General features: G+C 59.4%; 38 protein-coding genes and 1 tRNA gene (1 of these 39 running past the window's edge). 22 read left to right on the top strand and 17 right to left on the bottom strand.

Annotation, left to right across the window (positions count from 1 at the left end; translation table 11 throughout):
* The 3 genes from NG895_RS29245 to NG895_RS29235 form a co-directional block, all read right to left on the bottom strand.
* Positions 1-434, bottom strand: partial view of an amidohydrolase family protein gene (locus tag NG895_RS29245; protein WP_252856121.1) — the 5' portion only. 1,327 nt of this gene lie to the left of the window's left edge; only the first 434 of its 1,761 coding nucleotides appear in the window; its start codon is at positions 432-434; its stop codon lies beyond the left edge, outside the window.
* A 110-nt stretch (positions 435-544) separates the two neighbouring features.
* Positions 545-1,912, bottom strand: a complete 1,368-nt coding sequence (gene fucP / locus NG895_RS29240) for an L-fucose:H+ symporter permease (RefSeq protein WP_252856120.1) — start codon at positions 1,910-1,912, stop codon at positions 545-547.
* A gap of 69 nt (positions 1,913-1,981) precedes the next feature.
* Positions 1,982-3,238: a DUF6786 family protein gene (locus NG895_RS29235; RefSeq protein WP_252856119.1), complete on the bottom strand. Its 1,257-nt coding sequence runs from the start codon at positions 3,236-3,238 to the stop codon at positions 1,982-1,984.
* 545 nt (positions 3,239-3,783) lie between these two features.
* Between NG895_RS29235 and NG895_RS29230 the strand changes: the two genes are divergently transcribed.
* On the top strand, positions 3,784-5,700 hold the full coding sequence (locus tag NG895_RS29230; protein ID WP_252856118.1) for a pyrroloquinoline quinone-dependent dehydrogenase: 1,917 nt from the start codon (positions 3,784-3,786) through the stop codon (positions 5,698-5,700).
* On the opposite strand, the gene NG895_RS29225 is transcribed toward NG895_RS29230, so the two are convergent.
* From NG895_RS29225 to rho, 3 genes are all read right to left on the bottom strand, one after another.
* Positions 5,684-6,802 (bottom strand): NHL repeat-containing protein, encoded by a 1,119-nt coding sequence (locus tag NG895_RS29225; RefSeq protein WP_252856117.1) that lies wholly within the window; start codon positions 6,800-6,802, stop codon positions 5,684-5,686. The two genes, NG895_RS29230 and NG895_RS29225, sit on opposite strands and share 17 nt — an antisense overlap.
* A 152-nt stretch (positions 6,803-6,954) precedes the next feature.
* Complete coding sequence (locus NG895_RS29220) at positions 6,955-8,073, bottom strand: NHL repeat-containing protein (RefSeq protein WP_252856116.1); 1,119 nt, start codon at positions 8,071-8,073, stop codon at positions 6,955-6,957.
* Between the two features lie 366 nt (positions 8,074-8,439).
* Positions 8,440-9,717: a transcription termination factor Rho gene (gene rho, locus NG895_RS29215; protein ID WP_252856115.1), complete on the bottom strand. Its 1,278-nt coding sequence runs from the start codon at positions 9,715-9,717 to the stop codon at positions 8,440-8,442.
* Positions 9,718-10,820: 1,103 nt separating this feature from the next.
* Here rho and NG895_RS29210 point away from each other — a divergent pair.
* The gene (locus NG895_RS29210; protein WP_252856114.1) at positions 10,821-12,110 is read left to right on the top strand and encodes a thioredoxin family protein; all 1,290 of its coding nucleotides are present in this window, start codon (positions 10,821-10,823) and stop codon (positions 12,108-12,110) included.
* 44 nt (positions 12,111-12,154) lie between these two features.
* Here NG895_RS29210 and NG895_RS30735 read toward each other — a convergent pair whose 3' ends face one another.
* Complete coding sequence (locus tag NG895_RS30735) at positions 12,155-12,817, bottom strand: tetratricopeptide repeat protein (protein WP_252856113.1); 663 nt, start codon at positions 12,815-12,817, stop codon at positions 12,155-12,157.
* A 560-nt stretch (positions 12,818-13,377) separates the two neighbouring features.
* On the opposite strand from NG895_RS30735, the gene NG895_RS29200 reads away from it, so the two are divergent.
* Complete coding sequence (locus tag NG895_RS29200) at positions 13,378-14,340, top strand: hypothetical protein (RefSeq protein ID WP_252856112.1); 963 nt, start codon at positions 13,378-13,380, stop codon at positions 14,338-14,340.
* Positions 14,341-14,345: 5 nt separating this feature from the next.
* Here NG895_RS29200 and NG895_RS29195 read toward each other — a convergent pair whose 3' ends face one another.
* From NG895_RS29195 to NG895_RS29185, 3 genes are all read right to left on the bottom strand, one after another.
* Positions 14,346-14,663, bottom strand: coding sequence for a polyhydroxyalkanoic acid system family protein (locus tag NG895_RS29195; protein WP_252856111.1), 318 nt, complete (start codon positions 14,661-14,663; stop codon positions 14,346-14,348).
* Positions 14,664-14,856: 193 nt separating this feature from the next.
* Positions 14,857-15,078, bottom strand: a complete 222-nt coding sequence (locus tag NG895_RS29190; protein ID WP_252856110.1) for a hypothetical protein — start codon at positions 15,076-15,078, stop codon at positions 14,857-14,859.
* 383 nt (positions 15,079-15,461) lie between these two features.
* Complete coding sequence (locus NG895_RS29185; protein ID WP_252856109.1) at positions 15,462-16,175, bottom strand: (5-formylfuran-3-yl)methyl phosphate synthase; 714 nt, start codon at positions 16,173-16,175, stop codon at positions 15,462-15,464.
* 326 nt (positions 16,176-16,501) lie between these two features.
* Here NG895_RS29185 and NG895_RS29180 point away from each other — a divergent pair, with 326 nt between their 5' ends.
* The 3 genes from NG895_RS29180 to NG895_RS29170 all read left to right on the top strand — a co-directional run bounded on the left by NG895_RS29180 (position 16,502) and on the right by NG895_RS29170 (position 20,145).
* Positions 16,502-18,154 carry a sodium:proton antiporter gene (locus NG895_RS29180; RefSeq protein ID WP_252856108.1) on the top strand — a complete coding sequence of 551 codons (1,653 nt, stop codon included), beginning with the start codon at positions 16,502-16,504 and terminating at the stop codon, positions 18,152-18,154.
* A gap of 77 nt (positions 18,155-18,231) precedes the next feature.
* Complete coding sequence (locus NG895_RS30730; protein ID WP_252856107.1) at positions 18,232-19,416, top strand: ribonuclease D; 1,185 nt, start codon at positions 18,232-18,234, stop codon at positions 19,414-19,416.
* 228 nt (positions 19,417-19,644) lie between these two features.
* Positions 19,645-20,145: a popeye domain-containing protein gene (locus NG895_RS29170; protein WP_252856106.1), complete on the top strand. Its 501-nt coding sequence runs from the start codon at positions 19,645-19,647 to the stop codon at positions 20,143-20,145.
* On the opposite strand, the gene NG895_RS29165 is transcribed toward NG895_RS29170, so the two are convergent.
* Together NG895_RS29165 and NG895_RS29160 are read right to left on the bottom strand one after the other, a co-directional pair.
* On the bottom strand, positions 20,146-23,049 hold the full coding sequence (locus NG895_RS29165) for a cytochrome P460 family protein (protein WP_252856105.1): 2,904 nt from the start codon (positions 23,047-23,049) through the stop codon (positions 20,146-20,148). It abuts the gene before it with no gap.
* A 280-nt stretch (positions 23,050-23,329) separates the two neighbouring features.
* Complete coding sequence (locus NG895_RS29160) at positions 23,330-24,172, bottom strand: DUF6655 family protein (protein WP_252856104.1); 843 nt, start codon at positions 24,170-24,172, stop codon at positions 23,330-23,332.
* A gap of 224 nt (positions 24,173-24,396) precedes the next feature.
* On the opposite strand from NG895_RS29160, the gene NG895_RS29155 reads away from it, so the two are divergent.
* The 4 genes from NG895_RS29155 to NG895_RS29140 all read left to right on the top strand — a co-directional run bounded on the left by NG895_RS29155 (position 24,397) and on the right by NG895_RS29140 (position 29,143).
* Positions 24,397-25,668 (top strand): outer membrane protein assembly factor BamB family protein, encoded by a 1,272-nt coding sequence (locus tag NG895_RS29155; RefSeq protein WP_252856103.1) that lies wholly within the window; start codon positions 24,397-24,399, stop codon positions 25,666-25,668.
* A 150-nt stretch (positions 25,669-25,818) separates the two neighbouring features.
* Positions 25,819-27,441 (top strand): cation:proton antiporter domain-containing protein, encoded by a 1,623-nt coding sequence (locus tag NG895_RS29150; protein WP_252856102.1) that lies wholly within the window; start codon positions 25,819-25,821, stop codon positions 27,439-27,441.
* Between the two features lie 187 nt (positions 27,442-27,628).
* The gene (locus NG895_RS29145) at positions 27,629-28,036 is read left to right on the top strand and encodes a response regulator (protein WP_252856101.1); all 408 of its coding nucleotides are present in this window, start codon (positions 27,629-27,631) and stop codon (positions 28,034-28,036) included.
* A gap of 99 nt (positions 28,037-28,135) precedes the next feature.
* The gene (locus tag NG895_RS29140; protein WP_252856100.1) at positions 28,136-29,143 is read left to right on the top strand and encodes a vWA domain-containing protein; all 1,008 of its coding nucleotides are present in this window, start codon (positions 28,136-28,138) and stop codon (positions 29,141-29,143) included.
* Between the two features lie 109 nt (positions 29,144-29,252).
* Here the strand turns inward: NG895_RS29140 and NG895_RS29135 are convergent, their stop codons facing one another.
* Both NG895_RS29135 and NG895_RS29130 read right to left on the bottom strand, forming a co-directional pair.
* Positions 29,253-29,723, bottom strand: a complete 471-nt coding sequence (locus NG895_RS29135) for a hypothetical protein (protein ID WP_252856099.1) — start codon at positions 29,721-29,723, stop codon at positions 29,253-29,255.
* Between the two features lie 293 nt (positions 29,724-30,016).
* Positions 30,017-31,501: a serine hydrolase gene (locus NG895_RS29130; RefSeq protein ID WP_252856098.1), complete on the bottom strand. Its 1,485-nt coding sequence runs from the start codon at positions 31,499-31,501 to the stop codon at positions 30,017-30,019.
* Positions 31,502-31,793: 292 nt separating this feature from the next.
* Between NG895_RS29130 and NG895_RS29125 the strand changes: the two genes are divergently transcribed.
* Entirely contained in the window at positions 31,794-33,662 is a 1,869-nt protein-coding gene (locus NG895_RS29125) for a TlpA disulfide reductase family protein (RefSeq protein WP_252856097.1), read from the top strand.
* Positions 33,663-34,579: 917 nt separating this feature from the next.
* On the opposite strand, the gene pgsW is transcribed toward NG895_RS29125, so the two are convergent.
* The 3 genes from pgsW to pgsB are packed head-to-tail and all read right to left on the bottom strand — an operon-like array spanning position 34,580 to position 37,448.
* Complete coding sequence (gene pgsW, locus NG895_RS29120) at positions 34,580-35,761, bottom strand: poly-gamma-glutamate system protein (RefSeq protein ID WP_252856096.1); 1,182 nt, start codon at positions 35,759-35,761, stop codon at positions 34,580-34,582.
* Positions 35,758-36,228 (bottom strand): poly-gamma-glutamate biosynthesis protein PgsC, encoded by a 471-nt coding sequence (gene pgsC, locus NG895_RS29115; RefSeq protein ID WP_252856095.1) that lies wholly within the window; start codon positions 36,226-36,228, stop codon positions 35,758-35,760. The genes pgsW and pgsC overlap by 4 nt, the downstream gene beginning before the upstream one ends.
* Positions 36,228-37,448: a poly-gamma-glutamate synthase PgsB gene (gene pgsB, locus NG895_RS29110; RefSeq protein ID WP_252856094.1), complete on the bottom strand. Its 1,221-nt coding sequence runs from the start codon at positions 37,446-37,448 to the stop codon at positions 36,228-36,230. Before pgsB ends, pgsC begins: the two co-directional genes overlap by 1 nt.
* Positions 37,449-37,838: 390 nt before the next feature.
* Between pgsB and NG895_RS29105 the strand changes: the two genes are divergently transcribed.
* The 11 genes from NG895_RS29105 to NG895_RS29055 all read left to right on the top strand — a co-directional run bounded on the left by NG895_RS29105 (position 37,839) and on the right by NG895_RS29055 (position 57,647).
* Positions 37,839-38,342, top strand: coding sequence for a cupin domain-containing protein (locus tag NG895_RS29105; RefSeq protein ID WP_252856093.1), 504 nt, complete (start codon positions 37,839-37,841; stop codon positions 38,340-38,342).
* 284 nt (positions 38,343-38,626) lie between these two features.
* Positions 38,627-41,305 (top strand): BNR-4 repeat-containing protein, encoded by a 2,679-nt coding sequence (locus tag NG895_RS29100; protein WP_252856092.1) that lies wholly within the window; start codon positions 38,627-38,629, stop codon positions 41,303-41,305.
* Positions 41,306-41,613: 308 nt separating this feature from the next.
* Positions 41,614-42,153 carry a sigma-70 family RNA polymerase sigma factor gene (locus NG895_RS29095; protein WP_252856091.1) on the top strand — a complete coding sequence of 180 codons (540 nt, stop codon included), beginning with the start codon at positions 41,614-41,616 and terminating at the stop codon, positions 42,151-42,153.
* Positions 42,150-43,904, top strand: coding sequence for a LamG domain-containing protein (locus NG895_RS29090; protein ID WP_252856090.1), 1,755 nt, complete (start codon positions 42,150-42,152; stop codon positions 43,902-43,904). The genes NG895_RS29095 and NG895_RS29090 overlap by 4 nt, the downstream gene beginning before the upstream one ends.
* 91 nt (positions 43,905-43,995) lie before the next feature.
* On the top strand, positions 43,996-45,108 hold the full coding sequence (locus NG895_RS29085) for a DUF1559 domain-containing protein (protein WP_252856089.1): 1,113 nt from the start codon (positions 43,996-43,998) through the stop codon (positions 45,106-45,108).
* A gap of 71 nt (positions 45,109-45,179) precedes the next feature.
* Positions 45,180-45,617 carry a hypothetical protein gene (locus NG895_RS29080; RefSeq protein WP_252856088.1) on the top strand — a complete coding sequence of 146 codons (438 nt, stop codon included), beginning with the start codon at positions 45,180-45,182 and terminating at the stop codon, positions 45,615-45,617.
* A 99-nt stretch (positions 45,618-45,716) separates the two neighbouring features.
* The gene (locus tag NG895_RS29075; protein ID WP_252856087.1) at positions 45,717-49,892 is read left to right on the top strand and encodes a hypothetical protein; all 4,176 of its coding nucleotides are present in this window, start codon (positions 45,717-45,719) and stop codon (positions 49,890-49,892) included.
* A 272-nt stretch (positions 49,893-50,164) separates the two neighbouring features.
* Positions 50,165-52,879 (top strand): PSD1 and planctomycete cytochrome C domain-containing protein, encoded by a 2,715-nt coding sequence (locus NG895_RS29070; protein WP_252856086.1) that lies wholly within the window; start codon positions 50,165-50,167, stop codon positions 52,877-52,879.
* 11 nt (positions 52,880-52,890) lie between these two features.
* Positions 52,891-54,357 (top strand): DUF1501 domain-containing protein, encoded by a 1,467-nt coding sequence (locus NG895_RS29065; RefSeq protein ID WP_252856085.1) that lies wholly within the window; start codon positions 52,891-52,893, stop codon positions 54,355-54,357.
* A gap of 362 nt (positions 54,358-54,719) precedes the next feature.
* The gene (locus tag NG895_RS29060; protein ID WP_252856084.1) at positions 54,720-57,284 is read left to right on the top strand and encodes a hypothetical protein; all 2,565 of its coding nucleotides are present in this window, start codon (positions 54,720-54,722) and stop codon (positions 57,282-57,284) included.
* A 289-nt stretch (positions 57,285-57,573) separates the two neighbouring features.
* Positions 57,574-57,647 (top strand) — tRNA-Arg (locus NG895_RS29055).
* Positions 57,648-57,671: the final 24 nt, after the last annotated feature.

Genomic DNA, 57,671 nt, shown 5'->3' with positions numbered 1-57,671 from the left:
AGGCCGAGCCGCTTGAACTCCTTGAGCCCGGCCACGCCTAGGCGGTGGCCTTTCTCGATTTGCGCGACGGCCCGCTCGCTCCAGTCGTCTTTCTCGAAGCCGCTGTAGTCGAGAATCATGTAGTTGATAAACCGGCCGGGGCAGACCTGCTGGTTGATCTGCATGTTCCGCTCGATGCCCGAGAGCTGCCCCTTGGGGGCGATGACGGTGCCCGAGCCGAGCTCCACGCCCAGGCCGATGCCGGCGGCGTTCATGATGCCGATGGCCCGTTCGAAGCGTTCGGGCTTCGACTCGATATGCATGTGCATGTCGATGATCCGTTGCTCCTTGCGCCATACGTCGGCGTTCATGGCGTCGGCCCGAGGATCGGTCTCGTCGGCGGCGGCAACGGGCATCAGACACAGCAGCGGCAAAACGGCAAGCAACGTTCGCATGATGAAGATCCTTGGCAGGCTACGAGGCAGGATATAGCGAGGGCGCATAGTTTCGCATTGCGCAGCGCGCCATGCAACCAGAAAGCCTGCATTCCACCGAGTTTCTGCGATCAGCCGGCAATGTCCGCCAGCTCGGAGGCTTGCTCGGATCGCTCGTACTGGCGGCCAACCATCGAGTAGATGCCGATCACCACAAAGCAGAGCAGCGGCAGCAGATAGGAGTAGTTAACGCCCCAGTGGTCGACCATCCAACCTTGCGTCGGTGTGATGAGCGCACCGCCAACGATGGCCATAATCTGCCCCGAGGCAGCAATCTTCGTGTCCGATCCAAGGTTCGCACATCCCAGTCCAAAGATCGTGGGAAACATCAGCGACATAAAGCCGGAGATGCAAACCAGCGCAATCACGCCCGCTTCACCTCCCACAAATATCACGGTGAGCGTCGCTACGCAGGCCATGATCGCCGCGAACAGTAGCAGCGAGGAAGGACGGAACACCTTCATCAACCCCGTAAATATCCAACGTGAACAGCCAAAGAGCACCAGTGCACCGGTGTGCCACACCAAGGCTTCCTCCTGAGAGACGCCCAGTTGCTCAGGGATATAATAGTTCGTGAACGTCCAGACCGAGATCTGCGTGCCCACGTAACAGAACTGGGCAAACACCGAAAACATATAGTTACCATTACGAACCAGGCGAGACATCGTTTCGCCGAAATGCACGTGTCCATCGCGGTCGGAAGCCTTGGGCATTTTGCTTATCAGAATCAGTATCCACACCACGGCCAAGATGGCGGCGATCACTAGATAGGGATAAACGACGGTGCTTAACGCTGCGGACTTCTCTCCAGCACCAATGGAGATTTGACGTTCCGCATCCTTGGGCAGGTTGGCCATGATCATGTTACGACACATCATGATCCCAATCACGGACCCAATTGGGTTGAACGATTGAGCGAAGTTTAATCGCCGAGTTGCCGATTCTTCCGAACCGAGGACCATTACGTACGGGTTAGCATTGGTCTCCAAAATTCCAAGCCCACAAGCCAGCACGTAGTAGGCGATGCAGAACATAAAGAACTGCTCAACGATCATGGCTGGGTAGAGCAGGAAACATCCCAAGGCGTAGCATCCCAGGCCAACCAGCACGCCGGTTTTGTAGGAGTACTTTCTGGCGATCAGGGCCCCCGGCAACGCCATACAGAAGTAGCCAAAGTAGAAAGCGAACTGAATCGCGGTCGACTGAAAAGTCGACATGGTAAAGATGTTTTCAAACACCTTTACGAGCGGATCAGTCAGGTTATTGGCGATTGCCCACCACAAGAAGCAACTCGACAGCAGGAAAAACGCCCACACTTTCCCCGGCGGAATCACTCGGTGGTGCGAATCCGTTTCGGAAGCCGCCTCAGCGCTCTGATAAGGATTGCGAGCTTCAGGAGTACCGGCCTGACCGCCGTCGGTCGGGATTGAACTGTCCATGTAAAATTGCCGAGTGGTAAGAGATTAGAAGAAGAGTGTGTTCGCGCTGAAGAGTTACCTTGTCGAACGTCAATCCAGCGCTGTGCGAATCTGCTCGAGCGAGACGCCCAGGGTTTCCTTCGCCACGCGGTCGAGTTCGGCTTTGTCGCCTTCGAAGTGGTAGGTCTCCGAAATGTGCGTGCCCGACTCGCCCGGCGTCAGTGCCAGGGCAGGGCTGGAGGTTTCGATTTCGTAGAACGGCCCCAGCATGGTGCCTTCGTCGTTCAGGCCATCGTTGTAGGCGTTCACCGTGTCGCCGGCGAAGGGCTCGTCCTGGATTTCCCACATCGAGTTCACGTAGTCGGTCACCCCCGCGGGTTTGTTGTACTTCACCAAGGTCAGGACCCCACGTTCGGCGTCGTAGCTGCCCGCCAGGTCCTTGGCCCGCTTGGGGGAAACGCCAATTTTCGAGCGGTACTCGCCATCGCCCGACATGTAGATCACACCGTCGTCGGCCTTCAGTCGTTCGGCGGGCACTTTGCCGAAATACGTGTCGTTGACAATCATGCCGAGTTCGGCCTCATCGCCCTGCTCGTAGGGTACGACAATAGTGGTCTTGGGACCCGGCTTATACATGCCCAGCAGCCACACCGACAGCAGGCCCGTTTCCTTGGTCCAGGCATCGTCGCCGGTGTTGGTCACTTTGTTGGTGGTGCGATAGCCGACGAACTTGAGCTCGCCCGGATCGACGCCCAACGAATCCTTGGCCGCACTGGGATCGAGCATTTCCACGTCGCGCTCGATCTTGAGCTTGAACTCGTTGTCGGAGTAGTTCTTGATGCTCGCTTCTTTAGCAAACGAGACTTTCGAGTCGCTTTGGTCGACTACGTCAAACGGCTCGGTATCGATCAGCGGCGGCGTTTGCCAGTCGGCGAACTCGAACTCCGCCCCCGGTGGGAAAAAGATGCTGAACTGGCCACCTTCGGGGCCGAGCCAGAAGCGTTCTTCGCCGCCGTACACGTTGATGTGTTCGGCGATCTCGCCCGATGCGACTTGCTTATAGTTGATCCAGCCGAAGCTGACGCCATCTTCGCCGGTAGCCGAGCTGGTCATCACGCGGCCCTGATACTCGGGCGTAACGGCGACCAGCGCATCGCCGGACTTGCTGCGTAACACCAATGTCTTGGCATGCTCGTTGAGGAACTCGACATCTTCGCCGAAAGTCTTTTCGCTACTCATGGCTCCCTTTGCTTCAGAGTCGGTGTCGGTCCCGGCAGTGGAATCAGGCTTGTCGCAGCCCAGTGTCGTCACGCAGACGATGGCCGCCGCGCAAGACAGCCACGCCATTCGACGAGCTGATGCCCTGGTGTCTACCACTGTTCGAGCTGGCGTTACAGTCTGCATGACGTACCTCGCAGAGTTGAGTATTTGGTTTTAGCAGGTTCCTCGCTGCGAAACCTTGCTGAGGGGGACGAGTGCACTGGGCGTTTGCCGGATTTGCCGAATTGGCGTGTCAAGAAATCCGAGCAAGACGTGGGCAGGTCCCATCGATGATCAGCCTTGGTCGCGTCGAGTCGCGGAAAAAGTGACGTTGGCATAGCCAACAATCGCACCCGGCAGAATGAAAGAATCCATCTGTCGAACGGAACCGCCCGTCTTTGGTGCGAGACGAGTATAGTCCAGCCGCTCGCTTGCCGCAATTTCCCAGTCGCCAATTTGTACTTCCCTGCGAAGGTAGCGCGACACCCGACAAGCACCTCGAGTCGTGAGACGCACACAACTTCCAGGTGTGTCAAGAAATTCCATCCCACTTCGAGACACTCAATTCCGTTATCATGATCAACTGGCTTGTCCATGGATTCACTACTTCTAGGGTCGTAACCGAGGCTTCCATGTTTAAAGCGGGCACAATATCGCAAGCGATCTGCGCGTTCTTGGTAGCAGTCGCCATCGGCGGACAGGGCAGGGCGGACGCGCCCGCCGGGCCGGACTGGCCCTACGTGGGTGGCAATGCGGGTGGGATGCGTTACTCGACTCTCGACGAGATCCACCGCGAGAACGTGGGCCGGCTCGAGCCAGCGTGGACTTTCGCGACCGGCGAGTTGAACGCCGATGGCACGGGGCCGACCATCGAGTGCACGCCGATTGTTGTCGAGGGAGTGATGTACATCACCACCGGCAACCGCGTGGTCGTGGCCCTCGATGCGGCGACGGGCGAAGAGATCTGGCGGTTCGACCCGCACTCGCTTCCTTACCCGCACGGCTTGGCCTCGGGCGGTGTGAATCGTGGCTGCGCTTACTGGTCGGATGGCAAGGCTGGCGGTGAGCGACGAATCCTGCATGGCACCTCCGATGGCAGGCTATTCTCGCTAGACGCCGCGACCGGAAAACTCGACCCCAAGTTTGGGGCACGTGGTGTGCGCGACATGCGGCTGGAGCTCACGCCTGCTGAAGCAAAGTTGTCCTATGGTCCAACGTCGGCACCCGCGGTGTGGAAGAATCTGGTGATCGTGGGCTACTCATGCGGCGAGGGGCCCGACGTGAGCGCGCCGGGCGACATCCGGGCGTTCGACGTACGGACCGGTGATGAAGTGTGGCGATTCCACACGGTGCCTCAACCTGGTGAGTTCGGACACGACACCTGGGAAGGGGACTCGTGGAAGCATCGCGGCGGTGCCAACGCCTGGCCCGGGCTAACGGTCGACATCGAGCGGGGCATGGTGTTCGCCGGCACGGGTTCGGCGGCGTTCGACTTTTTTGGTGGCGATCGGGCAGGTGAAAACCTGTTTGCCAACTGCACGCTGGCGCTCGACGCGGCGACGGGAAAACGCGTGTGGCACTTTCAGAGCGTTCATCACGACTTGCTAGACCACGACCTGCCCACGCCGCCCAACCTGGTGACCGTCGAGCACGATGGCAAAGCCATCGACGCCGCGGTGCAGGTTACCAAGACGGGCTACGTTTACCTGTTCGATCGCCAGACCGGCGAGCCGCTGTTCGATGTGGTGGAGACTCCGGCGCCCGCCAGCACGATTGCAGCCGAAAAACCGTGGCCCACGCAGCCAATTCCGGTCCGACCTCCGCCGCTGGTAGCACAACACTTTGATGAAACTAATGTGACCAACATTGGCGAAGCCAACCGCCAGGATGTGCTGCGTCAACTCGAGGGTCTACGGTACGGGCCGGCTTTCAATCCGCCCAGCCTCGACGGCACCGTGGCGGTGCCGGGCTTCCATGGCGGGGCCAATTGGTCGGGCGCGTCGTTCGATCCGACGTCGGGCCTGCTGTACGTGAACGTGACCAACTGCCCCAACATCGTGACGCTGCTGGACGACGGCCCGCCATCGAGCAAGAAGTATGGCACCTACCGCCAACTGGGATACATTCAGTTTCGCGATCACGAAGGCTATCCCGCGATCGCCCCGCCTTGGGGCGAGTTGGTGGCGGTCGACCTGAACCGCGGCGACATCGCGTGGCGAACCACTTTGGGCGAATTTCACGAGCTCACCGAACGTGGCATCCCCCCCACGGGCACCGAGTCGTTCGGTGGCACCATCGTCACGGCGGGCGGCCTGGTGCTCATTGCCGGTACTAAAGACGAGAAGTTCCGCGCGCTGGACAAATCGACCGGCGAAGTGCTGTGGCAGCACAAGCTGCCGGCGGGCGGTTACGCCACACCGGCAACCTATGCTGTGAATGGAAAGCAATTCGTGGTGATCGCCGCGGGCGGGGCGGGAAAGCAGCGCACGAAAGCGGGCGATAAGTTTATTGCCTTCGCGCTACCCGATACGACTAAGTCAGGCGAGTGAGCTTGGTCACGCGGCCGGTGACCACCCAATCGGTAACGTAGATGTTGCCATCGGCGTCAAAGCAGGCATCGTGCGGGTGCACAAACTTGCCAGGTCGCCAGCGAGACTCGTCGCCCCGAATCGCGCGGCGACGGTCCGCGTTGATCTCCGCAGAATTGTCGCCCAGGTGTGTGATGATCTGGTCGTCGCCCCCCACCAGCGTGACGCGGCCTTGCAAATCGGGCACGAGCATCAACTCGCCCAGCGTGTCGATGTTGCACGGCCGGAAGAAACCTTCCATCGAGCGGATATACTCTCCGTCGAGCGTGAACCACTGCAGACGATGGTTGCCACGGTCGGCCACCACCAGTGTGGGATCGTCGCCACGGGGGTCGACCCACAGGCCGTGCGGGTTATTGAGCATGCCGGTTTCGTCCTGCTTGCTGCTCGGTTTCCCAATGGTGCCGAGGAACTTGCCATCGGCATCAAAGTGGTGAATCCACCAGCCACCGTAGCCATCGGCTATGTAGAAACTGCCATCGGGATGAAAAGCGGCGTTCGTGGGCAGGAAGCGATCGCGGCCGCCCGGGTTGCTGTTTCTTGGACGTGGGAACTGGTCCTCTCCCTCGTGGTAGCAGCCCGACTCCATGGGAGCGCCGTGACGCCAGACTTGCATCCCTTCCGCGGTCACCTTGGCAAACGAGCGTTGCTGCTTGTTGGCGCAGACGTAAAGCTGATCGCCATCCGCTTCGCGGCGAAGGTCGAGCCCATGGCCACCCCCCTGAAATTGCTCGCCAAACGCGCGGACAAACTTGCCCGTGGCATCGAACGCAAAAATCGAAGGGTGATCCTTCAGGGCGTAGCGGCCCTCGTGAATCACGTACACCAGGCCATCGCTGCCCATCGTAACGTTGTGCGTAGTCTGCCAGTGGAACTTGTCTGGCAACTGCGCCCAGTCGTGATCGACCTGGTATTGATACCCCTCTACGCCAACGATCGGCGTGGAACTTTCGGTCTTGGCCGAGGTTCGAATCGCTGGCAGGGCCAGGGCACTTGCGGCCCCCAGGGCGGCGGTTTTACAGAAATCGCGTCGTGTGAACGTACCGGTAGAATGATTGCGCATCGCAGGATTGGTGTTTATCGAAGAAGTGCTGTCGCCTGCAAACGCGGTAGTATACACAAATCGCCGCAAGGCGCAACGTCTCATCACCAATTGCAATGATTTCGAACACGCAATGCGCAGTGGTTTTTTGCGAGTCAGTTGGTTCGAATCGACTACGACATCCGCATGAGCTTCGTCACGCGGCCGGTTGCGACCCATTCGGCAACGTAGATGTTACCATCGGCATCGAAGCACGCGTCATGCGGATGGACAAACTTGCCAGGCTGCCAGCGCGACTCGTCGCTGCGAATGGTGCGGCGGGTGTCGGCCTTCATCTGCGGTGAGTTATCGCCCAGATGGGCAATCACCTTGTTGTTGCCGTCGAGCAGTGTGACCCGCCCCACCAGATCGGGCACCAACATCAACTCGCCAAACGTGTCGATGTTAGCGGGCAGCAGAAATCCATCCTGCGTGCGGAGGTGGCGGCCGTCGAGCGTGAACCACTGCAGGCGGGCGTTAGCACGGTCGGCCACGACCAGCGTCGGCTCGTCGCCACGAGAATCAATCCACAAACCGTGCGGAGTGTTGAACGTGCCGTCGAGCTTTTCCTTGCCGCCTGGTTTGCCGAACGAATCGACGTAGTCACCCTCAGCATCGTAGTGGTGGATCCGCCAGCCGCCATAGCCGTCGGCGATGTAGAAGCTGCCATCGGGATAGAACGCCGTGTTGGTGGGCAGAAACCGATCCTGCCCCCAAGGGCTGTCGCCTTGAGGACGAGGGAACTTGTCCTCCCCTTCATGGTAAAAGCCCGACTCCATCGGCGCTCCCTTGCGCCAGATCTCCTTGCCATCGGCCTGTAGCTTGGCGAACGAACGCTGCTCTTTGTAGGCACACACGTAGAGCTCGTCGCCGGCGGTCGTGGGCCGCGCCTCGATGCCATGCCCGCCACCCTGGAATTGCTCGCCAAACGCGCGAACAAATTTCCCCTCGGGGTCGAACACAAAGATCGCCGGGTGATCCTTCAGATCGTAGCGACCTTCGTGAATCACATACACCAGCCCGTCGCTATCCACCGCCACATTGTGCGTGGTCTGCCAGTGATACTTGTCCGGCAGGTGGGCCCAGTGGTGATCGACCTGGTACTGATGTCCGTCGACTCCCACGATGGGATTCGCCGATTCGGTCTTGGCCAACACGTGGACCGCTGGAAGAGCCAAAGCGCCAGTGGCGCTCCAGGCTGCGGTTTTGCAGAACTCACGACGCGAAACACCACCCGCGGATCTGGTCGTCATCACAAGCCTCGTTGACGAGAAAGATAAAAGAGGGGGACTGGCCCGATGCTGCGAGACAGTATACCCCAATTGCGGCGTAAGCGCACAATTCCCGTCAGACGTTGGAAGTCTAGAATGACCGTGGCGTCAGCACAGCTTATTTCTGTGGTGAAAACTCGACAACTTTGCCGCCCAAGACGCCACACTCTCGCGACTCGTCCCAGAGCGTTTTTGAGAATTGGCGTGCTGATCCTCGACCAACTACTGCGCAGCGAGGCAGAATGTTTAACGTTCCGCGAGACGTACGACCGCAGTCCACGCAACCCATCGGCTGTCACCACCGGCGCCCGATATACGAGGCCCCCGATGGAAGAACGATGGCTGCAACTAGTGCATCGCCGCGCCTTTGATCAGGCTGATGAACTCCTCGTTCGACTTGTACTTGCCAAGTCGCGAAGTGAGTTGCTCCATCGCGTCGATGTGGTGCATGCTCGAAAGCGTGCGACGCAGCGCGGTGGCGGCGTGCAGCGTTTCGGGAGGCAGCAACTTTTCTTCGCGGCGGGTACCTGATTGATCGAGATCGATCGAAGGCCAGATGCGGCGGTCGGCCAGCTTGCGGTCAAGCACCAGTTCCATGTTGCCTGTGCCTTTGAACTCCTGGAAGATCAGGTCGTCCATGCGGCTGCCGGTGTCGATCAGTGCGGTGCCGACAATCGTCAGCGAACCACCTTCTTCGAACGCCCGGGCCGTGGCGAACAGCTTCTTGGGAATATCCATCGCCTTGATGTCGACACCACCGCTCATCGTGCGGCCGGTGTTGCCAACCCACTTATTGAATGCACGGGCCAGACGCGTGATGGAGTCCATCAGCAGGAAAACGTCCTTGCCCATTTCGGCCAGACGTTTGCAACGCTCGATAGTGAGTTGCGACAAGCGGACGTGGCTTTCGACGTCCTGGTCCAGGCTACTGGCGAACACTTCGCCGTTCACACTGCGCCGCATGTCGGTCACTTCTTCGGGCCGCTCGTCAACCAGCAGCACCATCATCGCCACGTTGGGATAGTTCATCGACACAGCCTGGCTGAGTTGTTGCATCAGCACGGTTTTGCCGGTTCGTGGCGGAGCGACAATCAAAGCACGCTGGCCTTTGCCAAGCGGCGCCAAGAGATCGATCACGCGGGTGCTAAGGGGCTCGGGGCCCGTTTCGAGCTGGAACCACTCTTCGGGAGTGATCGGCGTCAGATCCTCGAAATTCTTAGCGTTGATGTAGTCGTCGGGCGACAAGCCATCGACATCCAACAGCTCCTTGAGCCGCGGTCCTTGACCCTTGCGATGGCGCTGCACCATGCCCTGCAGAAGCAGGCCTTCGCGAAGGCCATACTTTTCAATCATCGTACCCGGTACAAACGGATCGGTCCGTTCGCGGGTGAAGTTGGTGGACGGATCCCGCAGGAAACCATAACCATTGGGGTGCATCTCCAGCACACCAGAGCCGGGCGTAAGCGGCAAGGGATTGCCGTCGTCCGGAAGGTTTTGGTCCAGGTTTTCAACTACGGCGGTGCCGCGTCGCCCTCGTCCCCGGTTATTCCGGTTGGAGTTGCGATTGTTGTTGTTGTTGTTTCGTCCTCGATAGCGGCCTCCGCCGCTCTTATTCCGTTTACCCATCTCTAACAAAATCCTCAAACAAGATACTGCGGTCGGTGGCAACCGAACGTGCTGCCAGGATATTGAATGCCTGGCGAGCTTGATTGCCCTACCGTCTGTAGAGCGGTGCTTCCGCCCCTTAAAAAAATTTCCGCTCGGTGCGTGTGAACGTGCCACGCGCCATCCCGAGTGGTGCGAACCTGCTAAGCAAGACTCGCGGACCTTACGAGCCGCCCAGCGGCGGCTTCGAGCCGTATATGACTCGCATTCTTGGTGTGTAGTTGATCACCGATCTCCCGCAACGCCCTCTGGTGGTGTGCGTGCTTATTGGCGACAAGCGAGTCGATTCGGTGCGAAATTGCCCTTTGCTTCCTGGCCGGGGCTGCGTAGTCGGTGATGGCAAATTGCGCGAGAGAAACGCGGCCTAAACTTGCCGCCACCCGACCGAAACTGTGATTTCCCTGGTAGAAGAAATGCCTTCCAAGCAAACCGGCCACTTCGCAGCCGGATGTTGTTTGTTGAGAGCGTTTTACCCCAAGCCACAGGGGAAGAACATGAGTGTTTTCCCCCCAACTTCCCTGATTGGTCCCCACCGCAGCTTACAGCACTATGTCCGGCGACGGATCTGCCAACCAGAATTGAATGCCACGGTGCGGTACAAGGTCCCGCAAATCCTACCTGTCGGAAACGCCTAAGCGCTGTGGGATTGATTTCGGTAGAGAACGAAACTCCCGAGCGGAAGGGCCTTGCCGACAATCGAAATGGCCTGTAGAACCTGCCCGACCAAAGTGGGGCAGGACGCTCAACTCACCAGCAGTATTCGTTATCCGGGCGGTGCTGTCAAGCTAGAAAGTTAGATCGGCCTGGTTTCGCACTCCCGATTAAGGAGTTTTGGACGCCTTTGGGCATTTTCCCCCTGTTTTTCACGGTTACCATTCCGGCTGCGGAGGGCCGAGCTGCAATCGATCCATTCGTCAGAATCGGTAGTTTTTCCCACAAGTGGCGTCCGAGACCAGTCCGATACCAACCATGGACGCCCGCCCGAAAAGGTGTGGCATTGTCCAATTGCGCGCCGCCGAGGCCCGAATCGACCCACACTACTCCCGATGTCAAGGATGACAGCGATGAGGAACTGCAAGCTGTTTTTGGTAGTCACCGCTCTCGTGGTACATGCCACCACGGCCGCCGCACAGATAACCACCGCCATCTCCTGGCAGACCGATCTGGACGCTGCCCGGGCTGTGGCGGAGAAGGAACAAAAACTGCTGCTCATCCACTTCTACAACGATAGCTGTGGTCCCTGCCGGATGTTGGACGCTCGCGTGTTCAACCAGCCCACGGTGGCTGGCGCCGTGCACTCGCATTATGTGCCCGTGAAGCTCAACACCGACGAGTTTCCTGCCACGACCGAGCGATTTGGTATTACCCACGTTCCGACCGATGTGGTGATCACACCGAGTGGCGAGATGGTGGCTCGCAAGGCTTCGCCCGCTTCGCCAGTGGTTTACGTTCAACAAGTAACCTCCATTGCTACCAAGCACCAGGCAAACGTGGCCCGCCAATTTGCAACTGCCCACACCGACAATGGCCTGCCACAGCAGGTGAGTGCGAGTCACTCGGGTCTGATGCCGTCGCCCGCCGACAACAATTCGTTCACGTCCCAAGGCGTTGCGGGAATGACGACCAATCCATATGCACAGCCCAGCGCCGCGACCCCAGCCACGGTTCAGCCCAATGTGCCAGCAGCTGCAGTACCAGCAACCACCGCGCAGGTCGCCAACCAGCAATCTGCCGCCGGTCCGGTCGCGATGAACAACCCGTATGCCAGTCAGCCTGTGAAGCCGGCCCAACCGGCCCCCCCTGCGGAAAACTTTGCTTCTGCCCCAGTCGCCACGCCGACACCTGGCGAGGCCACTGGGCCCGCCGGTACTGCTCAGCCGCCGGCCGCTCAAGTGGCCACGTCGCAACCGACCACGCCGCAGACCGAAACGCCGCAACTGCCGCCGAACTCGCCACCGTTGGGCTTCTTCGGCTACTGCCCGGTCTCGATGAAGGAAGACATGAAGGCCGCCAAGGAAGAGAACCGGGACTGCGATTGGCAAAAGGGCGACGTCCGCTGGGGTTGTTACCACCGAGGTCGCACCTACTTGTTTGCTTCGGCAGAGAAGCGTGACAAGTTCTTCGCCGACCCCGATCACTACGCTCCCGCGCTGTCGGGCATCGACCCAGTGCTGGCCATCGACAAGCAGCAGATCGTCGCTGGCAAACGCGAGTTTGGCCTCGAATTTGGCGACAAGTTCTACTTGTTCAGCAGCGAAGCAAACTTGCGGAAGTTCTACAACCAGCCGCAGCGTTACGCCGAGGGCGTGCGACAGGCCATGAACACTGCCCCCGAAGGACGCCAGCTACACTAGCGCAAAGCGAATCGGGACTGTGGTGGGCAGTCACTCAGGTGTGACTACTCGCCCTTGATTGAGCGTTGCAGTTGGATGACCTGTGCTCGCACTTCTTCCATACTGGGGTTCAATCGCAGAGCGCGACGGAACGACTCGAGCGCCGAGACGGGATTATCCAGCAGCAAATAGCACTGTCCCATGCCGGCGGCAGCCGTGAAGTGGTAGGGATTGATTTCCAGGGCCTGGTGCGAGTCGCGAATCGCGGCGTCGTATTGTCCCAGGTGATAGTGGGCCGTGCCGCGTTGGCACCACGCCTCGGCAATCCAGGGCGATTCGTGGATCAGTTCGTTGGCCTGATCGATGGCCCGCTGGTATTCCTTGGTCTGGTTCAGTCGCATGATGGTCCGCAGGGTCAGTCGTTGCTCGCGGCTGCCGACCCGGCACCACAGGTCGCGAATGCCGTTTTCGGCAATGGTGCGAACACCTCGATCGCGGTCGATCAGGGCCCGGCCCATCACCGCGTTGGAACTGTAATCGCCCATGAAACCCAGGGCCAGCACAGCGCCACGGCGGGCAATGCGATCGCCCATGGCCGCCACGCGTTCGAGACTGGCGCAGGTGTAGCGTCGAGCTACGCGTTGGATGAAGGCAGCCGAATCCTGCTCATCGAGGTACTCGTGATAGAACTTCACAAGGATGGGGGCGCGGGATGAGTCGATATCCACGTTGATACTCCTACCTGACATTGGGCATTGCGTCGAATCCCGACGCCTGACGCACTGCCGGTTCCGTCGGCAGATGTTCGTCCCGTGAACGCCTCGCATCACGCGAGACCGCTGTTCCTATTCGAAAAAGATTTCGCACAAGCGTCCGCGACGAACTTCATTTCCCATCGCGAAGTGGGCCGCTATTTGCTAGCCCCCTGATTCCGAGTTTAATCAAGCTTGCAAACCGCACAAGCAAAAGTTTTCCGGCACCCTGAACCCAAATGTCGCCCCACACATTTCACTTGCCAGTTGCCGGTATAGCCAATTAAAATGGAGGGCTAATCGTTTGTCACGGCCCCCAATCGGTACTGCTGGCGGCCACGACGCTCTACCCCCTAGCCCCTGGGTCGCCACGCATCATGCACTATTTGCGGCAGCGGTGGCGAAGCGAAATACTCTTTGTTTGCGGGGTTCTAGCCCTCTTCGGCCCGCGACACCCGCTGGCCAGCGCCGGGCCACCGCAGCGGCCAAATACGCCAATAACTGTTAGCTGGCGAGGTGTACCTCTGCGGCAAGCCGTGGAACGATTGCAGGAATCGCAACGATTCTGCATCTGGCTAGATCGCCGCGTGGATCCGTCCAGCGAAGTGAATCTTTCGGTCAAAAACACTCCGTTGTCCGAACTGCTTGACACCCTGGCCAACCAGGGCGATGCAGCGTGGGTGGCAGACGACACTCTTATATACGTAGGCCCCCCGGCAAACGTTCGCGAGTTCCGCACGTTGCTGGCAATTGCGCGAGAACAGGCTGCCGAACTTCCCTCGGCAGCTAGCCGCCGGATGCTGGCCAAAGTGACCATGGAAATACCCCGTTTGGCGGAGCCTCGCAGGTTGGTCGAACAACTTGGGCAGCGCGGTGGTGTTCGCATCGAAAACCTCGATAAGGTGCCCCACGACGTCTGGCCCGCCAGCCAACTCACCGCACTCAGCGTGGCGGACCAACTGACCACGGTGCTATCGGGATTCGACTTGCGTTGGGAACCCACGAGCAATGGCCGGGCCATTCGCATTGCGCCCATCGAGCGCCCGGTGGTGTGGCGGCGGCTGTACGATCGCACAGTGCTGGAAGAACCCGCCGCGGCAAACCTGCAACCCGACGCCATCGCGGACAGCTCCCAGAAGTCGCAAGTTTGGATCGCGACCACCGTCGAACAACACGAGGCACTCGGTGGAGTAAAGCCCGCCGCCACAACAGCCAGATCACGGCCGCAAACGCGACCACGCCGTGGTGACAAACAGGTCTACTCCCTGCGCGTACAGCAGCAACCCATCGGGCCCATGCTGACGCAACTGGCCCGGCAGCTTGGCAAACAACTGCAGGTCGATCCGCAGGTTGACGAGCAGACGCTGAACCAGCGTGTCAGCTTTGAAGTGAAGCAGGCCGATCTGGACGAGCTATTGCAGGCGGCCTGCAACGCCGCTGGACTCGCCGCGCGCGTCGAAGGCGATACGATCCATCTCGAGTTAGACGGCGCAGAATGAGCCTCTCAGCTTTTCTTCTTGGGCGCCATCAGCTTTTGTAACGAGTTCTTCAGATCCGACTCGATCTTGCCCTTGAACATCATGAGTGTCATAGGCAGATTGCCTTTGACATGCACGTGTTCGTCGTCGACCGTCCCCTCGCCGGTCACGGTGGCTCCCATGGTGCGGAACGAGAAGTCCAGCTTATCGCCTTGGAAGTCTTGCTTCAGGTCTTTGATGAGGTTGCCGTAGGTGTCGCCTAATCTTTCGAGCAGAAACTTGACCTTCTCAGTGGCTTCTTCCTTGGTGGTGTAGTGGGGCACCGAGATATTGAACTGGGGCATGGCCGCGAAAGCCTCCAAGCTTGGTAGCAGTGAATCCGGGAGCCGGGCAGGCACCTTCGTCCGCCGGCTAGCAATACGTCGTTACGATCCCTCATTGTAGGAGGGAAAGACGACTAGACTACCGCAACTTCGCCAATTCGCCCAGCCGGATGGCCCGTTCGACGACAAAAAGACTTGCTAGTGTTAGATGGAGTTACTCGCCTTCGGGTGGCCGATCCACTCCGTCGTCGTAGGACACTCGATCCTCGTCGTGCCACAGTGGCAAGCCTTGCTCGGCCCGGCTTGCCAACACATTCAGCTTAGCCCTGGTGCCCGGCATGGCTCGTGTGGCATTGTATTCTTCGGCCGCAATACTCTCCGGCTCGTAGTCCCACATTCCATCGCGAATGGCGTCCAGTACAGATACCTGCCTCACGTGGACCTCCCTTTTCAACGGTCGATTTATGCAAAAGAGAAGCGGATAAGTAGCGGTCGATCACGGCTTCGAACTGCATCGGCATACGTCCCGACCGGCTCCCCCCACGAGTAGGCCCGTCAATACCTGAAGGAAGTCAATCCTTGAGGATCACGTATGTCAAAGCATTCGATGTCGTTGGCTGACGCCAGAGCCCCCACCTTCCGCCGCCCAGTGTTAACAACTCAGCGTGATCAAGCCGTGTTGAACGACCTTGATTCACGATTAGGAACAGTCGCCCGAGTGCAAACACCAGCCCGCGATGGCCGCCAAGCATCGCAGACGAACGCACCCGCGCGCACGACTGCTGCTAGCGTCGGATTATCCCCATCCAGTAAGGCATGTCAAGAAAATTCAATATTTCGGCCGGGGATTGCAGTGCGCAGTCGCTGAACCTGATGACGACAAACGGGTGCGGTTCGCCTCTGGTCCAGGCAGGCCGCCCCCCGCACCGCGATGACATCCGCGCCCGCATCCATGGCCAGGGGCATCTGCGCAGGGCGCAGACTTCCGGCGGCCACTGCGATCATGCCCTGCCGGTGGGCTGCCGCAAACAACTCCTCCAGCCGTGCTGGCGAGAACCAATTGAAGAGTCCTCCAGCCGTTTTGTCGAAAGTGTCGACCAGCAGTGCACGCAGCCCGAGTTCGCTGGCGACTCGCAGCACCTCTTCGGGCTCGGGCGCGTTGCTGGTGGCTCGATCGGCGTACACCACGGCTACCAGCGATGTGGAAGCAGGCAATTCGTTGCGAAGCGTGCAAAGGCGTGCAGCCCAATCGGCCAATATGCCACAACCACTGAGGCCCACTTTGGCCCATGAGATTCCTGGCCATGGAATCCCAGCGAGCCGCTGCGAGTCGCTGAATTCGCAGAGTTCGCCCAGGGCGGTACTCACGGGAAGTTGGCCGGCCACTCGCACGACCACATCGGCCAGATCACTGCACTTGGGCATGCCAAGTGCTCCTGCAGCGGGCTGTTTCACGTCGATCCAGTCCGCGCCACCTGCCATGGCCTCGGTGGCTTCAGCAGCATTGCGGACGCTAACCAACAGTTTCACCATGTTTATCTATCTTATCCGGAACAGTCCATCGCGCAGCAGCGGCACGAGCGTGCCAATTGGGTCCTCTTGCATCGATAGTACTGATTCTATCAAATCGGTGCTTCGCTAGTGACTCCGCAGCCCGGCCTTCACCAGGCTTGGTATGCGGCGTGATCTACCCTTGAGAGCTGCAGGGACAGGCGGCAACCCTCCGAAACGTTGTGTTGGCGACTCCCATTGATGCGGCTCCGAATGGTCTGCGACGCTACCGCGCGTCGCGCCGGGTGCATCTGTCACGGAGTAATACTAGCGCCAACATGAACGCCACTGCTACCACAACAGCTCCTATGTCTCATAGCTCAGGTCACGGCTCCAGTGCCCCGGTTGTCACCTCCATTGTGGCCCTGGTGCTGGCCTATGCCGTCGCCGCGGCGCTGGGCTTGCCTCAATATGGCACTCGGCTGATTGTCGACAATCTCTCGCACGGTGGGCATGCCGACACGCATGAAGAGACCACGGGCGAACACCACGATGCGGCCCCGCCGGTCGAGCAGAGTCACGCTGCGGACGAAGGCGACGCAGTGGTGCACGAGTCAAAAGCGCCGCCGTTCTATACGGTGATACCGTTCGTGCTGCTGCTGGGGGCCATCGCAGTGTTCCCCCTGATTCCTCACGTCGAACACTGGTGGGAAGGCAATCTCAATCGATTCAAAGTGGCCGCCTCGCTGGGCGTGCTAACGCTGCTGTACTACGCCTTCATGCACTCGCACCCGATCGACGGTCACTGGCCCTTTCACTATGTGGCCGCGCCGACATCCGATGGGGCCAACTGGAGCATGGTGAATGCCATCCTGGGCAACGCCCTGATCAGCGAGTTCATTCCGTTCATCGTGCTGTTGTTCAGCCTGTACACCATCAGCGGTGGCATTCGCATTGGTGGCGACCTGCGGGCCAACCCCATGACCAATGCCTCGTTCATTGCTGCGGGTGGTTTGCTGGCCAGCTTCATCGGCACCACGGGCGCCGCGATGGTGCTCATTCGACCGCTGCTGGAAACCAACAAGGAACGCCAGCATGTGGTGCACACCGTGGTGTTCTTCATCTTCGTGGTCTGCAATTGCGGCGGTTGCTTGCTGCCAATCGGCGATCCTCCGTTGTTCCTGGGTTACTTGGAGGGCGTGAGCTTTACCTGGACCCTGCATGCGTTGTGGAAGCCATGGCTGTTGTGCAACGGCCTGCTGATCGCCATGTACCTGGTGCTGGACGAGTTCGCTTACTACCGCCGCGAAACAGTGGCCGACATCTATCGCGACATCACGCACACTACCAAGTTGCGATTCGAGGGATTGGCCATGAACATTCCGCTGCTGCTGGGTGTTGTGCTGGCCGTGGCGTTGTTGGATCCTACCAAGACCTTGCCCGGCACCGACGTTCACCCGTGGATGTTCTCGCGCGAGATCGTGCAACTCGCCCTGGTAGCCATCGCATTGCACCTGGGAAATCAGTCCATTCGCGAGCGAAACAACTTCAACTACCACGCCATTGTCGAGGTGGCCGCGTTGTTCTGTGGCATCTTTATTTGCATGCAGCCTGCGTTGCAGATCCTGGGCGAGTACGGTCACCAACTCGGCACACTCATCGGAGCCGAGGATGGCAAACTCGCTCCGATTCACTACTACTGGTTAACCGGCGGGCTTTCCAGCGTGCTGGATAATGCCCCCACCTATTTGGTGTTCTTCAAAACGGCCGAAACCACCCCGGGTCTGTTTGGCGAGCTCGTACCGGGCACCAGCGTCGACCACCCCGTGCTGGTGGCGATCAGCCTGGGAGCCGTGTTCATGGGTGCCATGACCTACATCGGCAATGGACCGAACTTCATGGTGCGGGCAATCGCAGAAAAAGCGGGCGTCAAGATGCCCAGCTTCTTTGGCTACGTTGGCTACAGTTGCCTGTACCTGCTGCCAATCCTGTTTATCGTTGCCTGGACCATTATCTACTAGCCGGCAATTCGCATTGGGGGCAGAAACTGCTACAATCGCCTAACTTCAATCATCCTGCCTCCTTGCCCTAATCGCCCGTGGACGACTACCAACGGATCTCCAGCCAAGAACAACTTGCCGAGCTCTGCGGCGAGATTGTCGACTCAGACCGTGTCGGATTCGATACGGAATTTGTGTCCGAGGATACCTTTCGACCACAACTTTGCCTGGTGCAGGTCGTTACCGATCGGTGCATGTCGGTTGTCGATCCGCAAGAAGTCGAGGACCTGACTCCTTTTTGGACGGCGCTGGCCGAAGGCGACCATCTAACCATCGCCCATGCAGCGCGGGAAGAGATCAATTTCTCTCTGAACAGCACGGGACGCGTGCCGGCCAACTTGTTCGATACCCAGTTGGCGGCCGCTTTCTGTACGCACGAATACCCCGCGGCCTACGCCTCGGTGGTAACCCGTATTCTGAATAAGAAGGCCGAGAAGGGCGAGCAGCGTACCGATTGGCGCCGCCGGCCGCTAACGGACGCACAGATCAACTACGCCCTGGAAGACGTCCGCTATCTGTTCGAACTGCACGAACGAATCGCGCTGAAGGTCGAAAAGCTGGGACGCACCGACTGGCTGGCAGAAGAAACCGAGACCTTCATCGACGAAGTCACTGCGGCCCGCACCCGGCAACGTTGGAAGCGCGTCTCGGGCATTGGCAACCTGGCCCCCCGCAATCTGGCCATCGTCCGCGAACTGTGGATGTGGCGCCAGGCCGAGGCCGAGCGCCGCGACGTGCCGCCCCGCAGGGTGCTGCGCGACGACTTGATTGTCGAGCTGGCCAAACGCAAGAACGCCAAGCCCGATAAGATTCGCGCCGTGCGCGGCATGAATCACCGTCCAGTGAAGAACTGCATTGACGACATCGCCAATTGCGTGCAGCGTGGCCTCGATGCCTCGCTGGACGACATCCGCCCGCCGCGCGGCAAGGCGATGCCGCCGCAACTCAACCTGCTGGGACAGGTCCTGGTACCTGCCATCACCAGCGTATGTCGCAAAGCCAATCTGGCCACCAGCCTGGCGTGCACCGCCACCGACATTCGCGAGATGATTGCTTACCAACTCGACTTCGGCAACGCGGGCAAGGCGGACGAAGCGCCAACCCTCGCCCGTGGCTGGCGGAAGACGCTCATCGGTTCGCTGATCGACGACGTCCTGGCGGGCCGCAAGAGCATCCGCATCGACGATCCCCACAGCGAACACCCGCTGGACTTCGTGGAGTAACGTCGCGATCCACTTGCTGGTCTGGCAACGTACAGCGTGACCGGCATTCAACCTTCTGAAATACGCCGATCCTGCTTTTTTCGGCGTTTCTCCGTTTCGGCACGGCATTCGTACTATGTACGTGGCAACCCTGAGGAGAGGTGCTTCATCGCCATGCAACAAGCATAACATGGCAACGTGCGCCTTCCCGCCACCGACAACTAATGTGCAACCGGGAACAGAGAAGTCATGTCTGATTGGTGCATTCACGCCGCGAACTTGTTTTACCTGGCATCGTTTGTTGGCCGCGACATGTTGTGGCTACGGACGCTTACCTGTTTCGGGTTGGCATTCGGCTTGATCTTCTTCTCGGCCTGTACGCCGAATCCCATGTACGGGCCCGCGTTCTGGCACGCCGCCTTCCTGCTGATCAACATCTATCAGATTTATCACCTGGTTGGTCAGCGCCGTCGACTGGGGCTGAATCCCAAGCAACAGGTCATTCAGCGAGCCATGCTCGATGGGCTCAATGATGAAGAGCTGCGTAATTCGCTCACCCATACTGTCTGCTCGCCAGATGGTCGGGTCCGTCTGCTCACGGCCGACGGCAACCGTCAACTCTCTCCCGACGAACTGGCCTTCCGCGAGATCGCCTTCGACCGACTCTCGCGTGCCGAGATGATCAACCTGCTGGCTCGACGCGTTTGGAAATCGACCAAGAAGTTGGGCCGCGTAGCCAGCCAGGCCTAGTTACTCCGACCGCTGCAGTTGGGCGCGTTGCGTGGCGATCGGCAGCTTCCATTCTTCGATCTCGGTTCCCTCCAGATCGATGTGGCTGAGCATGAAGTACAGCCGACGTGTCGCCGGTCCGTTGGGGGCCGCCTCGACCAGGTTCTGCAGGAAGTAGGGTGGCATCGCCTGGTAGTACAGGGTGCACTCGACGCGAACATCGTCGGCCTGTGCCAACTGGTCGGCAGCCACGCGATAACGCACACGATCGCTTCCGCTGCCGTTGGCATAGTCCTGGTCGCGATCGGCCTTACCCCGCGGATAGGTCGCCTGCAGATAACGCCCCGAGAGCGCCTGGCCGGGCCCCTCTTTGGTCCACCCCTTGGGCAACAAGCGGTTGTCCTTTCGCGTCTCACAACCATGGATGAAACTGGTGGTGAACTCCTTCTCTGCATTGCAGATTAACGACTCGTAGATCTGCACCTGGCTCTGCTGGGTGATTTCTTCGTGGTGCGGCTGGTAGCACTGCGCCCCGTTTTCGTCGAGTTCAAACGACTCGCAGGGCAGGGGCGTGCCCGATGCGTCGACCAGCACGCCTAACGAGTTGGTATCCCCCGAACTCCACAGCACTCGATCGCTGGCGTTGTCGATTACCTTGAATTCGAGAAAGGCTCGCCGGAACCCAACGCCCGTCGGGAATCGATGCCCGGCAAGGTTGGTCACGGTCACATCGGCCACCAGCTGGTCCTGCTGCCAGCGGGCGTCCAGCTCGACGGTAGCCGTTTTGTGCCTGGCGGTTTGCAGAAAGTTCTCCCGCGCGTGCTGAACGTCGAGCTTCGAGCCGGTCATGTAATCCTCGGTGCGCACGCCTAGCACGTCGTCGAACTGATCGAACATCTCCAGCAGAAACAGATTCAAACCCGAGAAGTTGTGTCGCGAAAAACCCTTCTCCCTGACCGGCACGTGCAAATCATCGTGCGAGGCCAGATTCTCGGCGTCGGGATAGGTGCGGTCCTGGATGATGGCGATCCGCGTGGAGAGCGTATCGCGGTCGATGTCCGTGCCTTCCACCGTCAGCCCTTGAGACATATGGCAATCCTGACAGGTCTTGGCATCAGGATTGTCCACTTCGAACTCGTTCTCATACTGGCTATTCAGCCACTCCAGGTACGTGGCCTGTTCGACGTGATGATGGAACTGGGCGAACTGCTCGACCACCTGCGCGTCGTTCAGCTCGTCCATTTGGTGATCCTTAAGCGGCCGGTCGACCGAGGGAAGCGTGACCGTGTGGCACGAGCCGCAAAGCTGCGAGCTCTGCAGAAAGTCGCTGTGCTTGGGGGTGATCCCCAGCGCGTGCTGCATGGGATAGGTGGTGATCTCTTCGTCCTTGAACGGGCCGTATACCTCATTGGGAGGTCCGAAGTACAAGTTGCCAGTAACAGATGTTTCCAGGTAGTACTGCAGATAGGGACGGTCGTCGTCTTCCGGCTGCGGCCGAGGTTGCATGCGGTGGCACACCATACAGCTGATGCCATCGCGGGCCAGGGCGCCGTACTTGGCGTCGCCGGTTCCTATGGGCTCGCCACCGTTGGTGGTTGCTTCCACCTTCTCGACGTTGAACGTGGTCTCCGAGTGACCGGAGTCGGCATGAAACTGATGCCTTCCCATCGCGCCATGGCACTTCAAGCAGGTATCCTCCAGCACCTGCCCCAACTCGCGCGCATGGGCAGGATCGTCGCCGAATTCGCGATTCAGCTTTGCAATTTCGCTTTCCAACTGTGCGAGGAACACCGGATCGCGGCCGGCCAGCCCCATGGGCGTCCACCGCCACTCGCCGTAGGGGGAGATGTTCCATCCCTCGGCGCCGTATTCGTCGTGGTCGCCGGTCACTTCGAACATGGTGGGCCCATAAGGCTTAAGCAAGCCCGCGTGGCAGCTCATGCATTGGTTCGATGTGACCATGTGCTGATTTTCTTCATCGCGGCGAGTCACCCAGTCGTGCGTCACCGGCGGCAATTTTTCCGTTTGCTCCAGCGACATCCGCTCGACACCTCGGTAGAACGAGACGAACTCGGGATTTTCCGTCGCATCACATGGCGTCGCGGCACCAGAGCGGGTGCATAACGGATGGGTGCCCTCGGCCGGCTTTTCGGCGGTCGACTCCCCCTCGGACGATGGCTCGGGCTCGCGCCAGGAGTCATCCACCCGAAACAAAATCGGCTCGCCCGGGTACCCCTCGATGTTGCGCAGCGAGGCAAAGGTGAATTCGTTGTCTCGAGAATCGGGCTCGGCGTTGGGCGAGCGCGTCGAGGCGTGGCAGCGTACGCAGTACAGACCGAAGCCGGAAAGTGGATGGCTGAAGCCGGCGTGATTGTCCACCACCTGCTGCCCCTTGGCCGGGTTGCTCCAGAACCATCCGTCGTGCGAACCGCGGGAATCTTTCACCATCACGGTCCACGACTCAAGCGACTCCCATAGCTCGTCTTCGGACTTTCCGAGGTGACGTTCCGCCGGAGCGGCGTATTGCTCCTTGATGATCATGGCACCATTGGGCACCGCGCCCTGCCGGCCCCCTTCGAGCCACTCGATCACTTCGGGCGAGTAAAACACCCGCACGGCGGGATGCGTTCCGTAGTACTTGCCATCCATGTAAGGACCGGTGTCGCGGATTCCTTTGTCGCGTTTCCAGCCCTGGTCGATGTACTGCCGTTCGTTGAGAAACTGGAACAACTCGGCCTCAAACTTCGCCACGGACGTATCGCTGGGTTGCACACTCAAGTGCGATACGACTGGCGTGGCGGTCGGCGTGGCAACGGGTGCAGACGCCACGTCGGCCGTGGCAAGTTGCAGGTGGTGCAGCAACGTAAGGGCGATGACCAAAGTAAGCGTCGCCGCCACGACACCTCGGAACAAGGAGGAACTCATAGGATGCAGATTTAACCTTTTCAAATACTTTGCGCGCCATGCGCCGGACGCGCATACACGGCAACGGCGGGCCGCTCCATCGGCGGTTTGCCGCCATGAAATGACGCGGATTCGATGAGCGAGCCGCCCGCCTGGCCGGCGACCGCCATCGATGAACTAGGGCAGAGAGCAAAACTGGGGCCATCGATCCAAAATGGACTTCCGAGCCCCAACTAGCTCGAGAGATGGTCTTCAGGCTGGCAGCTTGGTTCCGAGGAGACCATGACGAAGGCGTCGCGAGCTATTTGCCGCCACCTGGCTTGCTGGCCATCTTGGGCGGTGGAATGTTGCCGGCGGGCTGTTCTTCTTCGTCTTTGGCGGCAAACAGCAGCGGCGAAGCAAACGAGGCCTCTTGCCCCAGAGCCACCGGATCGGATTCGTCCTCGCTACGTTTGCCAATGGCCAGTGCGTTCTTAAGTTCGGCGCCGGCGAAGTTGGTCCCGTTGTAGATCGTTCCCTTCTGGAACGGCCCTGCGCCCATCACCCAGAAGTTCTTGGCGGTGCTCTCGCTCATCGCCATACCACTCTGCCAGACCGGCATGCCCGTTTCGCGGTGATAGGCGAATACGGCCACCTTGGCTAATCCGCGCTGCTCCTGCCGCTTGGAGAGCGCCACTTCAGGAATCGCCGAGGGAACGACTCCCCCCAACGAAATGAACTGCGGCACTTGCGTCGCTGGGATGCCAAACATCAGATCGTGACTGTCGGTGCCCACGGCGCCCGCCCGGGCTTCGACCACGAAATCAGCCTTGTCCGGTTTGTCTCGCAGAACGCAACCGCTGGCCAGCATGTGTTGCCGCAAACTACTGGAGAGATACTGCCGGTCGGTGACCGAACTCAGCGCGCTGTCTTCCAGGTAGACCGACTGCCCGGCCATGGCACGAAAGTTGACTTGTCCGACAGCGCGGTCGATGGCGTCCGAAATCAGAAGCTGCTCGGTGGCCGTACGTGCTGAGGCGCTGGTGCGTGTGGTACCACACCCCGTGGCCGCCAGCGTGGTTGCGACCAGCAGTGCCGACAGCAGAGCACCCGCCACGTTATGTCGTGGGGTGAATTGGCTGATCGATCGCAGGAGGGAACGCATGGGAGGGCAGGGGGGCAGGGTGCGGACACGAAAGCGCGGCGGATTATAGCAGCATCGCCGCACGCCCCAAGGCCAGTTACCACCACTGCTGGCGGCGGGGGTTTTGGGGACTTAGATAAAATTACGAGAGTTTTTTGCAATTCCAGCGATACCCAGACCGCGGGAAGCACATATAAGATATCGTTAGCCGAATAGTCCCCAACCTCAGACCACAGGACCCCATCATGCCCAGTCGACGCATTCTACCAGGGCTCGTCGCCTTTTCTGTCTGGCTCGCAACTGCCTCGGCGTACGCCAACTGGGGGCATTGGCGGGGCGAAGGGGGCAACGGACTGTCGACCCAGGCCACGCCTCCCACCGAGTGGTCCGACACGCAGAACGTCAAATGGAAGGTTGCCATCCCGGGGCGAGGCTCCAGTTCGCCCGTCATCTGGGGCGACAAAGTCTTCGTAACCACCGCCATGGCCGACAACGGCGCCACCGACACCAACACCCAATCGCGGCAGCCGCTTCGTTACGTGCTGATGTGCATCGATCGCGAGACCGGCAAGACGCTGTGGGAGAAGACCGCCACCACGGGCCGGCCCCACGAGGGCACCCACCACACTAACAGTTTCGCTTCGGCTTCGCCCTGCACCGATGGCGAGCACGTGTACGCCCACTTTGGTTCGCAAGGTCTGTTTTGTTACACCATGGATGGACAGAAGGTATGGCAGCGCGACTTTGGTGACATGCGCACCCGCAATGGCTTTGGCGAGGGAAGCTCGCCCACGATCGCGGGCGACAAGATTCTGGTGCCCTGGGATCACGAGGGCCCGTCCTATTTGTTCGCACTCGACAAACTCTCGGGCGACTTCCGCTGGCGAGCCGAGCGCGATGAACCTACTTGTTGGGCAACGCCCCTGGTAATCGAGCATGAGGGCGTCAAGCAGGTGGTGATGAACGGTCAGAATTGCGCGCGGGCCTACGACCTCGAAACGGGGAAGGAACTCTGGCGTTGCGGCGGGCAGACGCAACGTCCGGCGGCCTCGGCCGTGGCTGCCGATGGCCGCGTGTTCATCGCCAGCGGACACCGCGGATCGTTCCTGGGAGCGTTCACGCCCGGCGGCACGGGCGACATCGAAGGTACCGATAGCGTCCTTTGGACTGTAAGCCGCGACACACCCGACATTGCCTCGCCGCTGCTCTCCGATGGGCGGCTCTACTACTATAAAGGCAAAACGGGCGTATTGACTTGTGTCGATGCCGCCACCGGCAGGCCGCACTACACGACTCAGCGGACCGGACTGCGCAGCATCTACGCCTCGCCCGTGGCGGCTGGAGGGTATGTCTTCCTCACCGATCGCGATGGCACGACGGTCGTGATCAAGGATGCCGATGAGTATCAGGTGGTTGCCGAGAACTCGGTTGGCGAGACGGTCGACGCCACGCCCGCACCGGTCGACAATCAATTGTTCATCCGGGGCGAGCAGCATCTGTTTTGCATTGAAGAGTGAGTTGTGACCGGCCAGCAGGGCGCGTCCGATGGCAGTTCCCCTGTGTGCCGCTTGCGGAAACTGCACTGGTGCCTGGAACTGTGTGAAAGATAATGGATGATAAAGGGGATCGTCCCCCCGTAGTCCGTTTCGCCCGGCTCCCTGTTCGAAGTGCCTCCCCCATTTCTCCGCGAATTGCTGCTCGTTCTCGCTTTCGGCCTGCTGGCAGGACTGATTTGTAAGCGGCTGCGTATACCGTCACTTGTCGGATACTTGATTGCCGGCAGCATCCTGGGACATGGTGCCCTGGGCTGGGTGTCGCGTCACACCCACGAGATCGAGTACCTGGCCGAAGCGGGCGTGTTCCTGCTGCTATTTTCGATTGGTCTCGAATTTTCGTTCGACGAATTGGCGCGGCTCCGCCGGCACATCCTGCTGGGAGGCGCCGCCCAAATGCTGGCGTGCGCCGTGCCGGCCGGCATTGCGCTGTACCTGCTCGACTTTCCTCCCACCGCCGCGGTGCTGTTGGGAGCGGCCGTATCGTTCAGTTCCACGGTGCTGGTGTTCAAGTCCCTCAGCGAAGCCGGGCACGCCGACACGCCGCACGGGCGGCGGGCCATCGGTGTCCTGCTGTTCCAGGACGCCGCGCTGGTGCCCCTGCTGTTGCTGACCTCGGTGCTAGTGGGCGATCCCCCCACGGCAACCGACTACCTGTGGCTGGTTGCCGCTTCAGCCTTCTTTCTGCTGGCGATCCTGGTGCTGCGATACCTGCTCACGGTCTGGATGGTGCCATTTCTTTCGTCGCATCGAAGCCTGGAACTGACCGTGCTGTTTTCGCTGGTGGTGCTGGGCGCCGTGACCATGTTTGCCAGTACGCTAGGCCTGCCGCCCGCAGTGGGAGCCTTCGCAGCAGGGCTATGTCTGGGAGGTAACCGTTTTAGCGGCCAGTTCGACGCCTTGCTGCTGCCATTTCGCGAAACGTTTGCGGCCATCTTCTTCGTCTCGCTGGGCTTGTTGATGAATCTCACGCAGGTGGCTCAGGAACCGCACATCGTGCTTGGCGGCATCCTCGCGCTGCTGGTACTCAAGACGCTGGCCGCATCGCTCGCGCTATGGCTCACTTCATTGCCGCCGCGGCAATCGCTGGGCATGGGCATCGGTCTGGCACACGTGGGCGAATTCGCATTTGTACTGCTGCTCGAAGCCCATCACAACGAACTCATTCGCTATGAAACCAGCGAACGCTTCATCGCCATCGGTGTCGGCTCGCTGATTCTCTCGCCGCTGTTGATGCAATATGGTTTGCGGTTTGCTCGGCTCCGTTCGGCGGCCGAGCAGCAGGATGCGGAGCTCGAAACCCTCCGCCAAGAAGGACACGCTCCCGGTCGCGCCATGGTCATCGGGCTGGGCCCCGTGGGGCGGAGCGTCGCCTCGCAACTGGAAACCATGGGCTACGAACTCACACTCGTCGATCGCAGCCCGATCAACGTCCACGCCCTGGCGCAACTCGGCGCGCACACCTTGGCGGGCGACGCCACGGAGGGAACCTTGCTCGACGCCGCCGAGACCCCCACCTTCGAACTGGTGGTCGTGTGCGTGCCCGACGACGAAGTATCACTGCGTGTGGTGCAGCAAATTCGCCAACGCAACACCACGGCGCGGATCCTGGTCCGCTGCCGCTACGCTTCGTCGGTGGGTAAGCTCCGCCGGGCTGGCGCCGACATGGCCGTCAGCGAAGAAGCCACTGCCTCGCTCGAGATGCTCGCGCGGATAAGCAAGATGGAGCGGCAATAAGCCACTTCGCGGTGTCGCTCGAAACGACACCCGCGTCGCGCCACCTGACATCTGCCGGATTTCTGCTGAAAAACAACCGGCGCAATCCCCGCCCAACAGCCGCTTCGCGGCAATCGGCCCGAAAGTTGCAACTTGCTCGGAAGTTGACCTGCCAACCAAGCGACATGCCGGGGGTTGCAACTCCATCATGGCTCATCTGCTCATTGTCGACGACGACCTCGGCGTTTCCTGGTCGCTGGCCAAATTGGCCGAACGAATGGGACTGGCGGCCGATACCGTTTCCACAGCGGAGGAGGCCTTCGTACGGCTCCAAGACGGGTCGCCCGACCTGGTGCTGCTCGATATCCGTCTGCCGAAAATGGACGGGCTCACGGCCATGCGGACCATTCACCGACTATCGGGCGATGTACCCATTATCGTGATGTCGGCTTTCAACGACCTGACTACCATCAAAACCGCCTACAGGCGGGGGGCTGCTGCTTTCCTGAAGAAACCCTTTACCATGGAGGAGGTGCGTTCGCTCATCCTGCGCACCCTGTGCCACCATCCCATTGACGAGCAGGAAACAGTGCCCCCACCCCACCAGCGAGCTTGAGTCGCTGTTCAGCAGCCGAGCAGCGACGGAATAGCGGCCGGGGGACTTGGCGAACAGCCTACGGATCCCCCTCGTCACACAGACTCCCCGAAGCCCTCGGTGAATTCTCCTACAGACCACACCACGCTTGACTCGCAGCCCGACGGCCCGTGGTCGTTCTGGTCGATCGCCGTCCCCGATCGACTCGGGCCCACGCTGGTGTCGGCCATCTTGCATATGGCTGCTATCATCCTGCTGGCAATTTTCACCCTGAAGGGGAGCGATTCGGGGGGAATCGAGCTCAGCATTCTGCCCACCGAAGAACTTGCCGACGAGCAATTCGACGAGTTGGATCTCGCCTCGTTCGATGCGGCCGAAATCGCCGCGCCCGAAGTGACCCTCGAGTTCGAACCGATCACACCGCCCACCGATGCCGAGGCGTTGGCCGCCATTTCCGATGACCTGTCGCTGTCGCCTGCGATGGATGGATCGCTGACGGACCTCACGGGCAACTCCGGCGGGCTGGCGCGGGGTGCAGGCAAGGCACGCACCAGCGTGTTTGGCCTGGCGGCCGAAGGCACCCGGTTCGTCTATCTGTTCGACCGCTCGGGGAGCATGAACTCCACGTTCCAAAGCTTTGAAAATGGCGTGCTGTTCCGCGAGATCACCCCCCTGATGTTGGCCAAGGAGGAAATGCTCCGCAGCCTCCAGCCGTTAACGCCCACCGACCAGTTTCAAATCGTGTTCTACAACCAACGGCCGATGTTGTTCGACAACGCCAGCAAGCTGCGGCGATTGATCCCCGCCTCGCCGCAGCGCAAGTCCGAGGCGCAACAGTTCGTGCTCAACGTCCCAGGCAACGGTACCACCAACCACGTCGCGGCGCTCGAGACGGGTATCGACCTGAAGCCCGACGTCATTTTCCTGATCACCGACGGCGAGGAGCAGGACGACCCCTCCGCCAACCGCATTCGCCGAATGATTCGCACCTGCCAGCAACAAGGCACGCAGGTTCACATCATTCACTTCAGCACCAAAGTCCGCCATAACTGCACGCTGCTGCCGCTGGCCGAACAAACGGGCGGAGCGCATCGGTTCATGAATCTCAGCTCAGTGGCTGGGCTATGACCGGTGGACGCGGGCGTAGAGTTCCGCGATGTTAGAGAGACCGCCGGACAAGACGCGAAGATCAACAATCGTCGCCCCTTGCAGTGCGAGCCGCAGGCAATCGAAACAGCTACGGCGCAATTCCGTACTTCCGCCACAGGTAAATCTTCACGTGATCGTTGTGACGCCCCTCCATGAACATCTGCTCCTCATGATGGCGTTCGCGCTGCGCCATCTCTTCCTGGTGGCGCCGCTCCGCGTCGGCACGGGCACGAGCTTCTTTGCGCATGGTCGACTCGCCCGCCACGACCTTGGCACGCGACATGTAGACACGCATATTCTTACCGATGGAGTACGCCTTCTTCCAATCATGGGCATGCACCGCCCGGTCATACTCACGTAGCAGGTGCTCGAGCGCTCGCATGTCGTCGCGTTCAGTTCGGTTCTGTGTGACGCCCTTCATCTCTTTGATCACATGGCGCACCTTGTCCCCAACTGCCTGATACCGCTCGGCAATAGTGGGCTCTCGACTGAAAGCAGCCGGGGCAGCATTCACCCCGCAGACCAACAACGCGATACAGCACACGCGAAGACCACTCATCAACTCAGACCCCCCAAGAACAGGTAAGAAACTTCCACCTCTTGCTGCAACTCGAACACTGCAACTCAACCCTATGCTACGGTATCCGGCAGGTCAAAACAGTTGTGAAGCGGAAGGCCTCTTGCCCCCCATAGTTTGCATGAGGAATCGCCAAACTCTCCGGCATCTACCCGGGCGTTGCCGTTATAAACATCAATTCCCGAAATGCACAGAAGGTAGCCCACTACACAGGTTTCGTACCTTGCGACGCACAACAAGACCGCCAACCAACAACTGGACGGCGGGCGCTGGGTTCACTGTCGCGGCGAGGAGACGGCTAGGGCGCGGCGTCGCCATAGCAGCACAGCGATCAACGGGAACATCAGCCACAATGTAGCCGGCTCCGGAACGGCCGCGGCCACCTGGCGGGGATCTCCCTGCTGGCCGAAGTGCTGTTTCCACACTTCGTAGTCGTAGTGGGTGACGAGGCCGTCGCCGGTCGCGTCGCCGGAAGTCCACGGTTCGACATAGGCCCCCAGGTGATTGCGCCAGACCACGTAGTCGGCCAGATCGACGATGTTGTCGAAATTGAAATCGCCCGGCGGGTTCATGGGAGGCAGCGTCACGTCGGCCGTCGGCCACTGCGAAATCTGCCGATCGTCGAAGATATCGTTAAGGGCCGAGTTGAGCGCGCCGGCCGTACTGGCCTTGTTGAACAGAATAACGAAGTTGATGCCATCGCCTCGCTGCGTGGCGTAGGTGCTGGTGCCAGTGTAACCGCCCGAGTGGGTCAATCGCCAGTTGCCCGGACCGAGGCGCGGCGCACCGATGTTGGTGCCAGCGATCTGGTAATTGTCGAGGAACTCGAGAATGGCCAACGGACTGGCCACCACGCCTCCCTGACCAATGCGGGCATCGACGTCGAAGCCGCCATAGGGGCGGGGCACCACCTGGACGGCGCTCTCATCGGGGTAGTAGACGTTGAAGGAGTAGCTGCCGGCGTGGTCGTAAAACGGCTCACGTGGATCCTGATCCTCGGCAAACGTTCGCCCATGCACCACCAGAGTGGGCTCCACGCTAATGGGCTCCAGCACTCGCTCGCGTATCACGTCGATGTGCGGCTGACCGGAGAGTTGCTCGCTGATCATGCCGAGCGTCATATAGCCAATGTTGGAGTAGGCATAGTCGGCGCCGGGGTCGAACTGCAGCGGCTGGCCGAGAATCCATTCGAGCGTGGCGTCGCGTCCCGGCGGATTAGCAATGCCCATATCGCTGGCGATTTGCCGTTCGCGGTAGGTGTGATCGCCAGCGATGCCGCGATCCCAACCTCCTCGGTGACGCAGCAGGTCAAGCGGGGTGATGTCGTTCAGGCGAGCATCGACGCCCGTACCAAATGGTTGGTGTGGCAGGATACCGTTACCCTGTCCCGTGATATCAAACACTTGGTCCGACAGGCTAAAGACTCCCGGCTGCACCAAGCTGCGGATGGCGGCGGCGGTGAGCGGTTTGGTGACACTCGCCAGCCGCATCATCGTGTTGATGGGCAGCGGCTCCGTGCGCGCGGCGTCTTGCCACCCGAAGGCGCGATGGTAAATGGGCGTGCCATTTCGCATCACGGCCACTACGCCGGCCCCCACGTCCCCGTCCTGCATCACATCGAGCACCGCCTGGTCGATGAGACTTAACTGCGGAACGCTTCGCCCCGCGATGGGAATGTCGTCTGCGCGAGCACCCGCTGCCCAAAACAAGCAGCCCATCCATACCAACAGGATCGACCGCCGCACAACTGAAGGATTCATGAAACCGCCTGAGCAAGACCGAACGAAGCGGGGGACCGTTGCCACAGAGCGGCGCGAAGAATGCACCGCGGTCCTTCAGGATACTGATGTCTTCCACTGCGGCGATGGGTGTTGCGCAAAAACGATGGATTTCCGTTCGAGGAGCGATCGGACGAACTGCGACCTCCACCAGACTCCTGTGTGTCAAGCATGCGTTGCAGGCAAGCTTGACCCGGTCGATCATTACCGGCTACTTTGGCTGCCAGGGGGCTTGGTGTGCCCTCGCTACGCACACGTATTGAAGGAGCGAACGATGCGGTGGACTACGATGACTCTTGCGCACGCGTGTGTGGCAGTTGGTGGAGTGGCCTTAGTAGGCGCATGTCAAGCAGAGCCACCCACGGTCGAGCAGGCAATCGCGGCGCACCGCCAGAATATCGAGAAGCTTCGCAGCTTGCACCTGCAGGCGACGATCACCACCGAGTGGACTGATTCCTTTCGCGACAACTATCGCCAGCAAGCAGATGCGACGGAACAGTTGCTCCAGAAGTTGGAGTCCGGGGAAGTCGACCTCGACGATAGTCCCCAACTAAAGTCGCTCGGCTACACCGTGCCCATGTTCATCGCCACACTGAACGATTCACTCGAGACCAGCCGGGCACTACAAGACAACGACCGCACGCAGAACCTGATCGAGGTTTTCACCAGCGGCAGCAACTACCAGGTGCGCACACCCTGGGAATCGACGGACGAGTACTGGAAGTTTCCCCAATCGGAACTGACACCCGCAAGCCTGGTTTCCGACTACGACAAAATGCACATCTTCTCGCGTACAGGCAACCTCGACTCTACGGGGCGTGTCTGGCAGGGGCTGTGGTCCGATGGTTCGCCGAAACCCGTTCAACTGCTGAAAGGACACTTCGATGAATTCAGCAACCAAAGACTGCCGCCTTATGCCTTGGGCGCGCATTGTCCCTGCAAAACCAGACACCCTATCGACGAGTTCTTCAAGGACCCCGAGCAGGAGTACCATCTCGTACGCGAGGAAACCGTCGGCGACCGCCAAGTGGTGGTGCTCGACGCGCTGGTGCCACACGACCACAAATCGAGCAAGTTGAATGAACAAGGAAAAGTGGTCTTCTACCAGGGGTTCGACTTCTATCGCGGCTGGCTCGACCTGTCGCGAGGCGGAGTGATCGTCAAGCTGCAATGGTGGTACGGCTCCGAAGGGATGGACCGTGAGAAGCGAGCGACCACCACGCCCAAAGGGACCGTGGTCTCCAGCAAGATTCGGCGGCTGGAAAGCGGTGCCTATTTCCCCACGGTGACCGTGGTGGAAACATACGGGGCCGACTTCTCGACTGACCAGGAAGCTCCCGCGAGCTACTCAGTCCACCAGCGTAGAACGTATGATTGCAAACTGGTCGAGTCGCCGATTGATCTGCCAGCCGACTTCTTCCAACCCAAATATCCTGTAGGTCAAACGTACTACGACGTCGAAACGAAAAACATTGTCGGGGCGTTGGATCCCAAACCTAGCGTGAAGCCCGGCGCGGTTGCCCCGCCGCTCGAGGGCCTGCATTGGCTGGACGGAAACGAGCATTCGCTGGAGGAATTACGCGGACATGTTGTAGTACTGGAGTTTTGGAGGCTTCGGAGCCGTCAATGCCGCGATACGGTGCCGGCGCTCAAAGAAGTCCAACAACACTATAGCGGGCGACCAGTGACGTTCATCGCCATTCACACGGCCGAGGCGGACACTGAACAAACGGCTAAAGCAATTGAGCAATTCGGGTCCGACCAAGATTGGAAATATTTGCAGGCGATCGATGCGGGAACCATGCAGTACAACTCGGAAGTGGCCAATGCCTACGGGGTGAGCGAGTACCCCGCCCATATCGTCATAGGACCTGATGGCGGCGTCGTCTACAACAGCAATGTACCACCACTGGGCTTGGAAGATCTCGTCGGCAGACCTTGTGAGGATATAACGCCAGAGGACGAACAGCGATTTCAGGCGTACGTGCAGGCCGAATTCTCGGCCGCCAATATCGATTGGCCCGAAGACGAAGAACTCTCTCTCGAGGAACAAATCAGGCGATTCAACAAACTGCTGGTCTATAAGTTGAACAAACAGATTGATGCAGCGCTAAGCACTGCAAAGGGCAACAGAACTGACTAGCTACACCATCAGCTCCGCACCTTGCGGCGCCGAGTGAACTCGCATGCTGGCGTGGGCGACGGAACGCCCTTAACCAGTGTTGGCCCCCCTCCAGCCAAGGCGTGGTATCCGATGCTCGCGGACGGAATCTCTCTCTCAAGGACGAGCATCATGAAGTTCACGACTTGGCTAGGCGATGAAGTGCGCGGCGGCACAACATTCAAGCCCTAAAGCCACTTCTATCTACGACTTCTTGGAATGCGATTTAGGGCTATTGAGCAAGCGGACTACGCACCATTTTCTTAGAATTCCTTTCGAAATCCGCGCGGTCCGATTGCGGTCTAGGTCACACTCCGGCTGGTGGATAATTGCCTCCTCGACCGCGGAACTCTCGTCCACCTGACCCAGGGTAGCGTTTGGGCTCGTTCCTCGCCCGCACGCAACCCTGGGCTACGGTGACAGAACCCCCTTCGGGGTAGAGGAGGGTGGCCTCGCACCTCTCTTTGCGATCTCTGTGCACTCTGTGGTTCTTAAATCCGTGTCCGTTCGTGTGTATCTGTGGCTACAACAAAGCAGCGAGTGTAAAAAGTTTGCTGTTGAAACCGCTCGTGCGTTTGGTCCAATAGAAACGCGGGATTCTGTACTCACCGCGGATCTTTGGCAACTTCGTGTTCAGTGTTCGTGGCAGCCGGTTTCGTAGACGATTTCCCAGGGGCATTTCGCTCACTCGCGGAGCGAGTGGCCACTATCAAGGTTTTGTCGCACCTGCGCGCAACAACTCGCGGCACTACCGGCAGGCCGAATTCCTCAACGCGTTCACAGGACACGACTTACGCGATTCGCCCTGAGCAGCGCCGCGGGAGTTTTGTCGCAGTGAATCGTTTTGCCGCGCATCTGCGGCATAACTTCGGCATTACTCCAGTGGTAAGTCTGCTGGCTCACACCATCAGCTCCGCCCCTTGCGGGCCGGAGTGAACTCGCAGCCCTGCATCACCTCCGCCGCTATTGAGTTCGGTGAAGCGAGTGCGGAGGCGGGCCCACAGGTCGGTCCAGACATACAGGCGAACCATGGTCAACACTACCACCAGTAGTAGACCGGCCAGCAGACGACTCGGCCGCGTGGAAGTGAACACACCTCCGGTACCCACGGCCGGCAGGGCCTCGGGGGCCACGGGCAGCCCGTGGGCTTTGGCCAACGACACCGCGTTGGCAAGATTGATGGTCGGAATACCCTGGATCGAGTATCGCGAAGCGACGCAGTCGACCGCTTCGGCATCGGCCGGAGCATCAAGCGTCAATCCGCCACCGAACGTCTGGCGACCTGCGGAACCGTGGATCGAGGCAGCCCCGCCACCGACGTTCACGTAGGCAGCGATCGGTCGACCCGCCGCGGCGGTTTGATAGTGACTCATTCGCAGTGCGATGGAATCGTTGAGCGTCTCGGGCTCGAGCTGCTCGACATTGCTACGTTCGAGCGAGGCGGCCAGCAGTGCTTGCGACTCGTCCGACATACCTCGGGCGCGATCGCCAAAACCACCCAGGGTAGCCGCTGATGTGCGGAACGAGATGATCCCCTGGTCGTACAACACACGTTCCATGTCGAGCCACAGCAGTTCGGGCTGGTTGGCGCCAAACTGCGACGAAGCAGCCGAGTGGATGACGATGGGTTCGGCGCCAATCGCTTCGATAGCGGCGAACAGTGCTGTATTAAGGGCGGGGAACGACCCGGTGCAGCCCACTGCCACCAGGTCGCCCTCGCTCACCCCTGCTTGCTGCAGCAGTTCCACCGCCACTGCAGCAAAATTTGGATTCACGCTAGTCTGCTTCGCTTCGAGATGTCCCGGCAGACTGGTCACAGGAGTCATCGCACCGCCGATCATGCCCGACTCGGTGGGGTCGAACCTGCGATCGATATCGAGTCCGCGCTCCAAGCGGGCTTCACGAATGGCTTTCATGCCCCGGTCGGCCAGTTCAGCGGCCAGGAACTTGGTTTGGACATCGCCATGGTGCGTGGTGCAGGGAAAATGCTCGATGAGGAGCGTTCCCCCCACGGCCACCAGGCCAATGGCAAATAGGGCGGCTTTGGAGATTTTCTGAGGTCGCCAGTAAACACGTTTCATAGGAGCACCTCCATGCCGATCACAAGCAGAGCAAGCCGGACCACAGCCGAAGCGGTAAGCACGGTACCAAGCGTTTCAAACAATCCCTGTCGATCGAACCAGAGGGCGATCAAACCGGGAACGATATAGCCAATCACCGCGATGGCGGTGTCGGCCGTGGCGGAGCTGGTCATGCCCATCGCCGGCATGGCCAGCAACAGTCGCACGACATGCCCGATGACAAATCCAGTCAGGAGCATCAGCACGATTCGACGACGCCCATAGATGATGGAGAACTTGGAAACCTGATGAACAATCAGGTAGGTCACCAGCGACACCAACAGCGTGAGCACGATGTCCATGGGGCGGTGAAAGTTCAGCGCGAAGTAGCCTGGCACAATCATGCCGCCCGCGGCCAGCCCGAATGCCTCGGTAAACAACAGGCTGACCACCAGACCAAGTCCGATGGCAACAGTAAGGGGATCCATTAAGCGGCCTCCGCGTAGCAGGGGGTGGAGCGGCGCGACTGATTGCCGCGGGAACGGAAGTAATCGATGATCTGCATGCCAGGGCCGGCGATGTTGCCCATGCCCATGACCATGGCGCTGGTATTGGCCTGCTGTTCGATGTTCTTGATCACGTTTTCGGTGGGCAGTCGTTCGGCACTCAACAGCCGACCGGGGTTCATGCCATTGGCCAGCGCCCGGCGGGCAAAGACGTCCGTGGCCGAACCAACCAGCACGTAGCGGTCGGCCGGTTGCCACTTGAGACAGGCATCGGCCAGTTGAATGGAGCGATCGGTGCGATCGGCCCGGCAGTTGAACAGGGCCACTCGTTGATCGAATGCGGTGAAGCGTCCCACCACCATGTTCCAGTTCTGACCAGTCGACTCGGGATCGTTCGCCGCAAAGCCATTGACGAAAGCAATTTCCTTTTCATGCTCACGCACCGAGTACATCTGCAGCACACCAGCGTCGGGCGTGGCGTTCCACATTCCCTCGAGCGCCGTTTGCCGTGGCACGCCCAGGTCTTGGCAAACCTTCAGCGCGAGCGCCACGTTGTCGGGATGTTCGATGTGGGCAAATCCGGAGAGGTCGCTCCAGGTGACAGCCGCCACTTCTTCGTCGCCAATCGAGTTGACCTCGGAGCCACGATCGCGGGCCGCCATGTCGAACACCCCCAGGTGGTCTTGTTCGGCGGTGTAGAACTTGCCTCGCACCGGCATCGTTCCCGCCATCGCCCGGGCGACGTCCACCTCGGTGGGCCCCATCACGTCGAGGTGATCGGCCCGGGCGTTGGTTACCACCCCGTGTGTGCTCTTGACGATCTTCATCTCGCACACGCTCTGCAGTTGAGGGTTGAGCGCCATGCACTCGATGACGAGCGCCTGTGCCTGGCAAGCCGCTGCAGCGCGAACGACGCGAAGTTGTTCGATGATGTTCGACCGCGAAGGTCGGTAGACCGGGTACTCGGTGCCATCGGGAAAGATCATCCGCGGTACGGTGCCGGTGGTCTTGGCACACGTGGCAATGCCACCGGCTCGCAGGCCGGCTGCGATCAACCGTGTAACGCTGCTTTTGCCGCGTGTGCCGTTCACATGAATGCGGTAGGAGATCTTCCGCAATAGGCGATTGTGCAGATGCGATTCCAGGGCACCCAACCCCGAAAGCAATGCCGATGCTCCGGCCAGAACGAGAGCGCCGTCCATAATGGCTTCCTCCGTGAAGTAGGGCCAAGCGAACTGTAGAGACGCTTGGCTCACCGCGTGTGTGTCGCCGTGTCACCCGATCCGTGGGTGCAAGCACTTGGTGCGACGCCAAACGGAAAAGCAAACAGGATGCCAAAACGAAGAAGGCGAACGGAAAAAGGAAAAAGTAACCTGGCGACGGCCACTCGGCGTTGCCGAAACGTACAGTTTGTAGCGGTCTGGTAAGCTTCGACGGCCTCCTCGGGACCGAGATTGCACCAACTCGTCTCACCGGGCAAATCGGGCGAAGCCTGTCGACTGGTAAGAATTGCAAACCACGAGAACCTGCCTTACAACCGGGGCAGCCACCCGCTAGATAGCACACCCGCCCTGCCTCACGATGCCTGCGCCATGCCACTGAGCCAAGAACAATGGATTGAAGCCCTTTCACTCGCGCCGCATCCCGAGGGTGGCTGGTTTCGAGAGGCTTACCGCGCCAGCGAATCGATCCCTCGAGATGCACTGCCCGAGCGGTTTACTGGCGAGCGGTCTTTCTCCACGTCCATCTACTACTTATTGGGTCCGGGCGACTTTTCGGCACTGCATCGCATCCGCCAGGACGAGTTGTGGCATTTCTACGATGGCTCGCCGCTGCTGGTCGAGGTGATTCATCCGGACGGTCGGGCGGAACAGTTGAAAATGGGCCGAGATTTATCCGCTGGGCAAACCCCAATGGGGGTCGTGCCCGCTGGCAGTTGGTTTGGTGCGCACGTCGCCACCGAGGACGGTTACAGCCTGGTGGGCTGCACCGTGGCACCGGGATTCGACTTCGAAGACTTCGAAATGCCATCACGAGCAGAACTGCTTGAGCAATTTCCCAGCCATCGGAAGTTGATCGAACGCCTGACTCGATGACAAAACCGCAGAAAGCGGAGCATTTCTCGCTTCAGCAGCGGCTGCCATCGGCAAGCTGGTCCGTTCTGCCGGCGCGTACCGATTTTTCTATCTCGCGAACCGGCCACGACTTACGTTGCCACGCATTCAAGCGTCTTTTTTGCGTTTCGCGCGCAAAAACCTCTTGGTCAGTCCGGTAGGGCTGTGAGACCACCGCTGTGGGCGGTTGTCCGCAGCCGCCACGATGAAGCCAGGGACGCGTTTTGAAGACGAAAACTCTCGCCTCCGTATCGCAAATCGGCACCATGCCAAGACTCATGGGGTGCGCCTGCTTGGCAGCAGCGGCAGTGAGTCTTGGTCCGCTGGCTGGCGCCGCCGAGTTGGCTATTCCCAACGGCGACTTCGAAACGGGCAGACCTGGTGAGGGACCGCCTAGCAGTTGGACCGTTGTTGAAGCCCCTTTGTACATCACAGCGGGGCAGGGGCTCAGCGGACCAGATCCTACGGCTGCCTACAGCGGCAACAACTTTCTTACGGCCAGTCGCTTTGCACCGAATCCCGATGCGCCGTTCCCCGCGAACCAGAGAATGGGCATCTACCAGACCATCGATCTAACGCCCCACGCTGCGAAGATCGATATGGGCAACCGAGCCGTGATGCTGAAGTTCGCCTACAACGACGCCGACAACGGGGACAATGGGGTCGTCACGATTGAGTTTCTCGACGAATTCGCCAACCGAGTCGGCTTTGGCGACTTGTTCGAGACCGACTCCGCCCAGACCGGCGCGGGCAACTGGTCGGTTGGCTCCGTTTATGCTCGGGCTCCCGCGGGAGCCCGGCAGATGGTCGTCTCCATCGCTGGCGAGCGAAACCCCGGGGCCGGGGGAACCGTCCGCAATGTAAGCTTTGACGCTTTCGCTGCCGAACTAACGGAGGCCAGCGCCAGCGGGCCTCCGCGCAACGTCGTGCATGGCAATCTGGTGATGTTCGATCCCAACGGAGCTTGGAGTTGGTACCAGGACGAGCGTGCGATTGTCGCCGCCGACGGAACCAAGCTGGTTGTGGGCGGGGTAGGCAACTCTCGCGGGTTCGGAGGCGATACAGCCAACAGCGACGTCAAATCCACAATCTTCGACATCGCCACCGGCAGTCGTACCACAACCATTCTGCACGATCGGCTATACAGCCACAGCGGCGGCGACGATCACAATACGGCCGCCTTCTTGGAACTGCCCAGCGGCAACATTCTGGCCATGTACAGTGGTCACAACAACGTCAATGGTTCGGCCAGCTATCGTAGCTTCTATCGCATCTACGATGCGGAGACCGAGTCCTGGGGAACGGAGTCGGTCTTCAATTGGAATACGGAGGCCCCCGGCGGTTCGAATTTCCCAACCACCTACTCCAATCTGTTCTTTCTTCTTAACGAGGGCACGCGGCAGGGCCGAATCATCAACATCGCCCGCTCGCACGATCGCAGTCCGAACTTCATGTATTCCGACGACGAAGGGGAGAGTTGGCAGTATGGCGGTCAGTTGACCACAACGTCCAACGTGGGTTACGTGAACGGCTACTTCAAGTACGTGGCCACCGGCGACGACCGCATCGACTTCATCGCCACCGAACACCACCCGCGCGACTTCAACACCAGCCTTTATCACGGGTACATCGAAGACGGCAAGATCTACAACTCGGCCAGCACAGAACTCGACGGCAGCATCTACGACCGCCAAGACTTGCCCGCCCCTAATCAGTTCACGCCGGTGTTTCAGGCCAACACCGTGGTGGATGGGCAAGTCATGACTCGTGTTTGGAATACGGACGTCCAGAGCTACGGCGACGGCACCATCGCGGCGTTGTTCAAAGCCCGCGCCGCGCCTTACAGCAGTAACGCCAATGTCGACAAGGACGACCATCGCATGTTCTATGGTCGATTCGACGGCACCGATTGGACCTACACCGAGTTAGGGCGTGCTGGCGAGAACCTCTATCCGAACGAGCAGGACTATACCGGCCTGGGGGCTCTGCATCCTTCGAATCCCGACGTGCTCTACGTGTCGACAGAATTCAACCCGGAGACCGACGAATACCTTGGCGTGCACGAAATCTTCAAGGGCACCACCAGCGACCACGGTGCAACCTGGTCGTGGACTGCCATCACGGAGAATTCTACTCACGACAACTTACGTCCCTTGATACCCAAGTGGGGCGAGAATAACACGGCACTCATCTGGTTCCGCGGTGACTACTACACGCAGGGCTACTTCGATGCCGCGGTAGTGGGCATCGTCGACCAGGCTGCGGTGAGCACATCGCCGGTCAGGTACTTCGATGCTGGGACTGACAACACGACCTTTGCCGACGGGCAGCCGCTGCAAACGTCGGCGACTACTGAGATGGACGGACCGCAAGACAATCTTTGGCATCTTCGCACCGGGATTGGCAACGATGGCGACGTACTGACGTCGAATGAATCGGGCAGCGAGGACGCCGCCACCTTGAAGACGACGATCTCCGATTTGGAAGCGGGTACGTACGAAGTGTTCGCCTACTTCTGGGCGGACAACAGTCAGGACTGGATGCTGCAAGCAGGTTTCACGGCGGACAACATGCTGGCGTTCCGCAGTCGCGGGTCCCAAATGGCCGATCCAGCGCAGTTCGAGCAGATAGACACGGTCACGGCCCAGGGAGGCGACGTGCAAATGTATCGCGTTTACGTCGGTCGGCAGACATTGGCGGCCAATGGTTCGATCGACGTCTTCGTCGACGACTGGTCGACTTCGAAATTTACTGAGCGAACGTGGTACGACGGGGTCGGAGTGGCTCGCGTCTCTACGGCGCCGGTACCAGAGCCCGCTTCGGTGACGCTCTACCTGACTGCCTTTGCACAAGTGCTACGAAAGCTCGGAGCGAGCAGATTTGCGCATCCGGCCTTCGATAGTTCACCAGACCAGGCATCGCCGGTGTGCGACACCGCGCAATAGCTTCCCCAACATTGTCATCGCGCAAACCAGACCACCAAATTGCGCAAACCTAGAACAACAAACGTTTTTTTGATCACCGAACATTGCGAGTTCTGTTAGTTTGACCCCCGTGTGCGAAACGAATCAAGAAAGTTTCCAAATTCGCGCGCTAAAATCACTGCCCCAATCCGGTAAGCAGTGAGGGGAAAAGACAACAGGCGATTGCAGGCGATCACCTTGGCCAATTGGCCGCTAACATTCGACTGACAGGAGAGCCGCACCGCAGGGTACTGGGCAGCATCCTGCGGTGCGACAATCCGCTTTCGCCCATGACCAATTCGTCCTTCGATGACCAAGCTGAATTTGTAAGATTGCTCAGCCGCCACTCGAGCCAGATCTACGGCTTCATTTTGATGCTGTCGGTTACGCACGCGGACGCTGACGACATCTTTCAAGATACAAGCGTCGTGCTGTGGAAGAAGTTCCATACCTACGAACGTGGAACGAGCTTTCGCGCCTGGGCTTGCAAGATCGCCTACTACGAAGTTCTCGAGCTCAGGCGCAATAGCAGTCGGATGACCTATCTGTCCGACACCGCGCTGACGGCTCTGGCGACTGACGCACTGGTGCTGCTACAGCAGGAAGACGAGCGCAAAGAGTCGCTGGCCGATTGCCTAGGCAAACTGGCCGCTCACGATCGCCAGTTAATCGAAGAAAAGTATTTCGTGCACCTGAGCACCGAAGAGATTGCCAAACGCTCTTCCAAATCCATTTATGCCGTTTACAGGGCCTTGAGTCGAGTGCATGGACTTCTGCTGCAATGCATGCGTCGGAGTCTCGATACATCGGAAGGAGCGGTCTCCACATGACCGATAGCCGACGCAATTTCGAATTTATACGACTGTGGTTCGCTGCAAAGGAAGGCGACGCGGACGCGGAGCAGCTGCGCCGACTCAACGAGTGGCTGGAGAACGACCCCCAAGCTCGGAAGATTATTTTCGAAGTCAGCCAGCACCAAGGCTGGCTGGCATGGCATGGAATCTCCTCGCCGGGTGCAGCGATTCCCGTGCTGGACGATTCCAAACGCACGGCCGAGGTACTGAACGGACAGGTTCCGGCCGATGGGCAGCCCTCTGCCACACGAGCATCGCAGTCGCCCCAGGTGGTTTCTCCGCTACGGCGGCTGGCAGATCAACTGCGGACGACGAATGTACCGCTACTTTCGTTCCGCATGGCAGCTCTCGTCGGTTTTGTCTTCTTGCTGGCGTCGCTTACCCGCTGGGGTAGCACGCCGGAAGTCAACCTGATGGCAACCGACCCTCCTGTAGTGGATCTACCCGTGCAAGCGAATGTTCTCACGCTCACTCCTTGTCTGTGGAACGACTCCGAGAAGCAGGTACAGACCAATAACCGGCAATTCACTGAGGGCGACGCCGTTAAATTGCTGGAAGGGGTTGCCGAGTTAAGTGTCACGCTGGCGTCCGGTCCGGTCGACTTGCAGGTCGAAGGCCCCGTTTCCTTTGTGCTCGGCAACCAGGGAATCACCAACCTGCAGTACGGTAAGATTACCGTCGACAATCACTCGGCAAACACCAGTAGCTTCGTCGTCGAAACTTCGCTGGGGCGAGTGCTCGCCAGTCCAGGCTCCGAGGTTGGCATCTCCGCTTTTGGTAGCCTGCTCGAGATCCACGCCTTCCAGGGCTCCGCCATTCTCGACTCGCCATGGCTGGTATCCGATTCGGGCGAGTTGACCTCTCGGCCCATCACCACGCATCGTGCCCTGCGAGTTGCTCAGCGTGCGGGCACCGGGTTCAAGTTCACCGAGATGGACGCCGATCGCTCCCTGTTCACACCGCAACGCTCGCTGCAAGCCAGCTACCTGGACGTCCACCCCGACTATGTCGCAACCGTCATGGATACTGAGCCCGTCGCCTATTGGAGGTTTGAAGGCTCCACGGACCAAATCGTGAAGAACGAAATGGGGGGCGGTTTTGATGGCACGCTGATGGGCGACTATCGCTGGGTCGGCCCCGAACATAGCCGCTCCATTCAGTTCGGTGTGTTGCCGCATCCCGGCATGATGCGTGTGCGCGACAACTGGGACAAGGTGCTGGAAAGCAACTTCGCCTACGAAATGTGGATTCGTCCGAGCCACTACCACCACGGAACCATGGTCAGCTTCGCAGGCCCCTTCAACTGGGACTACAAGAAGAACCCACTGGGAATTTGCGTCGAAACCATGGGAGGCTGGGGCGACGGCGCACGCACCAACCGTCTTCGGTTCCTGGTACGTGCTCCGCTGGGCCACCTGGTGAATAGTTCAATCTACTCCGAACGGATTTACTCGCCTCAGAACTGGCAGCATGTTGTCGCCCAACGGGATGGCGCCATGCTCGAGCTCTACCTCGATGGCGAGTTGGTCCAGTCCCGGCCCGGCAAACCCGACACACCGCCCGGCTTGGAATTGATCGTCGGCAAGCTCTACACCGACGAAGTGTATCGACCTTACAGCGGTTGCGTCGACGAGTTGTCGATCTACGATCGCGAGCTTTCGGCTTCTGAGATTCGCGCGCATTACCAGGCGATGCATTTAGAAAAACACGACTCACCTGACACTTAATCAGTCTTTATCAAGCTCTTCTCGCAATTCGCAGAACGAGTGGCTACTAGTCCAAATGGCTAATCCCACGGGGCAATTGGAGATCTCCCACATGGCTGTAACGAGAAACACTTCCTGGCAAGAGCGTACTCGGCAAGGTTTCACCTTGGTCGAGTTGCTGGTAGTCATCGCCATCATCGGCATCTTGGTGGCCCTGCTACTGCCGGCCGTTCAAGCGGCTCGCGAGGCAGCCCGGCGGACCCAGTGCGTGAACAACCTGAAGCAAATTGGACTCGCCGTAATGAACTACGAGTCCACGTATAAAGAACTTCCCCCAGCTTCGCTGGGATGCGATGGTTCCAGCTGGGGTCCCTGCACTGGGTTGCCGGAGAACGAGCGCAGTATGGCCAGCATGTTTCTGCTGATCCTGCCGTTCATGGAACAACAGGCTTTGTACGATTCCTTCGACCTCGAATCGGGCAATATCTGGACCACCAGTGGCAGCTCCTGGGACCGGGCTTGGCTCAACTCGCCCAACAAGGCGCAAGGTGTGGCGACTGTGATCGAGGCCTATCGCTGCCCCAGCACGACTGGACGGGCCGTGATGGAACACAGCTACATCACCCACGGTGGAGCCTATGTCCAATCAGCCCAGGGCAACTACGCGGCGGTCCACGGGTCGATGGGGACCACGGGCTACGATTTCTCGGGCGCTGGCCCCGGCAACCCGATCCATGCTCAACTAAAGCTGGAGAATACGGGCCCCTTTGTCTATCTAGTCGGCCGCAAGACCCGGCGTATCGTCGACGGCATGAGCGAAACCCTTTTCGTCGGCGAAGTCGATACCCGTCCCGTCGACCGTGGCACCCTTAAGGCTTCGATGCAGTCGCTGAGCGATCGTGAGATTGAAAACCTCTCGACGAATGCATGGTCTTTCACCCTGCGTCATTGCGACAGCCTTCGCAATACGTTCAACCCGCTGAACACTCCACAAGGCCAAGGAGTTACGCTTCCCACGAGCCTCAGCGGGCCTGCCGGCAACGGAGCTTTTGGTAGCGAACACCCGGGCGGAGCGAGCTTTGTCTATGGCGATGGTCGCGTCGACTTCCTGACCGACGACATCGACTCTGCGGTCTATTGGGTGCAGTCGACTATCGCCTACAACGATTTGCCGGGCTCATTACCGGTCAACTCGGGTGGTGGTTCGGGGGGTCCCGTGCGGTAGCGCAACCACCAGCCATCTCAGCACGAATCGACCGTGATTTTCAGCAATTCCTTTGGATCCACGCTCAGACTATGGACTTATTTCGTTTGTTAATGCTCTGCCTGCTGGTTACCGTCGCCGGTTGTGGCGAGTCGGGACCCAAAGTCGTGCCAGTCGCCGGCAAGGTGCTCATCGATGGCGAACCACTCGACTACGGGTACATACGATTTGTCCCCAAACAGGGCAGGGCCTCCAGCGCCGAGCTGGAATCCGATGGCAGTTTCGAACTCCGCTATTCTCCCGACAAGATGGGAGCCGTGCTCGGATCGCATCGCGTTGAAGTGGCTGCCAACGAAACACTTGGCCCAACCAAAGTTGTCTGGCATGCCCCCAAGAAGTATGCCTCGATCGGCACCTCAGGGCTGTCCCAAGACATTGCTGGCCCGCAGGAAGACCTCGTCATCGAACTTGACTGGGGTGGGCAAAAAGGGCCCCTCGAGGAAGTCTTCAAAGGCAGCTCCTCGTTTTGAAGTTTCTAGTTCAACACCACAGGCAAACACTAGCTTCGTTCTCACTACTGTCAGATACCCGGTTCAGATTACTTCAACCATTGACCAGGATCGCTTCTTATGTCACGCCTACTCTCTGCCACTCCCCTGTCGCGGGGCGTCGCTGTTTTACTTTTCACCCTCTGGGCCCACCAGGCTCAAGCTTTGATCACCTACGTCGATGCCACCGAAGGTCCTAGCGGCAATACAACGCTGCTGGATGGCACTGAGTGGAACGCCCAACAAGCAAACTCCATCGGTGCACTCGATAACGAGTGGCAGCTGCGAGGATTTGCCAACAACGGAACGGTATACGGAGCGAGTGTTGTCTCTGGCTGGTCCACTGGCGACCCTACAGAGAACGCACACATGCTGCGAACCACGATTACGGGTCTTACTCCGGGAACTCCATATGACATCTATGGTTACTTTTGGAGTGGAAGTGACTGGCGTTTGGAGGGCACGATAGACCCTGCAAACATTAACGACAACGGAACGCCGGGTAACATTCTCGACGATTTCCTCCCCGAAGATCCGGCCTATACCTTCACCCGGTTGGCCGGAATACCGAATACGACCCAAGCGTTTCCGTCGGACGCGAACCGCTTTAACGACGAAGTCATGGTTGTCGACGACACCCGCTTGATGTACCAAGCTCCCTTCGGAATGACCACCGCAGATAATAATGGTGAAATCCATGTGTACATCGACGATTGGGAGAACGACGCCAACCAGCGCACTTGGTACGACGGTGTGGGGTACGAAGAAGTGGGAGTCCCGACTTTGACAATCGATCGCGCGACTGGAGAAATGGTCTACACGTCGCTTACCCCCCGAGACATTTTGGGGTACTCCATTAAGTCCCCTGCTGGCACACTCACCCAAGATGGCTGGACCACGATTACGGATGCCTACGACGCAACCGCAACTGGCGATAACGTCGGCCTCGTCGACGCGGATGACTCGTGGTCCGTTCTTTCGGAGGCGAGCAGCACCACCGATTTGAGTGAAGCCGAATTGAACCTTAGTGGTACCCGAGACGGGGGTACGCTTCCAGCCGACGTCGCTATCAGCTTTGGTACAGCCTGGGAGTTGTACTTCGTTGAAGACGTCACGATGGATCTGCTACTCAACGACGGTCAGGGAACCGTAGAGCCGGTAAAGGTAGAATTTGTTGGCAACGGTGGTCTGGCATTTGCGGAAGGCGACTTGAACTTCGATGGCAGCGTTGGCCCCGAAGACTATTCCATCTTCCTGGCGTCGCTATTCAGCCCCATTTCGGGTTCCATGGCCGAGGCCTATGCCTCGGGTGATTTCAACCAGGACATCGCCGTCGACTTCGACGACCTCCAAGCCTTTCGCGAAGTCTACGATATCGCCAATGGAGCGGGTGCGTTCCAGGCCATGGTTACAGGGGTAGCGGTTCCCGAACCAACATCGGGCTTCGTCTTCATCTCCGCCATTTTGGGATGTCTGGCGCTGAGGTGTCGACGTATCCCTCTGGCATTGCTGGCAATCTGCCTTACCGTGGCCAGCAGTTCTGCCCTGGCGAAGATCACCTACGTTGACGCGGTGCCCAACGACGTTGACGGAGCTGTGAACATGGGAGTGAACACCACTCGGTACGACGGCAGCGCCTGGTCTGCAACGGCAGCAAATGCAGCCGATGGCCTATACCGTTTCCGAGAAAGTGGCAGCTGGGGCAACAACGGCATCTACGAAACGAACGCGGCTGGGCCAGAGGACTCGCCAATTCTCATTACGACGGTCGAAGGGCTCAATCCCGACGAACAGTACTTCACGTACGGTTTCTTCTGGTCGAACCCAAGTCAGAACTGGCGGCTGAAGATCACTCACGACCCATCCTACATCGACGACAATGGCACACCCGGAGACTTACTGGACGACTTCATCGTGAATGAACCAATCGCTTCCTTTAGTGCAGCAGGTTCTCCTACCTCAACCCAGGGCCCGCAGATCGACGCTTCAGCGTTCGAGGGTACTGTTGTTGTTGGCAGTAATCCTGCAATGTATGCGGCAGAGCTGGGTCTCCATTCGCCCAACGCCAACGGCGAACTGATCTTCTATGTGGATGACTTGGAAAATCAATCTTCGGGACCTACCCGCACTTGGTTTGACGGCGTTGGCTACGAGGAGTTGATAGACCTTACGCTGGAAGTCAATTCGGTAACCGGCAACGCCCGCATCTTAAACGACAGCGGCTCTTCTGTGGATCTGAGCTATTACAAGATCACCAGCAGTAATCTCGAATTGAATCCTGCCGGCTGGTCAACTTTGGACATGCAGAACTTGGGAGCTGTAGATGGCGATGATCCCGGAACGGATGCTGGCGATTCCGAGTTAGAAGGTTGGGACATGGCCGGAGGCAGTGGCTCAGGATTGCTCGCTGAAGTCAACTTCCTTGGCAGTACACCTTTGGGAAGTCAGTCCCTCTACACTCTGGGACAGGCGTTTATGCCCGGCGTGACCTCTGGAGTAACCTTCGAGTACGAATCGAACCAAGGTCTCATTACCGGCAACGTCGTGTTCGTGGACGAAGTCGACTTGCCAGGAGACTACGACAACAACGGAACTGTGGAGATGGATGACTACCTGACTTGGAAAGCCGACTTTGGCCAGACTGGCCTGGACCTCGACTCCGATGGCAGCGGCGATGGCGTCGTAGATATTGCAGACTACGTCGTGTGGCGCAATAACCTGGGGGCAAGCTTGCCACCGGGGGCGGTTGCAGCAGCGTCCGTTCCCGAACCTGCTACGTGGTTGGCCGCCGTGATGTGCCTGGCAGCCGTGTGCCTGAAGAGAGTACGTCTACAGAGGGTTCCAGCCCTATTGTCGCTGGCTACCTTGCTGGGCGCTGGCCTGTTTACCGCGGACCGGGCAGCAGCCGACTACACGCTCGACCGCCAATACCTGATGGGCGATGACAGCCTGGAGGGAGGCAGCCCCGGCACCGTTGTCGGAACCATGAACACCGGAGCTTTGGCCGCGGGCAATTCGGCCGATACGTTCGGGCCGGTAAGTGGCTCCTTCCTGGATGTGACTGTCGGAGGTACGCCAGAATATGTCGACGTCGACACCATCGGAGGCGGTCGACCATTGACGAGCGTGGCCAACTCGCACGGGATCGTCTTCGACGGCACGGGAGACTACCTCGACGGTGTTCCGCTTAATCGCCCGGACGAGCTTGCTCTGATCCTGGCCACCTCCACCAACCCGACTACCTATCCTATTAACTACGACGGGATCATGGGGCGAGGGATGCAGATGTGGGTCTATCCCGACCAAGCTGGCATCGATGCCGGTGGCTTTCAGTCCATCGTGTCCGACTCCATTTACGCTGGTGGCCCAGCCATTGACGAGAATGGTAATTGGAGCCAGATGAACAGTCGCCACTTCGCCAACATTACGACAGGCCCCGAAGCAATGGTTCCAGTCGTTGGCGACACTTGGTATCACGTCATGCAACACATCTACCTCGATGGAACGCCAGGAGCTCCTAAGGTCATCGCCGGCGGCGCGCCCTACGAATTCACGTCCGTAATGTACGTCGACGGTATTGCGGTGTCGGCAAACAACGACACCCAGACATTCACCCGGGAGTACCAGGATGGTCCTCCCCTGGTGGTCGTCAACAATTCGCAGCCCGACTACGACCACCGCCTGGTGATTGGTGGATCCGAGTTGCCCAATTCGGATACGGACGGCCCCACGCTGTACGGCAACTTCTTCGATGGCGTGATCGACGACTTGGAAATGTATGTCTACGGCAACAACGAAATGGGCACTCCCGGTGACCGCACGGATGGCGAGGACTGGGGAACCTTCGACCTATTCTCCGACAATGCGTGGATCGCCAACGAGATCGCCACCAATCCGTCCCTCGCTGGGACGCTGGAGAACGGCGATCTCGACCTTGACGGGGACATCGACGCCGACGACATCAGCGCTTTTATTGATGGTTGGTTGAGCCGCAAGGTATTCGAAGGTGCTCACCGCACAGCCACCGTGGGCGACTGGGAAACCTGGACCTGGGGTGATATGGATCACGATGGTGAAGTCTATCTCACGGATCTGTACCTAATGCACGAAGCATTGCAGGGTACGGCATTCGGCGGATTCAATGTCGGCTGGTTGGATGGTGCCCCCATCCAGGTTCCTGAACCGGCAACCTGCGTGTTGCTTTCCGTCGGAATCCTGGCAATCGGTGGTGCTCGCATGCGACGCAAGAACCGCTAGCACAAGGCCGATGCTCCCGCTGCATTTGCGGCAGGCAATTTCCCTGCCCTCGGGAGAAGTGCGCCGTGACTTTCGGACTGGAATGAGGTTTCGTGATTCAGTCGACAATGCAGGAAAGTGGTGATAAACGCGTGAGTGGAAGGATGCCGAGATTGCTGGCTCTGATGTGCTGGATCTTCGTGACCAGTGCCTCCCTGGCCCTAGCACAAGCTGAAGGCGCCGACCGGATCTCGTTCAATGATCAGATACGGCCGTTGCTCACGCGTAGTTGCATGTCTTGCCACGGCGGCGTGAAGAAGTCGGCTGGTTTGTCGTTCGTCTATCGCGACGACTTGATGCAGATCATCGAGCCAGGTGAACCCGACGACTCGTCCCTCATCGAGAGGGTCGAGTCGTCGGACGAAGACCTGTTGATGCCGCCGGCCGAGCATGGCCCGGCACTCAGCCGCGAAGAGATCGACTTGCTTCGCCGCTGGATATCACAGGGCGCGACCTGGGATGCTCATTGGTCGCTCTCACCACCACAACGCAGCGAACCTCCAGAGGTAGAGAATTCTGACTGGTGTCGCACAACGGTCGATCGGTGGATTCTGGCGAGGCTGGAGTCAGAGGGGATATCACCAAGCCCTGAGGAGATGCCAGGACGATGGCTCCGCCGGGTGTCGTTGGACTTGATCGGCCTGCCTCCCACGCCGGAAGAGGGGCATCAGTTTGAAGAGCAAGCACGCCTGCGGGGAGAAGCGGCTTACGAAGCGGCCGTCGACCGACTGCTTGCCTCTCCACACTTCGGCGAGCGTTGGGCAACGGCATGGCTCGACCAGGTACGCTATGCCGATTCGCGGGGGCTGGGATTCGACAATCGCCGAAATGCCTGGAAGTACCGCGACTGGGTCATTCGGTCTTTTAACGACGACCTTCCTTTCGACCAGTTCACGGTCAAGCAGCTGGCAGGCGACCTGTTGCCCGATAGCAGCATGGGCGACATTGTTGCCACGGCCTGCCACCGTCTTACCCAAACCAACGACGAAGGCGGCACCGACGACGAGGAGTTCCGCGTGGAAGCGGTACTCGATCGAGTAAATACCACCTGGCAGGTATGGCAAGGCATGACCTACGGGTGCGCACGTTGCCACGACCACCCGTACGAACCGTTCACGCAGGAAGACTACTACCGAGCGGTGGCGTTCTTCAACAATTCTCGCGACTGCGATCTGTCCTCCGAACAACCGGTCAAAGAGGTTCCCATTAACGTCGCCCAATACGACGAAGCCCAGGCCCTGGATGAGAAAATCGAGTCGCTGCGAACCGCCCTGTGGGAAGCGGACTACGCCCTGGCGAGCGACGATTCCCGCTGGCAAGCCCTGACCAAAATGCAGGCCAGGACCAACAATTCAACCAAGGTGACGATCGAGGACCAGCAAGATCCACCTCGAGCGGAGTTCCACACGGTCGGTACCGTGGCCAACAACACGACCATTACGCTGGTTGCCGATTTGCCCGAGTCGAAGCCCCTTACCGCCCTCCGCGTCCATTGCCTGCCGCTGGATCTTGCCACCGCACTTCGCGACTCGGAATGGGGCTTCATGCTCTCGCATGTCACGGCCACGCTCTCGGCGGAGGGGGAGGAGACCGTCTTGGAGTTTGCCGATGTCATCGCGGACGAACCCGATCCATTCGTTGATCCAAGTCGAACGCTAGATGGTAACGACTCCGGAGGCTTTGCAACCTATAGCCGCATCCACCATCCACGATCGCTGGTACTGCTGCTCAAGTCGCCAGTCAGAGTGCCATCGAAGGCAACACTCACCGTAAACTTGGTTCACAATCGGCAGATTCTCGCCTCATTCAGCCTGCTTACACGGCGAGGCTATCTGGAGATCTCCAGCGATCCCGAGTTCCTGGACCTGCTGGACGACCAACGACGGCTGCGTCGACAAGCTCGTTTGGAGAATCTGGTGCAAGAACGTCGCCAGATCCGCTCCACGGCGATTCCGGTCATGCAGCAGCTTCCAGCCAGGTTGAGCCGTCCGACGAACATCCTGATTCGTGGGTCGCAGCTGACCAAGGGCGACGAAGTTTTGCCCGGCGTGCCCGCCACGATGACGGCACTCCCCGGCAAACAGCCCGCCACACGATTGGACCTTGCCCACTGGCTGGTGGACGACACCAACCCGCTCACCGCCCGGGTGACCGTCAATCGGTACTGGGCTCGACTGTTCGGGACGGGCTTGGTGGAAACCGAAGAGGACTTCGGCTCTGCTGGCACTGAACCCTCTCATCCTGGTTTACTGGATAACCTCGCGCTCGCATTTCGCGGAAACTATGCATGGAGCACTAAACGCCTGCTTCGCGAATTGGTTCTCTCGAGTACCTATCGGCAGTCGTCGGTCGCGCGCGACGATCTCGCTGACGTCGACCCTCACAATCGCTTGCTGGCGCGGGGACCACGTACTCCGCTCACTGCCGAGATGGTTCGCGACAATGCCCTGGCGGTGTCCGGACTGCTCAGCCCCACGCTGTTCGGCGAGCCGGTCCATCCACCCATTCCCGCTGGCGTGTGGAAGCCCTTCCAATCGCGCGATCAATGGAAAGCTCCTCCGCCTGGAAACCTCGATCGCTACCGACGTGCCATCTACACCTATACCAAGCGGAGCATTCCCTATCCCATGCAATTCGCTTTCGATGCTCCCTCGCGAGAGTTTTGCACCCCCCGCCGTATCCGCTCCAACACCCCCACGCAAGCTCTGATGACCTTGAACGACAAGACGTTTGTCGAGTTTGCCGAGGAACTTGGCCAAAGGATGCAGCAGCATAGCGACGATTTGACGGAACAGCTGACGTTCGGCTTCGAAGCAGTCACCGCTCGGGCACCCACCTCGGAAGAACTGTCGCGGCTCAAGGCGTACGTGGACACCGCCCCTGGAGACCAGGCAATGACGATGGTGGCGAGCGTTTTGCTGAACCTGGACGAAGCCCTAACCAAGTAACCAAGAAGCGTATGCCTTCCCACTCCGACATTGTGACCAACTTCCGGCAACGCACTCTCGAGGCGATGACCCGACGGCGATTCCTCAGTGGATCGGCGCTCGGCCTGGGCTCGATGTGGCTGGCGTCGCAGTCGGCCAGCGCCTCGCAGCAGAGCAGTCCCGAGCTTTCCTCGGCCAGCGTCTACCCGCCCCGCGCCAAGCGCGTGATCTTCATTCACTTGGAGGGAGCTCCCAGCCAACTCGAGTTGTTCGACTTCAAACCCGAATTGCAGCGCTATGACGGCCAGGAGTGTCCGGCAGAACTATTGGAAGGCCAACGTTTCGCATTCATTCGCGGCGTCCCACGCTTGCTGGGGCCACAATACAAGTTTCAGCAGCACGGACAAAGCGGCGCTTGGGTCTCCGACCGGTTGCCGCATATGGCGAAGCATGTCGACGACATTTGCTTTGTAAAAACGGTGCAGACCGACCAGTTCAACCATGCTCCCGCCCAGTTAATGGTGCACAGCGGCCAACCACGCCTCGGCTATCCATCCATGGGGTCGTGGGTGACGTGGGGGCTGGGGAGCGATAACTCGAACTTGCCTGGCTTCATGGTGCTACTATCCGGCGGCCGGTTTCCCCGGGTAGGTCAAGCGCTCTGGGGAGCCGGCTTCCTGCCTTCGGTTTATCAAGGAATTCAATGTCGTAGCGAAGGTGATCCCATCCTCGATATCGCCAATCCCGATCAGGTATCACGCAGCCAACGACGCGAGATGCTCGACGTCCTGAACGGGCTAAACGACCTATCCTACGATCGTTATCGTGACCCCGAAACGCTGACGAGGATCTCTCAATACGAAATGGCGTTCCGCATGCAAATGGCTGTGCCGGAGGTGATGGACATTTCCCACGAACCACAGCATGTGCACGAGTTGTATGGCACCCAACCCGGCCGCGAGTCATTCGCCAACAACTGCTTGCTTGCCCGACGCCTGGTAGAGCAGGGGGTACGCTTCGTACAACTATTCGATTGGGGCTGGGATTCGCATGGTTCGAACGAGAGCGAAGCGCTCAACATTGGCTTCGCGGACAAGTGCAAGCAGATCGATCAACCGATCGCAGCATTGCTCACTGATCTTAAACAACGAGGCATGCTTGAGGACACGTTGGTGATCTGGGGTGGCGAGTTTGGCCGCACCTCGATGCAGGAGAATCGCGGCGGAGCGAATATGCGTTTTATCGGCCGCGATCACAATCCGCACGCATTCACCATGTGGATGGCCGGTGGCGGCACTCGTCCCGGAATCACGTACGGCGAGACGGACGCGCTGGGTTACCGCCCGGCGGAGAATCCGGTGCAGGTTCGCGACTTTCACGCCACGGTCCTTCGCCTGTTGGGACTGGAGCACAACCGCTTGGCCGTCGACTTCCAAGGCTTGAAGCAGAAACTTACCGGCGTGAAACCGGCACGGGTGGTAGAAGAGCTTCTGGCCTGATCGCGGCTTATGCCTCCGCCGCGTTCCTATCGCAAGCTTTCAGCAAATCCGCTGAGCAGCTCGCCCACGTCCTCTGCCAGTGGCTTCTTTCGCCCGTTTCTCCTCTCCGCATTTCAGAGCGAACCGCGCATCGACTGCAGGTGTCCTTCGGCTATCCTACTCCGGTGGGTATGTTGCCCACTTCAGCTTGCATAGGAACTGCCATGCTCGTTTTATCGCTTCGCCCATTCAGGGCATTCACGGAACTTTGATCCCGACGACCTGAAGTAGGTCGTGAATCCCGTGATATCTGTGCGCGCCGATACCGGCGACCCCAAGGTCGCTGTTTGCGGCGGCGGTATGCGATGAGCGAAGGCAGCACCATGCAACTACACAAGCAACATAAATACCCAGGTTCCTACCTGGCCCGCCAGAGGTCCAAGGCTCGCGCCCTGCACGGACGCGTCTACGCCACCGCCGACGGCAGGCTACTACTCGTACGCGGAAAGCCGGACGCCGAACAGATGCTCCGCTATCTGGCGCATTTGGACCACAGCAAGTCGAATTGTATCACCCCCGCCGATCTGGGAGTTCCCCGGCAGGCGGTGGATGAACTCACTGAGTCACAACTGGTTTCGTCCGGCCACGCCCTAACAAACTGGCAGCGATTCCTGCAGCCTTCGGGGCGAGGCCGCCATCGACCATCCCGCTACCGGGATGATGTTTGTGAAGTCGCCGCGTTGCAGGAACGACTGCGCCAACTGCACCGTTGGAAGCGTTTGATTCGATCCCAGGACATTGTCGGCCGGTCACCATGGCTGCTTGATGACGAACAGGAGTCGCATCTAAGCCGAATCATCAGGCAGGCATGGGACAACGGCACGCCGGCACCTTGCTTCCATCGGCTGGCAAGGATCGTATTCTGGGTAGCGGGCGGCGTGGCGACGAGTCGCTTTTGCCACGCTGCAACATTCCTTGCAAGCCCCAGTCCCGAATCCGACTCGCGTCGTCTACTGCGGGCCACCTTGGCGAAGCTGCACATCTGGCAAAAGCGTGCGACCTTGGAACCAAGCAGGGCCATTCAACAAGAGATGGCCCTGTGGATGTCGGGACTGCCCACTCGCATCGTAACTCGAGCGGGCCTCACGGCAAAGCTAAAGGGGCATACACTTGCGGATCGGCTCTTGCAGCAATCAGACGTGTGCCGCCAAGCTCTGCGCGAGTGCAGCGACGGCCGAATGCATCGCCTGGCGGCAGCCTTGGCTACGATAGTGGCATCCGATAACGCCACGACGCCGATTCCCCAACGATTGGTGAACTACTGGATCGAGCGTGACAACGATCTCGAAGTCCGTCGCACCACCCGTGAGCTACTCGAGGAGTCGCGTCGACCGGGCTACGATCGACTGCTAGGAGCCATCGACCAGTCGGCGGCGCCGTTGCTGGAGAACTTCCGCTTTGTGCGGTATCAACTGAGCCTTTCGCAGCGGATCGACGATATCGAATGGGTCGTTCAGAACGGCCTCCGACAGTCGTTGACAGGCACCAAGTTGCCGGCGGGTTGGGTTAGAAGCTTCCATCAACAACTTGAACAAGCGGAACTGGGAATAACGAACTACCAGTTCGTATCCATTCTCGAATCTTGCGCCGAACTGAGCAACTGGGCTCCCTTGGACGAGTTTGTATCCTGGGTGATCTCGGTGCCCACTGCCGCACGTACTCCGCGGGTCAGCAACCTGCTGCGGACGACCCTGCTTGAAGTTGTGCTACCAGCCATGACGTTTCACGAAGTTCGTCGGAATCTGCGGCGATGGCGCCTACTAGCTGCCGTACCGTCGGGCGCCAAAGCGAACTGCCTCGAAAGCTGGTCACGACATCTCCAGAAACTTCAAAGCTCTATGGGTCAGGAACCGCGAACCCCCGCCACGGTCCGCGGACTGCTCGAAGCCAAAAACTCGCGCCATCGCGAGCATGCCTACCTGGCAAGACTGGAGCGGCAAGGTTCGGCAAACGGACAGCAACTTTCTCGCCTGCGATACTTGGAGAAAGAAGCGCCAACCGACATCTCTAAAGAGACCAACAAAGCCCTGCGAGCGATGCAAGACACTTTTGTCCACACGGCTTTGGAATCGATTCGCCTTATGGTCCGCAGCAGCGCGGAAGCCGTCCTAGGAAACGCCTTGTCGCACCGACTAAAATCGGCATCGATGCATCGAGTGATGCAGTTCACCGCATGGCGTCGCGATATGCAGACCGTTGAACAGCAACTGTTCGATCAATTGATGAACGCCCACAAACAGCACGGAAGCCGCTACAAGCGAGCGCTGCCCACAAATGAGAAATGGCTTAAGGCTGCACGCAGTCGCGGCATAGACATCGAGGCCTGGCTGCAAGGCGAGCGACGCGTTATTGACGTTGCCGATCGCCGCTTGACCATCGACGTCTCTACTGACCCGATGGAGGTATTCTTGATGGGCAACTACTTCGGAACCTGCCTGAGCCTCGGCTATGCCAATCAGATGGCGGTGCTAGCAAACGCTACCGACGCCAACAAGCAGGTCATCTATGTTCGTGACCATCGCCAGCGAGTGCAGGCTCGACAACTCATCGCGATTAGCGACAAGTTCCAACTCCTGGGCTACTACTGCTACGTAAACGAAAACACCGAAGCAGGCGAAGCGTATGAGCAGTTGGTCGCCGCCATGGCACGTTACTGCGGGCAACTAGCTCGCCGCTGTCATCTGCCTTTGGCAGACGAAGGCACGCCGAAGTCGCTCGGCCAACACTTCTGGTACGACGACGGTACCGACACCTGGCACGACGCCGCCCATGCCGCGATGCACACGCCTGCTCCAGACTCCAATCCGGAATCATCCGGCTACGCAATGCCGGGGCTACCCACAGCCGATTCCACGAGCCCGCTTCAAATGGCCGGATGGCGAGATTAAAGTGTCGACTACTTTGCCGCATATTGAATGGTCCAGTCCCAAAGGACGATCGGAATGGCCGCCGTGAAAGGTCTCGCACTAAGCCGAACGTCCACGACTCGACCTGTGTCACCTAATGGGTGGAGCAACACACCGTCCATGCAGCGCTGCAAGAGAAAGATGCCACAGTCGCCAAAGGTACTCCAAACACTAGGCAATTGGCCATTCCCCCACCGGGAACGGACTATGGATTCTCTCCTTTTTGTAACGTATGATACTCTCGACGTAAGTGCTTGCCACTTCACCGTTAGCGCCCGTAGCTTAGTTGGATAGAGCAGCGGACTTCTAATCCGCAGGTCACAGGTTCGAATCCTGTCGGGCGTGCTATAGTTAACTCAGCCGAAACAA

It is taken from the genome of Aeoliella straminimaris (assembly GCF_024054565.1).
GTDB lineage: Bacteria > Planctomycetota > Planctomycetia > Pirellulales > Lacipirellulaceae > Aeoliella > Aeoliella straminimaris.
This window is presented reverse-complemented; position numbering and strand designations above follow the sequence as displayed.

What these genes read in the sequence shown, in the direction of transcription:
- NG895_RS29130 (WP_252856098.1), bottom strand. Translation starts at nt 31,501, where the DNA reads ATGAATCCTTCAGTTGTGCGGCGGTCGATCCTGTTGGTATGGATGGGC.
- NG895_RS29095 (WP_252856091.1), top strand. Translation starts at nt 41,614, where the DNA reads ATGACCAATTCGTCCTTCGATGACCAAGCTGAATTTGTAAGATTGCTC.
- NG895_RS29075 (WP_252856087.1), top strand. Translation starts at nt 45,717, where the DNA reads ATGTCACGCCTACTCTCTGCCACTCCCCTGTCGCGGGGCGTCGCTGTT.
- NG895_RS29165 (WP_252856105.1), bottom strand. Translation starts at nt 23,049, where the DNA reads ATGAGTTCCTCCTTGTTCCGAGGTGTCGTGGCGGCGACGCTTACTTTG.
- NG895_RS29070 (WP_252856086.1), top strand. Translation starts at nt 50,165, where the DNA reads ATGTCTTGCCACGGCGGCGTGAAGAAGTCGGCTGGTTTGTCGTTCGTC.
- pgsW (WP_252856096.1), bottom strand. Translation starts at nt 35,761, where the DNA reads ATGAAACGTGTTTACTGGCGACCTCAGAAAATCTCCAAAGCCGCCCTA.
- fucP (WP_252856120.1), bottom strand. Translation starts at nt 1,912, where the DNA reads ATGGACAGTTCAATCCCGACCGACGGCGGTCAGGCCGGTACTCCTGAA.
- NG895_RS29210 (WP_252856114.1), top strand. Translation starts at nt 10,821, where the DNA reads ATGAGGAACTGCAAGCTGTTTTTGGTAGTCACCGCTCTCGTGGTACAT.
- NG895_RS29065 (WP_252856085.1), top strand. Translation starts at nt 52,891, where the DNA reads ATGCCTTCCCACTCCGACATTGTGACCAACTTCCGGCAACGCACTCTC.
- NG895_RS29125 (WP_252856097.1), top strand. Translation starts at nt 31,794, where the DNA reads ATGCGGTGGACTACGATGACTCTTGCGCACGCGTGTGTGGCAGTTGGT.
- NG895_RS29160 (WP_252856104.1), bottom strand. Translation starts at nt 24,172, where the DNA reads ATGCGTTCCCTCCTGCGATCGATCAGCCAATTCACCCCACGACATAAC.
- NG895_RS29085 (WP_252856089.1), top strand. Translation starts at nt 43,996, where the DNA reads ATGGCTGTAACGAGAAACACTTCCTGGCAAGAGCGTACTCGGCAAGGT.
- rho (WP_252856115.1), bottom strand. Translation starts at nt 9,717, where the DNA reads ATGGGTAAACGGAATAAGAGCGGCGGAGGCCGCTATCGAGGACGAAAC.
- NG895_RS29185 (WP_252856109.1), bottom strand. Translation starts at nt 16,175, where the DNA reads ATGGTGAAACTGTTGGTTAGCGTCCGCAATGCTGCTGAAGCCACCGAG.
- NG895_RS29220 (WP_252856116.1), bottom strand. Translation starts at nt 8,073, where the DNA reads ATGACGACCAGATCCGCGGGTGGTGTTTCGCGTCGTGAGTTCTGCAAA.
- pgsB (WP_252856094.1), bottom strand. Translation starts at nt 37,448, where the DNA reads ATGGACGGCGCTCTCGTTCTGGCCGGAGCATCGGCATTGCTTTCGGGG.
- pgsC (WP_252856095.1), bottom strand. Translation starts at nt 36,228, where the DNA reads ATGGATCCCCTTACTGTTGCCATCGGACTTGGTCTGGTGGTCAGCCTG.
- NG895_RS29195 (WP_252856111.1), bottom strand. Translation starts at nt 14,663, where the DNA reads ATGCCCCAGTTCAATATCTCGGTGCCCCACTACACCACCAAGGAAGAA.
- NG895_RS29225 (WP_252856117.1), bottom strand. Translation starts at nt 6,802, where the DNA reads ATGCGCAATCATTCTACCGGTACGTTCACACGACGCGATTTCTGTAAA.
- NG895_RS29180 (WP_252856108.1), top strand. Translation starts at nt 16,502, where the DNA reads ATGTCTCATAGCTCAGGTCACGGCTCCAGTGCCCCGGTTGTCACCTCC.
- NG895_RS29230 (WP_252856118.1), top strand. Translation starts at nt 3,784, where the DNA reads ATGTTTAAAGCGGGCACAATATCGCAAGCGATCTGCGCGTTCTTGGTA.
- NG895_RS29235 (WP_252856119.1), bottom strand. Translation starts at nt 3,238, where the DNA reads ATGGCGTGGCTGTCTTGCGCGGCGGCCATCGTCTGCGTGACGACACTG.
- NG895_RS29105 (WP_252856093.1), top strand. Translation starts at nt 37,839, where the DNA reads ATGCCACTGAGCCAAGAACAATGGATTGAAGCCCTTTCACTCGCGCCG.
- NG895_RS29060 (WP_252856084.1), top strand. Translation starts at nt 54,720, where the DNA reads ATGCAACTACACAAGCAACATAAATACCCAGGTTCCTACCTGGCCCGC.
- NG895_RS29155 (WP_252856103.1), top strand. Translation starts at nt 24,397, where the DNA reads ATGCCCAGTCGACGCATTCTACCAGGGCTCGTCGCCTTTTCTGTCTGG.
- NG895_RS29090 (WP_252856090.1), top strand. Translation starts at nt 42,150, where the DNA reads ATGACCGATAGCCGACGCAATTTCGAATTTATACGACTGTGGTTCGCT.
- NG895_RS29145 (WP_252856101.1), top strand. Translation starts at nt 27,629, where the DNA reads ATGGCTCATCTGCTCATTGTCGACGACGACCTCGGCGTTTCCTGGTCG.
- NG895_RS29080 (WP_252856088.1), top strand. Translation starts at nt 45,180, where the DNA reads ATGGACTTATTTCGTTTGTTAATGCTCTGCCTGCTGGTTACCGTCGCC.
- NG895_RS29135 (WP_252856099.1), bottom strand. Translation starts at nt 29,723, where the DNA reads ATGAGTGGTCTTCGCGTGTGCTGTATCGCGTTGTTGGTCTGCGGGGTG.
- NG895_RS29170 (WP_252856106.1), top strand. Translation starts at nt 19,645, where the DNA reads ATGTCTGATTGGTGCATTCACGCCGCGAACTTGTTTTACCTGGCATCG.
- NG895_RS29100 (WP_252856092.1), top strand. Translation starts at nt 38,627, where the DNA reads ATGCCAAGACTCATGGGGTGCGCCTGCTTGGCAGCAGCGGCAGTGAGT.